The sequence below is a fragment of the Methanobacterium alkalithermotolerans genome, assembly GCF_018141185.1.
Lineage (GTDB): Archaea > Methanobacteriota > Methanobacteria > Methanobacteriales > Methanobacteriaceae > Methanobacterium_F > Methanobacterium_F alkalithermotolerans.
The window spans coordinates 576714-634384 of the sequence record NZ_CP058560.1; the positions used below are offsets into that span (position 1 = coordinate 576714).

Annotated in this window: 53 protein-coding genes; 26 read left to right on the forward strand and 27 right to left on the reverse strand. The window is 36.4% G+C overall.

Going from position 1 to position 57671, the window contains the following annotated elements; translation table 11 throughout:
* Nucleotides 1-54 precede the first annotated feature (54 nt).
* The 6 genes from HYG87_RS02680 to HYG87_RS02705 all read right to left on the reverse strand — a co-directional run bounded on the left by HYG87_RS02680 (nucleotide 55) and on the right by HYG87_RS02705 (nucleotide 5140).
* Nucleotides 55-435 carry an Rpp14/Pop5 family protein gene (locus HYG87_RS02680; RefSeq protein WP_211533699.1) on the reverse strand — a complete coding sequence of 127 codons (381 nt, stop codon included), beginning with the start codon at nucleotides 433-435 and terminating at the stop codon, nucleotides 55-57.
* A 198-nt stretch (nucleotides 436-633) separates the two neighbouring features.
* Entirely contained in the window at nucleotides 634-1377 is a 744-nt protein-coding gene (rnp3, locus tag HYG87_RS02685; RefSeq protein WP_211533700.1) for a ribonuclease P protein component 3, read from the reverse strand.
* Nucleotide 1378: 1 nt separating this feature from the next.
* A complete protein-coding gene (locus HYG87_RS02690) occupies nucleotides 1379-1798 on the reverse strand; it encodes an RNA-binding protein (protein WP_211533701.1) in 420 nt (139 codons plus the stop codon).
* A 58-nt stretch (nucleotides 1799-1856) separates the two neighbouring features.
* On the reverse strand, nucleotides 1857-2411 hold the full coding sequence (locus HYG87_RS02695) for a 50S ribosomal protein L15e (RefSeq protein ID WP_211533702.1): 555 nt from the start codon (nucleotides 2409-2411) through the stop codon (nucleotides 1857-1859).
* 155 nt (nucleotides 2412-2566) lie between these two features.
* Complete coding sequence (locus tag HYG87_RS02700) at nucleotides 2567-4609, reverse strand: histidine kinase N-terminal 7TM domain-containing protein (protein WP_211533703.1); 2043 nt, start codon at nucleotides 4607-4609, stop codon at nucleotides 2567-2569.
* Between the two features lie 210 nt (nucleotides 4610-4819).
* The gene (locus HYG87_RS02705; protein WP_211533704.1) at nucleotides 4820-5140 is read right to left on the reverse strand and encodes a carboxymuconolactone decarboxylase family protein; all 321 of its coding nucleotides are present in this window, start codon (nucleotides 5138-5140) and stop codon (nucleotides 4820-4822) included.
* Nucleotides 5141-5447: 307 nt separating this feature from the next.
* Here HYG87_RS02705 and HYG87_RS02710 point away from each other — a divergent pair, with 307 nt between their 5' ends.
* The 3 genes from HYG87_RS02710 (at nucleotide 5448) to afpA (ending at nucleotide 7933) form a co-directional block, all read left to right on the forward strand.
* Complete coding sequence (locus HYG87_RS02710; protein WP_211533705.1) at nucleotides 5448-6563, forward strand: ABC transporter permease; 1116 nt, start codon at nucleotides 5448-5450, stop codon at nucleotides 6561-6563.
* Complete coding sequence (locus HYG87_RS02715) at nucleotides 6556-7224, forward strand: ABC transporter ATP-binding protein (RefSeq protein ID WP_211533706.1); 669 nt, start codon at nucleotides 6556-6558, stop codon at nucleotides 7222-7224. The genes HYG87_RS02710 and HYG87_RS02715 overlap by 8 nt, the downstream gene beginning before the upstream one ends.
* 142 nt (nucleotides 7225-7366) lie before the next feature.
* Complete coding sequence (afpA, locus tag HYG87_RS02720; protein WP_211533707.1) at nucleotides 7367-7933, forward strand: archaeoflavoprotein AfpA; 567 nt, start codon at nucleotides 7367-7369, stop codon at nucleotides 7931-7933.
* 115 nt (nucleotides 7934-8048) lie between these two features.
* Here afpA and HYG87_RS02725 read toward each other — a convergent pair whose 3' ends face one another.
* Nucleotides 8049-8381 (reverse strand): hypothetical protein, encoded by a 333-nt coding sequence (locus HYG87_RS02725; RefSeq protein ID WP_211533708.1) that lies wholly within the window; start codon nucleotides 8379-8381, stop codon nucleotides 8049-8051.
* A gap of 93 nt (nucleotides 8382-8474) precedes the next feature.
* A complete protein-coding gene (locus HYG87_RS02730) occupies nucleotides 8475-8957 on the reverse strand; it encodes an adenosine-specific kinase (RefSeq protein ID WP_211533709.1) in 483 nt (160 codons plus the stop codon).
* Nucleotides 8958-9252: 295 nt separating this feature from the next.
* Between HYG87_RS02730 and HYG87_RS02735 the strand changes: the two genes are divergently transcribed.
* Nucleotides 9253-9603 (forward strand): P-II family nitrogen regulator, encoded by a 351-nt coding sequence (locus HYG87_RS02735; RefSeq protein ID WP_211533710.1) that lies wholly within the window; start codon nucleotides 9253-9255, stop codon nucleotides 9601-9603.
* 227 nt (nucleotides 9604-9830) lie between these two features.
* On the forward strand, nucleotides 9831-10520 hold the full coding sequence (locus tag HYG87_RS02740; protein WP_211533711.1) for a HEAT repeat domain-containing protein: 690 nt from the start codon (nucleotides 9831-9833) through the stop codon (nucleotides 10518-10520).
* Nucleotides 10521-10563: 43 nt separating this feature from the next.
* Here the strand turns inward: HYG87_RS02740 and HYG87_RS02745 are convergent, their stop codons facing one another.
* On the reverse strand, nucleotides 10564-11760 hold the full coding sequence (locus HYG87_RS02745; protein WP_211533712.1) for a potassium/proton antiporter: 1197 nt from the start codon (nucleotides 11758-11760) through the stop codon (nucleotides 10564-10566).
* 186 nt (nucleotides 11761-11946) lie between these two features.
* Here HYG87_RS02745 and HYG87_RS02750 point away from each other — a divergent pair, with 186 nt between their 5' ends.
* From HYG87_RS02750 to trxB, 11 genes are all read left to right on the forward strand, one after another.
* Entirely contained in the window at nucleotides 11947-13149 is a 1203-nt protein-coding gene (locus HYG87_RS02750; protein ID WP_211533141.1) for a hypothetical protein, read from the forward strand.
* Between the two features lie 253 nt (nucleotides 13150-13402).
* Nucleotides 13403-14389, forward strand: coding sequence for a UPF0104 family protein (locus HYG87_RS02755; protein WP_249164876.1), 987 nt, complete (start codon nucleotides 13403-13405; stop codon nucleotides 14387-14389).
* A gap of 276 nt (nucleotides 14390-14665) precedes the next feature.
* Nucleotides 14666-15220 (forward strand): helix-turn-helix domain-containing protein, encoded by a 555-nt coding sequence (locus tag HYG87_RS02760; RefSeq protein WP_211533714.1) that lies wholly within the window; start codon nucleotides 14666-14668, stop codon nucleotides 15218-15220.
* 27 nt (nucleotides 15221-15247) lie between these two features.
* Nucleotides 15248-16918 carry an AMP-binding protein gene (locus HYG87_RS02765; protein ID WP_211533715.1) on the forward strand — a complete coding sequence of 557 codons (1671 nt, stop codon included), beginning with the start codon at nucleotides 15248-15250 and terminating at the stop codon, nucleotides 16916-16918.
* Between the two features lie 152 nt (nucleotides 16919-17070).
* Entirely contained in the window at nucleotides 17071-17325 is a 255-nt protein-coding gene (locus HYG87_RS02770; RefSeq protein ID WP_211533716.1) for a 4Fe-4S dicluster domain-containing protein, read from the forward strand.
* On the forward strand, nucleotides 17326-18381 hold the full coding sequence (gene vorB / locus HYG87_RS02775) for a 3-methyl-2-oxobutanoate dehydrogenase subunit VorB (RefSeq protein WP_211533717.1): 1056 nt from the start codon (nucleotides 17326-17328) through the stop codon (nucleotides 18379-18381). It abuts the gene before it with no gap.
* Between the two features lie 2 nt (nucleotides 18382-18383).
* Complete coding sequence (locus tag HYG87_RS02780; protein WP_211533718.1) at nucleotides 18384-19844, forward strand: 2-oxoacid:acceptor oxidoreductase family protein; 1461 nt, start codon at nucleotides 18384-18386, stop codon at nucleotides 19842-19844.
* A gap of 233 nt (nucleotides 19845-20077) precedes the next feature.
* Nucleotides 20078-21391: a Glu-tRNA(Gln) amidotransferase subunit GatD gene (gatD, locus tag HYG87_RS02785; protein WP_211533719.1), complete on the forward strand. Its 1314-nt coding sequence runs from the start codon at nucleotides 20078-20080 to the stop codon at nucleotides 21389-21391.
* Between the two features lie 40 nt (nucleotides 21392-21431).
* The gene (gene gatE / locus HYG87_RS02790; protein ID WP_211533720.1) at nucleotides 21432-23294 is read left to right on the forward strand and encodes a Glu-tRNA(Gln) amidotransferase subunit GatE; all 1863 of its coding nucleotides are present in this window, start codon (nucleotides 21432-21434) and stop codon (nucleotides 23292-23294) included.
* Nucleotides 23295-23346: 52 nt separating this feature from the next.
* Complete coding sequence (locus HYG87_RS02795; protein ID WP_211533721.1) at nucleotides 23347-23556, forward strand: hypothetical protein; 210 nt, start codon at nucleotides 23347-23349, stop codon at nucleotides 23554-23556.
* A 75-nt stretch (nucleotides 23557-23631) separates the two neighbouring features.
* The gene (trxB, locus tag HYG87_RS02800; protein WP_211533722.1) at nucleotides 23632-24540 is read left to right on the forward strand and encodes a thioredoxin-disulfide reductase; all 909 of its coding nucleotides are present in this window, start codon (nucleotides 23632-23634) and stop codon (nucleotides 24538-24540) included.
* Nucleotides 24541-24631: 91 nt separating this feature from the next.
* Here the strand turns inward: trxB and HYG87_RS02805 are convergent, their stop codons facing one another.
* Nucleotides 24632-24796 (reverse strand): hypothetical protein, encoded by a 165-nt coding sequence (locus HYG87_RS02805; RefSeq protein ID WP_211533723.1) that lies wholly within the window; start codon nucleotides 24794-24796, stop codon nucleotides 24632-24634.
* A gap of 106 nt (nucleotides 24797-24902) precedes the next feature.
* Between HYG87_RS02805 and HYG87_RS02810 the strand changes: the two genes are divergently transcribed.
* Together HYG87_RS02810 and guaA are read left to right on the forward strand one after the other, a co-directional pair.
* Entirely contained in the window at nucleotides 24903-25469 is a 567-nt protein-coding gene (locus HYG87_RS02810; protein ID WP_211533724.1) for a GMP synthase subunit A, read from the forward strand.
* Nucleotides 25470-25619: 150 nt separating this feature from the next.
* On the forward strand, nucleotides 25620-26546 hold the full coding sequence (gene guaA, locus HYG87_RS02815; protein WP_211533725.1) for a glutamine-hydrolyzing GMP synthase: 927 nt from the start codon (nucleotides 25620-25622) through the stop codon (nucleotides 26544-26546).
* A gap of 37 nt (nucleotides 26547-26583) precedes the next feature.
* Here the strand turns inward: guaA and HYG87_RS02820 are convergent, their stop codons facing one another.
* The 9 genes from HYG87_RS02820 to nudC form a co-directional block, all read right to left on the reverse strand.
* On the reverse strand, nucleotides 26584-26847 hold the full coding sequence (locus tag HYG87_RS02820; RefSeq protein WP_211533726.1) for a zinc ribbon domain-containing protein: 264 nt from the start codon (nucleotides 26845-26847) through the stop codon (nucleotides 26584-26586).
* A 47-nt stretch (nucleotides 26848-26894) separates the two neighbouring features.
* A complete protein-coding gene (locus tag HYG87_RS02825; RefSeq protein ID WP_211533727.1) occupies nucleotides 26895-27197 on the reverse strand; it encodes a hypothetical protein in 303 nt (100 codons plus the stop codon).
* Nucleotides 27198-27411: 214 nt separating this feature from the next.
* Nucleotides 27412-29331: a SpoIIE family protein phosphatase gene (locus HYG87_RS02830; protein ID WP_211533728.1), complete on the reverse strand. Its 1920-nt coding sequence runs from the start codon at nucleotides 29329-29331 to the stop codon at nucleotides 27412-27414.
* Nucleotides 29332-29362: 31 nt separating this feature from the next.
* A complete protein-coding gene (locus HYG87_RS02835; protein ID WP_211533729.1) occupies nucleotides 29363-29767 on the reverse strand; it encodes an ATP-binding protein in 405 nt (134 codons plus the stop codon).
* Nucleotides 29768-29788: 21 nt separating this feature from the next.
* Nucleotides 29789-30085: an STAS domain-containing protein gene (locus HYG87_RS02840; protein ID WP_211533730.1), complete on the reverse strand. Its 297-nt coding sequence runs from the start codon at nucleotides 30083-30085 to the stop codon at nucleotides 29789-29791.
* A gap of 64 nt (nucleotides 30086-30149) precedes the next feature.
* Nucleotides 30150-31892, reverse strand: coding sequence for an MATE family efflux transporter (locus HYG87_RS02845; RefSeq protein ID WP_211533731.1), 1743 nt, complete (start codon nucleotides 31890-31892; stop codon nucleotides 30150-30152).
* Nucleotides 31893-31943: 51 nt separating this feature from the next.
* Nucleotides 31944-39776 (reverse strand): non-ribosomal peptide synthetase, encoded by a 7833-nt coding sequence (locus HYG87_RS02850; RefSeq protein ID WP_211533732.1) that lies wholly within the window; start codon nucleotides 39774-39776, stop codon nucleotides 31944-31946.
* A 2-nt stretch (nucleotides 39777-39778) separates the two neighbouring features.
* On the reverse strand, nucleotides 39779-40489 hold the full coding sequence (locus tag HYG87_RS02855; RefSeq protein WP_249164913.1) for a 4'-phosphopantetheinyl transferase family protein: 711 nt from the start codon (nucleotides 40487-40489) through the stop codon (nucleotides 39779-39781).
* 106 nt (nucleotides 40490-40595) lie between these two features.
* Nucleotides 40596-41426 carry an NAD(+) diphosphatase gene (gene nudC / locus HYG87_RS02860; protein ID WP_211533734.1) on the reverse strand — a complete coding sequence of 277 codons (831 nt, stop codon included), beginning with the start codon at nucleotides 41424-41426 and terminating at the stop codon, nucleotides 40596-40598.
* Nucleotides 41427-41664: 238 nt separating this feature from the next.
* Here nudC and HYG87_RS02865 point away from each other — a divergent pair, with 238 nt between their 5' ends.
* Together HYG87_RS02865 and HYG87_RS02870 are read left to right on the forward strand one after the other, a co-directional pair.
* A complete protein-coding gene (locus HYG87_RS02865; RefSeq protein ID WP_249164877.1) occupies nucleotides 41665-41988 on the forward strand; it encodes a DUF4064 domain-containing protein in 324 nt (107 codons plus the stop codon).
* A 12-nt stretch (nucleotides 41989-42000) separates the two neighbouring features.
* Entirely contained in the window at nucleotides 42001-42435 is a 435-nt protein-coding gene (locus tag HYG87_RS02870) for a hypothetical protein (protein WP_211533736.1), read from the forward strand.
* A 96-nt stretch (nucleotides 42436-42531) separates the two neighbouring features.
* Here HYG87_RS02870 and HYG87_RS02875 read toward each other — a convergent pair whose 3' ends face one another.
* Entirely contained in the window at nucleotides 42532-43833 is a 1302-nt protein-coding gene (locus HYG87_RS02875; RefSeq protein ID WP_211533737.1) for a hemolysin family protein, read from the reverse strand.
* A gap of 155 nt (nucleotides 43834-43988) precedes the next feature.
* On the reverse strand, nucleotides 43989-45173 hold the full coding sequence (locus HYG87_RS02880; RefSeq protein ID WP_211533738.1) for a M24 family metallopeptidase: 1185 nt from the start codon (nucleotides 45171-45173) through the stop codon (nucleotides 43989-43991).
* Nucleotides 45174-45433: 260 nt separating this feature from the next.
* Here HYG87_RS02880 and HYG87_RS02885 point away from each other — a divergent pair, with 260 nt between their 5' ends.
* The 4 genes from HYG87_RS02885 to HYG87_RS02900 are packed head-to-tail and all read left to right on the forward strand — an operon-like array spanning nucleotide 45434 to nucleotide 49315.
* Nucleotides 45434-46573 carry an alpha/beta fold hydrolase gene (locus tag HYG87_RS02885; protein ID WP_211533739.1) on the forward strand — a complete coding sequence of 380 codons (1140 nt, stop codon included), beginning with the start codon at nucleotides 45434-45436 and terminating at the stop codon, nucleotides 46571-46573.
* 45 nt (nucleotides 46574-46618) lie between these two features.
* The gene (gene msrB / locus HYG87_RS02890) at nucleotides 46619-47086 is read left to right on the forward strand and encodes a peptide-methionine (R)-S-oxide reductase MsrB (RefSeq protein WP_211533740.1); all 468 of its coding nucleotides are present in this window, start codon (nucleotides 46619-46621) and stop codon (nucleotides 47084-47086) included.
* Nucleotides 47087-47108: 22 nt separating this feature from the next.
* Nucleotides 47109-48284 (forward strand): Nre family DNA repair protein, encoded by a 1176-nt coding sequence (locus HYG87_RS02895; protein ID WP_211533741.1) that lies wholly within the window; start codon nucleotides 47109-47111, stop codon nucleotides 48282-48284.
* Nucleotides 48285-48337: 53 nt separating this feature from the next.
* Nucleotides 48338-49315 (forward strand): PLP-dependent aminotransferase family protein, encoded by a 978-nt coding sequence (locus HYG87_RS02900; protein WP_211533742.1) that lies wholly within the window; start codon nucleotides 48338-48340, stop codon nucleotides 49313-49315.
* 16 nt (nucleotides 49316-49331) lie between these two features.
* On the opposite strand, the gene cgi121 is transcribed toward HYG87_RS02900, so the two are convergent.
* From cgi121 to HYG87_RS02925, 5 genes are all read right to left on the reverse strand, one after another.
* Nucleotides 49332-49829, reverse strand: coding sequence for a KEOPS complex subunit Cgi121 (gene cgi121 / locus HYG87_RS02905; RefSeq protein WP_211533743.1), 498 nt, complete (start codon nucleotides 49827-49829; stop codon nucleotides 49332-49334).
* 67 nt (nucleotides 49830-49896) lie between these two features.
* Nucleotides 49897-51408 (reverse strand): (R)-citramalate synthase, encoded by a 1512-nt coding sequence (locus HYG87_RS02910; RefSeq protein WP_211533744.1) that lies wholly within the window; start codon nucleotides 51406-51408, stop codon nucleotides 49897-49899.
* Nucleotides 51409-51570: 162 nt separating this feature from the next.
* Nucleotides 51571-52596 (reverse strand): TIGR01177 family methyltransferase, encoded by a 1026-nt coding sequence (locus HYG87_RS02915; protein ID WP_211533745.1) that lies wholly within the window; start codon nucleotides 52594-52596, stop codon nucleotides 51571-51573.
* Nucleotides 52581-53765: a geranylgeranyl reductase family protein gene (locus HYG87_RS02920; protein ID WP_211533746.1), complete on the reverse strand. Its 1185-nt coding sequence runs from the start codon at nucleotides 53763-53765 to the stop codon at nucleotides 52581-52583. The genes HYG87_RS02915 and HYG87_RS02920 overlap by 16 nt, the downstream gene beginning before the upstream one ends.
* A 156-nt stretch (nucleotides 53766-53921) precedes the next feature.
* Entirely contained in the window at nucleotides 53922-54605 is a 684-nt protein-coding gene (locus HYG87_RS02925; protein WP_211533747.1) for a PH domain-containing protein, read from the reverse strand.
* 82 nt (nucleotides 54606-54687) lie between these two features.
* Here HYG87_RS02925 and HYG87_RS02930 point away from each other — a divergent pair, with 82 nt between their 5' ends.
* On the forward strand, nucleotides 54688-55422 hold the full coding sequence (locus HYG87_RS02930) for a UPF0280 family protein (RefSeq protein WP_211533748.1): 735 nt from the start codon (nucleotides 54688-54690) through the stop codon (nucleotides 55420-55422).
* Nucleotides 55423-55609: 187 nt separating this feature from the next.
* On the opposite strand, the gene HYG87_RS02935 is transcribed toward HYG87_RS02930, so the two are convergent.
* Nucleotides 55610-56842, reverse strand: a complete 1233-nt coding sequence (locus tag HYG87_RS02935) for a proteasome-activating nucleotidase (protein ID WP_211533749.1) — start codon at nucleotides 56840-56842, stop codon at nucleotides 55610-55612.
* 287 nt (nucleotides 56843-57129) lie between these two features.
* Here HYG87_RS02935 and HYG87_RS02940 point away from each other — a divergent pair, with 287 nt between their 5' ends.
* Nucleotides 57130-57588 carry a multiprotein bridging factor aMBF1 gene (locus tag HYG87_RS02940; RefSeq protein ID WP_211533750.1) on the forward strand — a complete coding sequence of 153 codons (459 nt, stop codon included), beginning with the start codon at nucleotides 57130-57132 and terminating at the stop codon, nucleotides 57586-57588.
* Nucleotides 57589-57671: the final 83 nt, after the last annotated feature.

Here is a 57671-nt window from a genome sequence, read left to right on the forward strand (position 1 = left end):
AAATTCTCTTATTCAAAATTCAATTGATTTAATTTGTTAATTCTAATATTTATGTTAGGGACTGGGTTTAATAAACTTTTGTGTTGCAGATTTAATAGTACCTGCTAAACCCAGAGTATGGAAAACCAGTTGTTTTCCTTTATAGTTAGATATAAGACATAAGGCCCCTCTAACCTTTTCTTCATCCCCTCGATTACATTGTAAAATGCCTTTTAAATAAAAATGACCCTTATTAGAACTATTTGAATTTAAATCCCAGGAACGGGTAACCCACAGCCGGAATTTGCTGGTCTCACACTCACCATGAAACTTCAGACAGCTTTCCCAAATTATATATATCAAATCATCTCTAGGAAGTGGTACTTGTGAAATTACCTCAAATGCCAGGTATCGCTTATCCCCTCGCAGGGTGGGAGGAAGTATTTTAAGTTTCATGATTATACCAGAATTTTATAAATAAATTAAGGTTATTTTTTATAAATAAAGGCTTAGGTAAAAAAATCAATTTATTGATTATAAAATATTAACCAGAATAAATAATCCTGATTAATATCCTTAAATAAATCCCCTCTAAGAGAAATTAAAGTGAGGATTTTATTCCAAAAATAGTTTCAAAAAACTACCATTATAATTCTATTTTTCATTAATTATTTTTACCCCATTCACCACCATGTTCTTTCTTTGCTGATTATAATCCAGAATAAAAGATGGTGAATCAGATATAGCCCTTAAAATCTCTTCTTTTTTTAGTCCCAGGCAGCTATACAAAGCCATTATGTCCCGGGGAGTTCTCAAATCATATAATGTTCTGGCCCCACTGGTAATTAAAAGCAGAAATTGGAACTTGCGTTGTAATTTTATAATATCCCTGAAATGAGCCATTATTTTAGACCTTAAACTGTTTCTGGATTTTAAAAGGTCGCTAAAACATAATTCAATAGCCACATTATTTTTAGCAGCTTCCCTGGATAGAACATGGTTTATACCGCAATCTCTACGCTTATAATATGGCCGGGATAAAATATCAACCTTTACATTCTCACATGCTGCCCGATTAATCTTCAAATCTCCCCCATCAACCATTAAAATGTTGGTTTTATTTCTAAGACTTCTTATCTGTTTTTGAAGGTGGTGGGGGTTTTTGCCCTGAATTATAATACCAGGAGTTATAGAAAATTCATCAATTTTAAAAGATTGGGGGTGAGGGGGCGCGGTTTCATCATTTATAATTTTATTAAAATTCTCCAGAGCGGATTTATAATGTTCATTAGAGTAAAATATTGATATCCCCTGATACCCTAATCTTTTAGCTTCATTAATTAGAGCTAAATCAGTATCCGGGTTTTTGCCATTGAGATGAAAATCAAAGTACTTCACATTAATCAAACAGTTCCCGGGCTAGTTTTAAGGCCCCTTCTTTTTTCGCAGGATAGGCAGCAAATTTAATCCGGGTATGGATCGAGTCACCATGTTCTACTACCTTCCATTTATGGGAAAATGCATCCTGTTTACTGAATCTAAGGAATAAATTTCCATGATCATCCATCTTTTTATCCAGGTTATCTATAATATCATTCCGGCAATCAGAATCTATTTTCTTTAAATTCTTTAGAAAAGTTTTAATTTCTTTCTTTTTACTGAACTTTTGATGGAATATTATAACCTTATTTTTATAGTAACCTTCAGTTAACTCTCTTTCAGGTGAAGCATAGGGAAAAATGGTATTCAATGCTTCTAATACCTTTTCTTCGTTTTCTGTTCCATGGACAAATACCCGGTAGGAAATATTATGGATCATAGAAACCAGTTAAAATAAATCGTTTAAATAAAAAAATAAAATAAAAAAGATAGGAAATCTATTTAGATTTTCTTACCTTTTCTGCACCTTTTCCTTTGTTTCGCAGTCCACGGGTCTTTTTACCCTGACTGGTCAATCCTCGGAAGGCTCTTCCACGGTGCTGTTTTTCACAAATCCAGTTAATCTTAGGATCACTCTTAATGGTGGGATGGTTTGGATCTACCAGTATAACTTCGTAGAATTTGAATTTACCATCTTGCCATACCCAGTAAGAATTTAAAACTTCCATATTAGGGAATTTTCTGGCAACTCTCTCTTCGGCTATTCGCTGAATGGATTTTTTAGGAGTTATCTTAACAACACCCATTCTTTTAGGTCGTCGACCTGCTTTGAATCGAGTTTTTCTCCTTCCACCACGACGAACACGAGTTCTAACAACTACGTATCCTTTTTTAGCTTTATATCCTAAAGATCTAGCTCGGTCAATACGAGTAGGCCTATCTATTCTTTCAATTATACTTTCCCGTCTCCATTGTGGAGCTCTCTCCCACATAAGTTCCCTTACATAGGATTTATCTGGATTTTTCCATGCATCTCTTATATATTTATACATTAAAACACCTCTTTTGTTCAGCTTACGCCACATCCAGGGGAATATGTCCCCGAAAAAAAGTTGCTTGTTTCGCCTATTTGGCGATGGTAAATATTGAACCCGGCCCCTTAAAAAGGTTGTGCTAAAAAGTTATTCTCACTTTATTAAGGGCATTCTTAAAGGGGAACAATGGGTTTTTCCTGGAAAATAATGCATATTTTTGTCCCTTTGCCTTTCTCAATTAATACTTCAGCATCAATCTGCCGGGATAGCCCTTTAATTAGTTTAAAACCTAATGAATCAGATTTATTTATATCAAAATCATCTGGTAATCCTGCTCCATTATCAGAGACCATTAATATATATTGGGAATTTTTAAGTGAAAATTCCACTGTTATGTTACCTTCTTTATCCGGTAAAAAGGCGTATTTTAAACTGTTGGATAATAATTCATTGAGGATAAGGCCTAGAGGAATAGCAGTATTTACATCCAGCATCAATGATTCAACATTTAAATTTAAATCAATTTTGTCTGAAGAGGTAATATAATTATTAAAAAGATCCCGGGATAGTGAACGGCAATATTCACCAAAATCAATCCTCTTTAAGTCCTGGGACTGGTATAGTTTTTGGTGGATTAGTGCCATGGATTTAGCACGATTTTGGCTTTCTTTAAAAATATTTAAAACTGCCGGATCTTGTATATAACTGGATTGTAGATTCAAAAGACTCTGAATTACCATTAAATTATTTTTAACCCGATGATGAATCTCCTTCATCATTAAATCTTTTTCTTCCAGGGATTTATTAAGTTCTTTCTCCAGTTTTTTCCTATCAGTAATATCCCTGATTACCATTTGAACTGCAGGTTGGTTATCATATATTATAGGAACATCACCAATCTCAATATCTTTATTCTGGTTATCCAGGGTTATTATTTTTTCTTCCAGAAAAGCTAAAGATTTTCGATTAACATAAACCTGATGCAGTCTTTTTTTAGAAATTTCCCTGAAATCCGGGTGTAAGAAATCCAGTATATTTTTTCCAATTAATTCTGAAGAATTACTGGCCCCTAAAAGATTACAGGAAGATTTATTGGCAAATACTATTTTTTCATCTATTAAAACCAGGACTGCATCTGGAGAAAGGTCAGTTAACATTTTATATCGTTCTTCACTATCAGTGAGTTGGTTTTGGATCAATTTTCGATAAGTTATATCCTTTATTATGATTATTTTCCCCAGGTTATGTCCATTATCAGTTATGGGGCTTTTTTCTATTTCTACCCATATGTTCCAGGTCCCCCCTATAAAAATTTCCGATTCTAAAAACTGGTTTTCATAAAAAGCCGTAATAGAAGGTAAATTCTCAAAGACATGAGGGTAATGATTACCTACAATTTCTTCACCCAGTCCCAGTAGTTTAGAATGATTATTAATTTCTATTAAATTATCTTTATCATCAAATACCATAAGACAGTTTTTCATGCTTTTTATAAGTACCTGGTTCATTATGGGACGTATGGCTAAAAAATCATACTTAAAAATGGCAATAGCAATAATAAATCCAGAAAATACAATTCCCAGAGGGGTTACATCCAGGCCGGGTATGGGAATAGTACGGGTGGTGTAAATCAAACTAAAAATCAGAGGCAATAATCCACTTAATATTAAAGCAGATATCTGGGGGCGATATAACCTGGAAGAACTATTAAAAATTTGCAAAAGGATGATTATTCCCATTAAGGTCATTATAAAACTGTATATTATATTAACCCAGAAAAAAGGTCCAGGAACATAAACTAAAAGTGCTCCGGGAAGATTTGATACAGGGATTATTCTAATCCAGAGTAAGGGATATAAAGGGTAGGATAAAGCTAGAAATATAATTATTAAAGGTATAATTAAAATGGCTGCCTTAAAGTAAGGTTTTAGATATTTATCATAACCACCATAACTTAATATGAACATGAACCATAAAGGAGGAACTAAAGCAACCCCTAAGTACCCTAATTGAACCCAGAATATTTTGTAAACTGCTTGAAGACTAAAATATTCTCCTGCAGATGTAAAACACCATATAAAGGCAAAAAACATTAATGCACTGAAATATTTATGTAAATTTTCAGAACGATTTTTATAGCTATAATATGATAAAAACAATAAAATAATTGAGCTTATCAGTAATAGGACACCAAATGAAGAATACTGGTAGTTCATATATTCTGCTCCCGGTTGCAAGGGTTTGAGATTAAAATAGTTTATGAATAGATAAAAAGTTTGGTTTTCAGGTAATATATCGCCCATTATGGTTTTAGATATATGGCTAATTTTTTAGTTAAGGAAAATTTAGAATTTTATAAACACCAGGATCATTTTTTTAATACTTAAGTCCCGGATAATAGGGCTAAAAAAAAATAATATAGGTTTTTATTCTGTTAATTCATAGAGTATACGCATGGCCTTGGTAAAAGGAGGCATACCAGAAGTTAAAAGAACCACCCGCAGTACATCAACTATTTCATCCCGGGTGGCATCAAATTCTCGCATGGCACTCATCATCTGCTTTTTCATAGCCCTATCATCTGAATTAGCAGCAGTAATAGCCAGGGCAATTAATTTTTGAGTTTTATAATCAAGAGCCTTTCCGGTATAGGCTGCTTTATTTAATTCCACCACTGATTCATAGATATCTGGATAGTCCTTTTTAACATGGGCCATTCCTTTACCATAGAATACATCTTCTTTCACAAAATCCCTCCAACTAATTACATATTAATTCAATATAATAATATGTCATCTTTATTATATATCATTTTTTTAATTATTTCAACTGCTAATTTAATTAAAGGGCATAATAGTCAATTACTGTCATGATTAATCAATATTAAATCTTTTAAGCCTGATTTTAAAAGCAAATACATTAAAAAAAAATCCAATTTAGAATTATTAATCATAATTAATCTCTGGTGTTGAAACCACACTTCAAAAATCCCTATTTTTTCATTTAATGCCTTTAAAAAAACATTTAAATAGTATTAATTACCATTAGAAAACCATGTCATTTTTTTCACTCATAATTAAAAACCCTTTTAGAAATAAAACCCGGAGTGCGCTGGCTATTGTAGGAATAGCCATAGGAATTGCCACCATTGTGGCCCTGGGTATAATAACCGATGGATTGAAAGCCTCCACCGAAGAAACATTGAAGGCTGGAGGCGCAGATTTTAGTATAGCTGAATCTAATGTATCTGATTTATTCTTTAGTAAAATAGATGAAGAATATATAACCCGGATAAAGGAGGTGGATGGTGTTAATGATGTGGTGGGAATCTTGATGGCCATCCAGAGGGTGGAAGATAATCCCTATTTTGTTTTAATAGGGATAGATCCTGCAAAGTTATCTATAAGTAATATAAAAGTTACAGAAGGTCGAGCATTTGCTTCAGGAGATGCCAAAGAAGTAATTATAGGAAAAGTAGCATCTGAAAAGTTAAATAAAACTGTGGGAGATACTATAACCTTAAATAGAGAAGAATATGAAATAACCGGTATTTTCCAGACCGGTGATCTGCAACAGGACGGAGGAGCATTTTTATCCCTGGAAAATGTGCAGGCTATAGAAAATAAAAATGACACCGTCACCATGCTCTATGTGAAAATTGATAATGATGCTCAGGTAGAAGAAGTCACCGCTGCCATAGAAGATGAATATGGAGATGATTTAACCACCATTGCCTCCTTAGAAGATCTGGCCAGTATTGACCAGGGACTGCAAACCATTGACACTGCCTCCTGGGCCATATCCCTGTTGGCAATAGTTATTGGAGGTATTGGTGTAATCAATACCATGATCATGTCCGTTTATGAAAGGACCAGAGAAATAGGGGTTCTTAAGGCCGTAGGATGGAAAGATAGGAGAATTTTATCCATGATTCTAGGAGAATCCATAGTACTCACCCTGGTTGCAGGACTGGTAGGAGCTATTATGGGAATCCTGGCCATACAGGTACTATTGGCTTTGGGAATGGATAGTTTCATTGCACCTGTTTATTCTGCAGATGTTTTCCTGCGGGCATTTGCAGTGGCATTAACTGTGGGTCTTTTAGGAGGATTTTATCCTGCTTATCGGGCCAGTAGATTACCACCAACCGAGGCGCTGCGCTATGAATAAGGAAAATATTGTGGAGATTCATAACCTCCAGAAGAGTTTTGATAATGGTAAAATAACCGCTTTAAATGGAATAAATCTGGAAATAAAAAGGGGAGAGTTCGTATCCATAATCGGGCCTTCTGGTTCTGGTAAATCCACTCTCCTTAATATGATCGGGGCCCTGGATAAAGCAGACACCGGGAGTATAGTGGTATCTGGAAATGATCTAATCCAGAAAAAGGACCTGAGTGAATTCCGATCCCGTGAAATCGGTTTTATATTCCAGTTACATAACCTCATACCCAATTTATCTGTTCTGGAAAATGTGGAAATACCCATGTATGAAAAGAATATGTCTTCTTCCCAGATGAGAAAAAGAGCACTGGAATTACTGGAATATGTGGGTTTATCTGATAAATTGAAAAGAAAACCCACGGAATTATCTGGTGGGGAAAGACAAAGAGTGGCCATTGCCAGGGCACTGGCCAATGAACCATCTATAATTCTGGCTGATGAACCTACCGGTTCTCTGGACTCTAAAACAGGGGCAATGATACTCAATCGGCTAAAAGATCTGCATGAAAAAGAAAACGTTACCCTGATTATGGTAACCCATGATATGGATGTGGCTTCCCTGGCTGATCGAACCATAAGGGTTCTGGATGGTAAAATCCAGAACTAATTATTTTTTTTAAAAATCATAAAAAACCCCCTTCTTAATGATTTTTTAATAAGGGAACCATTTTAATTATTTTTTTTAAGTTACAAACTTTACTACTTTTTATTAGAAAAATAAATTAAGTAAGAATTATATAAACAATTCTATGACTGGTGCTAAAAAAAGAATTGCCTGGGGAATTACCGGGGCCGGTGAAAAACTACCAGAAACCTTTGCCATAATGAAGGATATACAGGAAAAGTACAGGGACTCCCTGGAAATAAGAGTTTATATTTCTAAATCCGGGGATCAGGTAGTTAAGTACTACGGAATCTTCCGGCAATTAGAAAAATATTTTGATAATGCCTGGGTGGAAATAAATGCTAATTCTCCCTTTCTGGCAGGCCAAATACAGATGGGAAAATTTGATTTGTTGATTATTTCTCCCTGTACCTCCAACACCGTGGCCAAGATATCACTAAGAATCGCAGATACCCTCCTTACCAATGCTGCTATTATGGGTCAAAAAGCAGGTGTACCCTTGTATATCATGCCCTCTGACTTTCGAGAAGGAACCATCACCACCAAACTACCTAATGGAAAAGATCTGGAATTGAATATAACCAGGGAAGATGTGGAACATGTGGAAAAATTATCCAGAATGAAGAATACCCAGGTATTTGAACATCCCGAGTATATTTATAAAATATGCGAAGAACACTCCATAAAATAGAAATCCATTAGGGGCTAATTATCCCTGAAAAAGTTGATATTAATATGATTAAGGAGAACCTCAATATTTCCAGATTTAAAAGGAGTAATAAAAATAAAAAAATAAAATATTTTTTTTAAGCTATTTCCTGAATGGTGACTCCAAAGGTGTAGTATGTTTCCCCTTCTGGAGATATTTCTTCCTTAAAGGGAGAAACTCCTTTGAAATAGGATTTAATATCACCACTATCAGCTATATTCATGGTGATAGGTTCCATATCTGTAATATTTTCAAAGAAATCCTTTATTTTAGAAATTTCTTCTTTTTTGCCATTAAATTCCACCGTAATTGTACCGGTCTGGCGTATTTTTAATTTAACAATGTCTTGAATTACTTTTAGTTGATTTTCCCCTTTTTTGGAATTTCCACTGCTTTTTGTAAAAACCACTTTATCATCTAATTCACCCATTTTATTTCCCCCTTTTAATCAAGATTACTGATTTATATTATGTTTCTAAAAATATATAAAAATATTATAAATACTGCTAAAAACAGACTTATTTCATAGTTTATAGCCTATATCCCGTAAAAACTTCTTACGGTACAAGATATCATCTTTTGATTCTACTTTTTCCGGGCTAAAACCATCAATAACTCCAATTATACCTCGCCCCTGACTGCTTTCTACAATTAATACTTCCACTGGATTGGCAGTAGCACAAAATAGGTTCACCACTTCCGGGACACTTTTTATACGCTGGGTGACATTTATAGGAAAAGCGTTTTTCATATAAATTAAAAAAGAATGCCCCGCCCCTATTTCTCTCATCTTCTCGGTGGCTAATTTTTCCAGCTGAGGATCATTACCCGAGTAGCGAATGTAACAATCACCAGATGCTTCTGCAAAGGCCAAACCAAACTTAATACCTGGAACAGTGTTTACCAGGGCTTCATGCAGGTCCTCAACAGTTTTTATAAAATGGCTCTGGCCTAAAATCAGGTTACAATCTTCAGGAACTTCCAGTTTTACTTTTTCTATCTGCAATGAGTTACCCCCTCTGATATTAATAAAATGACAGGAATATAAGTATGTGTTTTATATTAGTTAATCTTTAAAACTAAGTGTCTTAGCCGTGGATATATCCTTTATTTTAATATTTAATTTAATTTTAGCATAAACCATTAATGAATTAATATAATTCATCTTAGTTATAAAAATTTTATTATAGGGAATAAAATAAAAATACTAATTACATTTAATTTTAGATATACCCTATAATCATTGAACGGATTAATTCTCTAGTTGACATATTAAAAGTTTGTTAAAGGAGATATTAAGTATGGATGTGAAACCAAAATTTAAAGTCATATTTGCAATTGTTAAAGCAGAAATGGCCAGTGAAATTCTCGAAAAAGCATATGATGCTGGTGCAGAGGGAGGTACAATATTTTATGGTAGAGGAAAAAGCAAACATGCCCCGGAAGAGTTTCTTGGTGTGCCAATTGAACCCAGAAAAGAAATAATAATGATATTAATTAATGAAAAATGTGCTACCAAAGTTCTTAAAACAGTGTTAGATGCAGGGAAATTAAATGAACCAGGAAGAGGATTAGCGTTTATAGTTAATGTAGATGCAATTGAAGGCATAAGTAATTATGGAAAAACAGGTTCTCTTCAAGATGAATTTTAAAATATATGCTGAAATAGGGGAAAAACTTAAAAAAAAAGTATCTAATTTTAAATAAGGTCATCTTAGAATAGATTAATTTAAATTAAAAATATTATATCAAGAAAATTCTTTTAGTTACCTATTATGATGGGGTTATTTTAATTAAATAGTGTTTTATTTATTTAAATAATTAAACAATCCATGATATTCTAAGTGTTTAGTATGATTTAGAATAAGAGCTGGAAAAAATGAGAGATGAAAATAATATTGAAGATTTAATAAAAGCTTTAAATGAGGGAAGCCATAAGACTAAGGAAAAAGCAGCATACAAACTGGCAAATCTAGGAGATGAAAAAGCAGTTAAACCACTTTTAATTAACTTAAAAAATGAGAAATGGTCTGTTCGTAAAGCTGCAGCAATTGCCCTTGGAAGGATTGGAGATAAAAGAGCTTTAAAAGCATTGATAACTCTTTTAAATGATAATTACTGGCATGTGAGACAAATAGCAGCAATGTCTCTTGGTTTAATAGGAGATAAACAAGCTATTGAACCAGTTATTCAAGCATTAAAAGATAAATGTTTAAATGTTAGATGTGAAGTCGTGCTTGTGCTTGGAGAACTAAATGATTTAAGAGCTGTAGAACCTCTAATGGAAATATTAAAAGAAAAAGATTGTCTATTAAGAGCATGCGAAGTCATTTCACTTGGTAAATTAGGTGATTCCGCAGCAATACCTGCACTTGCAGGGAGTTTGAATGATGAAAATTATTTTGTAAGAGTTAATGCAGCTAATACCTTGGGAATGATTGGAAATCAATCCTCTATTGCTTACCTTAAATCATCACTTGAAAATTCAAATGGTGAATCTCAAGGATATGAAAATGCTCTAAAAAATGCAATTGAAAAAATTAAGGCCAAAACAAGTAATCGGTTTTAAAGGCTTAAAAATTATTTATACTGTTACACTTCCAATATTCATCTCATTTTTTTTCTGATTCTTTAATAGACAATCCTAAATATCGGGCAAATAAGTTAATAGTTGAACCCTGTATGAGTGCGGAAGTTATAGTGATAAAGAAAACTATATTAAAGATCATATCTGCACCTTCTATTCCTGCAACAATAGGAAATGTTGCTAATATAATGGGAACTGCGCCTTTAATTCCCACCCATGAAATTAAAAGTTGATCTTTTAATCCAACTTTAAAAGGTAAAAGACATAAAAAGACAGCAATAGGCCTTGCAACCAGGATTAAGAAAAAAGAAATTAATACCCCTATCCCTATTACAGGAATGATTTGGGAGGGAAAAACCAGAAGTCCTAATATTAGAAACATACTAATTTGCATTAGCCATGCTATTCCATCAAAGAAAGGTACTTGAATTGTTTTTTGAACAAAAGAATTATTTCCCAGTATTAATGCAGCAATATAAACACTTAAAAATCCATTACCTCCCACCAAATAGGTTGCGGAATAAGTTAAAAATGCTAAAGTGATAGTTAATACTAGATAAAGGCCGGCGATATTAAGATTAATATTATTAATAAGTTTTACAATTATTTTCCCAAAAATAACACCAAAGATAACCCCAAGCCCGAGTGATTGTATAAGCAAGAGTATCATGGCTTCAATAGAAGTTGTCGGATTTAGAATAAGAAATATGAAGGTGGTGGTTAAGAAATAGGCCATAGGGTCGTTACTTCCACTTTCAAGTTCAAGTGTAGGTTCTATATTATTTTTTAAACCTTCCTTTTTAGAGCGGAAAATAGAAAATATTGCTGCAGCATCAGTAGAGGATATAATTGAACCTATTAATAGGGAAAATAATAAAGGAAGCTTAAAAGCCAGATTAATAAATAATCCAACTGCAATTGCTGTTATAAAAACACCCAGGGTTGAAAGAGTTAATCCTCTCCAAAGAATTGGCCTAACATCAGACCATTTTGTGTCTAGTCCTCCAGAAAAAAGAATAATTATAAGTGCAAATGTACCTACATATTGTGTAATATCCGGATTATCAAAATAAATCCTCCCTATACCCTCAGAACCAGCTAATATTCCTATTAAAAGAAAGAAGAGTAGTGATGGAATTCCAAGCCGGTATGAAGTTTTGCTCATAATTATACTCATTAAAATCAAAATAGAGCCTAATAATATAAGCTGTTCAAAGGTCATGGTATATCATTATATTTTTTTTCTTAAAAATATTTCTTAAAAATAGTTATTTTAGGCACTGTCAAAAACTTGGGGGTTTTTGATTTTATGTTTTTGATAAAAAATTTTTAAATTCTTCTAAAAACCCGTTATTTTATAAAATAGAAACCTAAAAACTTTTATAATAAATGGAGCATAGTATTTTGCATGCAAAAAACAAAAACACTTGCTCCAATTACTGATTTGTTTGATCCAAGTTATAAACTTTCCTATTTTTGCGAAGGTTTGTCAAAATATGTTGAAAATCAACTAAAATCCTGCAAAAAAGAATATAAAGTATCTAAAACATTAAAAACATGGCATAAAAAAGATATTTTTCATATTGAGATGTTGGAAGCCTTTTGTCCGGAATGTTTCACCAGATCCGTGATCAAAAATGGTGTTAAAGGAAGAAAACTCATATTTTATAATAAAAAAAAGATTAAAACCGAAATTCAAGCATATAAATGCAAAAAATGTAATAAAAAATTTAATACAGATATATCAGAACTTATTGAGAATAATAGTAATTTCACGCGTGATTTTAAGAGTAAATGTCTTGAATTAGTAGGTTTATTCTTTGGATCATTGCGTAACGTTGCTTATAAAGTTAAAAAAGACACAGGAATCCATATTTCACATCAAACAATTGAAAACTGGATCCTTGAATATAAAAATAAAAAAAAAGATTCTAAATATCGTTATTCGGGATATTACATTTTTGATGTAGAGTGGGTTAAAATTAAAGGTGTATGGAATTACCGATTCACTTTAATCGACAGTAAACAGGATATTATTGTTGCAGACAAAATATACTCTAAAGAGAATTCTAAGAACATCAAAGAGTTTTTAGATCAAAATACTCGAAATAAAAATAGAATTGCCATTACCACTGATTTAGATGAGAAATATAAACCAATTATCGAAGAATTAGGGTTTAAACACCAATGGTGTTTATTTCACACATTTAAAAACTTTAACAAAATCATAAAGAACTATATTAAACAAAATAAAGTATCAAAAGAAGAAATAAACAAAATAAAAGAAGAAAAAGAAGAAATATTCAATTTATTTCAAGTTGGATCATTAAAAAATGCTAGAAATAAATTTAACCAAGTTTTAGTTAAAATTAAAGAGTATTCGAAGATTATTCAATTTATTATCATTAATTCGTTGCGTCCTTACTTTAAAACTTTCTTCGCGTTCTTAGATGATAAAAATATCCAGCGAACATCTAACAAAATAGAAAACATCTTTCAAAAAACCTTTCCTAAAAGTGTTAAGAAGCTAATGAAGATTAAAAATGGTGTAATGTCACGAATAAACATCAGAAAAGAAATTCAGTATCAGAAAAAGGTTTTCGACAATTAACCCCCAAGTTTTTGACAGAGCCTTATTTTAATGTATTAATAGATAAAATAAATATTTAATCTAAATATAGTAATTTTAATAAATCAAAGAAAATCAGGGAGTTTATTTTTTCTTGGTTTTCAATTTTATTCACGTTAGCTAGCCAGAATAAATATTAATTGTTGAGGAAAATTACTATAATAGTATGGTAACCTATAGTAATAATTAAATAAAGAGATTGAAGATGCGATATAAAACTTTAGTACTGTTATTAATGGGGATTGGAACTCTTATTGGAATGATCCTATTTATAGGACCCGGTAATATTGAAAGTGCTATTAAAATGGCTAATTCGTCATATATCGCTTTTGCAGTACTTATCCAGTTTGTCATTTATGGTTTATGGACCTGGAGATGGTCCATAAATATAAATGCTGTCCATATACCTATAAAAAAAATACATGTTTTTCCAATGGTAATGGTAGGTATGGCTGTAAATAACATTACTCCCAGCGCACGGGGAGGTGGAGAACCTGTAAGAGGTTATATCCTTAGCAAATATTCAGGTTCTTCATTTGAAAAATCATTTGCAACAGTAATAGCCGATAGAGGACTTGATACATTCCCATTCATAGTTTTAGCAATAATTACTATAGTTGGTGCTGTTTTTTATTTAAATCTGCCAGATTATGCAATATATGCTCTTATACTTGCAGTTATAGTTTTATCTACACTCTTTTTAATAGTGATTTATATGTCATTTAACCTTGAATTTGGGCATAAAGTATCATTATGGATTGTAGGTCTGATAAAAAAGTTTTCTAAAAAAGATCACAGCCAGCTGGAAGAAAAAGCTGTAAATTCAATCAATAATTTCCAGGCCAGTATGCGAATAATGATCAAAAATAGAAACGTCATATTATACAGTATACCCATATCTTTTCTAATATGGATTTTAGAAATATTCAGAGTATATCTAATATTTTCTGCATTTAATGTAGAAATATCCTTTTTGATTATTGCACAGGTATTTATAATATCTACTTTAATTGGATTGATCCCTCTTCTTCCCGGTGGTTTAGGTGCCATTGACGGAGTTATGATACTCTTATTTTCTGCTGCAGGTGTTCCACCATCAATAAGCGCAGCCGCAACTCTTGTTGAACGTTTTGTATCGCTTTGGATGACCTCAATTATTGGTATTGCTATGATTCCTTATTTTGGAACAACTTTAATTAAAAGGATAACAAAAAAAGTATAATGTTTTCCAATAAAAAACCAATAAAGATTACATGTTTTTTATAACTGGACGATTATTTTCAAATAAATAGGGTATTTCTCACCAGGACAAAGCTAACTTATTTATTGGCAATTAGAGATTAATGAAAATTATTGAAAGCCGGTAAAATTAAAATAGTTCCCCTAATAAAAAAATTTATTAAAACTAGCCAGAAGACCATTAAAAAAATAATCCTGGCTTAAGATGAGTATCTAATTTACATTATTGGGATAGTTTATACACTCTGGAGGTGTTATCATGCAGGAGAAATCAAAAGAAATAGGTGCACGGGTAATGGAGATGAGAAAAATATCCCAGATAACCGACAGTGAAATGGCAGATTTCCTTAACATGCCCTTAGAGACTTATAATAAATACGAATCTGGTGAAAAGGACATACCAGCCAGCGTGCTTTATGAAATTGCCCATAAATTTAAGGTTGATTTGGGGCTGCTACTTACTGGAGAAGAAACCAGGATGCATATCTTCAGTGTAACCCGTAAAAATAAAGGAGTGGCGGTGGAAAGACAGAAGCAGTATAAATACGAAAATTTAGCTGAAAAATTCATTCATAAAAAAGCAGAACCATTTATTGTTACGGTAGAACCCCAAAGTAAGTCTAAAAAACCCTCCACCAATTCCCATCCCGGACAGGAATTTAACTATGTTTTAGAGGGTAGTATGAAAATTTATATCCATAACCATGAAATAGTGCTAAATGAAGGAGATTCCATTTTCTTTGATTCATCCTATCAACATGCTATGGAGGCTTTAAATGGAAAGCCAGCCAGGTTTTTAGCCATGGTAATGTAAATAATATTGATTATAGAGGTGTTTTAAATGTCTTCTTTACTTAAAGAATTTGTTAATAAGGTTGATTTTGATTCCTATAACGATTTCAATGATAATTTCAGGATAGTGGTCCCTGAATCATTTAATTTTGCCTATGATGTGGTGGATCGCTATGCAGAAGAAAAACCGGACAAGGTGGCCCTGGTGTGGTGTGATGATCATGGCCAGGAAAAAATATTCACCTTCCAGGATATGCAGACCTATTCTAATAAAGCTGCTAATTTCTTTAAAAAATGTGGAATTAAAAAGGGAGATCGGGTGATGCTCACCCTTAAAAGCAGATATGAATTCTGGTTTTCCATTCTGGGACTGCACAAGATTGGAGCCATTACTATCCCTGCCACCCACATGTTAAAGGCTAAAGATATTGTGTACCGCATAGAAAAAGCTAAAATAAAGATGGTGGTATGTATTGGTGAAGACGGAGTCCCGGAAAACTTTGATAAAGCTCAAGAAAAACTTGAAACCCCGGTAATTAAATCTATGGTAGGGGATGAAGATCGGGACGGCTATTTGAACTTCCGAAAGGAAATAGAAGAAGCTTCCCCTATTTTTATTCCTGGTGAAGATGAAAAATCCATAAAAAACAGCGATGTCTCCCTGGTTTATTTTTCTTCCGGGACTACAGGGATGCCTAAAATGATACAACATGATTTCACATATCCTTTAGGCCATATCATAACTGCCAAATACTGGCAAAATGTTAAAGAAGGTGGTGTGCATTACACCGTAGCAGATACTGGCTGGGCCAAGGCCATGTGGGGGCAAATCTATGGGCAATGGATTGCTGGAAGTGCAGTATTTGTCTATGATTATGATCGTTTTGATGCAGGTAAAATGCTGGAAAAGTCAAGTCAATATGGAGTAACCACTTTTTGTGCTCCCCCCACCATTTACCGATTTTTGATTAAAGAAGATCTCAGAGAGTATGATTTATCCAGCATAGAATACGCAGTAACGGCCGGAGAGCCCTTGAACCCGGAGGTATACAATAAGTTCTATGAGTTTACTGGATTGAAATTAAGGGAGGGTTTTGGTCAAACCGAATGTGTGGTTTGTATTGCCAACTTCCCCTGGCTGGAACCCCGCCCGGGATCCATGGGTAAGCCTTCTCCCGGTTATAAGATTGAACTTTTAGATAAGAATCTCCATCAGGTGGATGTAGGTGAAGAAGGAGAAATAGTAATGAATACCATTGCAGGTAAACCACTGGGTTTATTTGATGGTTACTATCGTGATGAGGAAAAAACCAGCCAGGTATGGTATGATGATTATTACCATACCGGTGATACGGCCTGGATGGATGAAGATGATTATCTGTGGTTTGTAGGTAGAACTGATGATATGATAAAAAGTTCTGGTTACCGGATAGGGCCCTTCGAAGTCGAAAGTGCGGTTATTTCCCACCCCTCAGTACTGGAGTGTGCTATTACTGGATATCCTGATCCAGTTAGAGGTCAGGTAGTTAAAGCTACCGTAGTTCTCTCCAGGGGTTATGAACCCTCGGATGAATTAAAAAAAGAAATTCAGGATCATGTGAAAAAAGTAACCGCCCCCTATAAATATCCCCGGGTAGTCGAATTCGTGGAGGAACTACCTAAAACCATAAGTGGAAAAATTAGAAGAGTGGAAATTAGAAGCGAAGATCAGATAGAATAGTAAAATCATTTATCTGGATTCTATAAACCACTTAATTATAAAAAAATTCTAAATTGATTAAGGTTGTGAGTATGCTCACCTACCGGATTCATTTATCCTTAGATAAATACTAAATTATATTCAGAGATAATAAATTTTGAGAAGGATTATATATGAAAGCTTCTAAAAAATCAGGTGCTTGCCCTGTTATCAATATTGATGAGTGTAAAGCCTGCGATAGATGTATTTTAGCCTGCCCTCGTGATGTACTTGAAATGAGTATGGATTTGAATAAGAGGGGTTACCACTATGTGGTCTATAAGGGGGAAGGATGTAATGGATGTGGAAACTGTTACTATACCTGTCCTGAACCCCTGGCCATTGAAGTGCATATTCCCCGAAAAGTTAAACCTCAGGAGGATGAATAAATGGCCACCCAGATGGTAAAAGGAAATACTGCAGTTATTATTGGAGCGATGTATGGTGGTTGTGATTGTTATTTCGGATATCCTATTACACCAGCCAGTGAAATATTGCATGAGGCTTCAAAATATTTCCCCATGGTGGGAAGAAAAGTTGTGCAGGCTGAATCAGAAGAAGCAGCTATTAATATGGTTTATGGTGGGGCTGCCGCCGGTCACCGGGTAATGACTGCCTCTTCTGGTCCAGGAATCAGTCTCAAGCAGGAGGGAATTTCATTTTTGGCAGGGGCAGAGTTACCTGCAGTAATAGTTAATATCATGCGGGCCGGGCCGGGTTTAGGAAACATTGGTCCCGAACAATCTGATTACAACCAGATTGTTAAAGGGGGCGGCCATGGAAATTATAAAAATATCGTGCTGGCCCCTAATAGTGTGCAGGAAATGTGCGATCTCACCATCAAGGCCTTTGAACTGGCAGATAAATACAAGAACCCGGTGGTAGTACTGGCTGATGGAGTACTGGGGCAGATGGCCGAGCCATTAAGTTTCCCCGCAGAAGCTATTGAACCTCATATAGATACCTCCTGGGCAGTAAGTGGTAATAAAAAGACCATGAAAAACCTGGTAACATCCATTTTCCTGGACTTTAATTTGCTGGAAGAATTTAATTTCCAATTACAGGAAAAATATGAAATTATAAAAGAAAATGAAGTTGCCTACCAGGAATATAAAGTGGAGGATGCTTCCATCATACTGGTATCCTATGGTATCAGCAGCCGTATCTGTCGCAGTGCAGTAGATTTAGCCCGTTTAGAAGGAATAAAAGCAGGTTTACTCCGGCCCATAACCCTCTATCCTTTCCCGGAAGAACGATTATCCCAGCTGGCCCGGGAAAATAATTGTAAATTCATATCAGTGGAGATGAGTAATGGACAAATGAGGGAGGATATTAAAATGGCCATTAGTTGCCAGGATGTGGAGCTGGTAAATCGTATGGGTGGTAACCTCATTGGGCTGGATGATGTGATGAAAAAGATAAGGTCCCTGGCAGGAGCTGATTAAAAATGGCATCAAATGTAAACTCATCCCCTGAAGGGGATATGAAAGTAATTAAAAAACCCCGTTCCATGCCGGATGTATTTGAAAGGAAAGGGGGTAGCGCCCCTACGGCTACTCATTACTGTGCCGGTTGTGGTCATGGTATAATACATAAATTAATGGCAGAAGCAATGGATGAACTGGAGATACAGGAAAGATCTGTGATGATTAGTCCGGTGGGATGTGCCGTGTTTGCTTACTACTACTTCGACTGTGGTAATGTCCAGGTAGCCCATGGTAGGGCTCCTGCTGTGGGTACTGGTATTTCCCGGGCAGAAGATGATTCTGTGGTTATTTTATACCAGGGTGATGGTGACCTGGCCTCTATTGGATTGAATGAAACTATTCAGGCAGCTAATCGTGGGGAAAAAATGGCAGTTTTCTTTGTAAATAACACCGTGTATGGTATGACCGGGGGGCAGATGGCTCCCACTACCCTCTTAGGAGAGGTAACTGTCACCTGTCCCGAAGGAAGAGACCCTCGTTTTGCAGGATACCCTTTGCACATGTGTGAACTTTTAGATAACCTGCAGGCTCCCGTATTTATTGAGAGAGTATCTGTATCCGATATTAACCATATACGCAAAGCAAAAATAGCCATAAAAAAAGCCCTGAAAATTCAAAAAGAAGGTAAAGGGTATGTTTTTGTAGAGATTCTCTCCCCCTGTCCCACCAATTTAAGGCAAGATGCTGAAGCAGCGGAAAAATTCATTAACGAGGAAATGGAAAAGGAATTTCCACTTAAACGGTTCCGTGATAAGTCTTCCCAGGTAGAATCCCTCTACCGGGGGGAAAGTGATTTTTCAAAGGATTCCCTGGATGAAATATTTAATATCAATACTGACAGCGCTCCTGAAGCAGTTAATGACCCTGATTTTAAAGAAAAGCACCTTAAAATTGCTGGTTTTGGTGGTCAAGGAGTATTAAGTATGGGGCTTACACTGGCCCAGGCTGCCTGTATGGAAAAGCGGCATGTTTCCTGGTATCCTTCCTATGGTCCGGAACAACGAGGAGGAACCTCCAGTTGTGCAGTAGTTCTCTCGGGTGAAACCATCGGTTCACCAGCTGTTGCCAGACCAGAAGTACTAATAGCATTTAATAAACCTTCTCTGGATGAATTTGCAGGAAATGTAATTCCCGGAGGATTAATTATCTATGATTCTACTTCTACTGAATTTAATCCTCCAGAAGGCATTAAAACCATTCCTGTACCTGCTATGAAAATTGCAAAAAGTATGGGAGTAAAAAGAGCCGCCAATACTGTGGTTTTAGGGGTTTTAATGGAACTGGGTTACACCCAGCTTAATGCTACCGCATTTGCCCAGGCAGTTAAACATACCTTTGCCCTTAAACCAGAACTGGTAGATATGAACCTGAAAATATTAGAAGCAGGGGCTAAGTGGGCCCGGGAAAATATTAAGGAATGATTAACATCTTATTCATGTTAATTTGAATATCTTTAAGAAGTACCGAAAAAATTCCCCTGTTTTTTTTCTTTTTATTTTATAGAATTTCATTAAAAAAGAGATTTCTTAATTTATTTGAATTATAGCCTGACTTATTTTTTAAAATTTATTAGTAATTAAAATTAATAGTAACATTGTATTCCCATAAATAAGAATTAAAATTTCTGTGATTATAATAATTAAAAGTGATTTTTATGAATTATCGAGGATCTGCCAAAAAATTACTGGAATCATCAGGTATCTCTATAGGAGACCTTATACTAATTGAAAAAGACGATGTTAATTATCAGGGTATGGTTTTGGATCGATCAGCGGATGCTGATGATCAACATATAGTTTTAAAAATGGATAGCGGATATAATATTGGTGTTAATATATCTAATTCTAATTTGAAGCTTCTAGAAAAAGGTGAAAAACCTAAATTGGATCTTAAGCCCCTTGTTATTAAAGAAGATCCTGATAAAAAAGATATCTCTATTATCTCCACCGGAGGTACGGTGGCTTCTATTATTGATTATAAAACCGGTGCGGTTCACCCGGCATTCACTGCAGAAGACCTTTTAATAACTAATCCTGAACTTCTGGATATGGCCAATATCAAGGGTAAAGCCATATGCAACATATTAAGTGAAAATATGAAACCGGAATACTGGGTTAAATCTGCACGCTCCATATATGATGAAATAAATGAGGGAGCCTATGGAGTGGTAGTGGCTCATGGAACTGATACCATGCACTACACTGCAGCAGCTTTGAGTTTCATGCTGGAAACTCCAGTTCCCATAGTAATTACCGGAGCCCAACGTAGTTCCGATAGGCCCTCATCAGATGCCTTTTTAAACCTTCTTAATTCAGTAGGTGCAGCTAAATCAGATTTAGCAGAAGTAACGGTGTGCATGCATGCGGGTAGTGATGATACTTACTGTTACCTCCATCGAGGTACCAAGGTGCGTAAGATGCATACCTCCCGTCGGGATACCTTCCGCAGCATCAACACCACACCCCTGGCCCGTATGAAGGAAGGAGAAATAGAAATCATCACCAGCGGGAAAGGGTATAAATCCAGAGGAACGGTTGAATTAAAATTAAATGACTATTTAGAACCAGATGTAGCATTTATTAAAAGTTTCCCCGGTATAACTGGAGAGATAATTGATTATCATCTGGACAAAGGTTATAAAGGGATTGTATTAGAAGGTACCGGTCTGGGTCATTGCCCTGATCAGCTGATTCCTTCCCTGGAAAGGGCGGCAGACTATCAGGTGCCGGTGGTTATGACCTCCCAGTGTATGTATGGAAAGGTTAATATGAATGTTTATAGTACCGGTCGGAGGCTCATTAAAGCCGGAGTTATATCGGGAGGGGACATGCTGGGAGAAACAGCTTATGTAAAGCTCTCCTGGGCTTTAGGTCACTGCGAAAAATTGGAAGAAGTAAAAAAGATAATGGAAACTAATATAGCGGGAGAAATAGAAGAAAAGTCTTCACTGGATTACTTTTTACAATAAATTGGTTTAAAAATATGATTTTAATTATTACGGTGATTTCATGGACTGGGAAAAATTAGGACTCAAAATGGGGCTGGAAATCCACCAGCAACTGGATACTAAAAGCAAATTATTTTGCCCCTGCAGCAGTAATTTAACTGATAAAAAAGCAGATTATAAAATATTGAGGAACTTGCGCCCTACCCAAAGTGAATTAGGGAAAATTGACCGGGCAGCATTTCAGGAAGCCCGGAGAAAATTACGTTTTTTATATGAAGCTTACTCTCAGGAAACATGTCTGGTAGAAGCAGATGAAGAACCACCCCACCCCCTTAATCTGGAAGCAGTGGAGTTAGCCATTGTAGTTGCTTCTCTATTGAATATGAAGGTGGTGGATGAGTTCCATACCATGCGAAAGCAGGTTATTGATGGTAGTAATACAGGAGGTTTTCAAAGAACAGGCCTGGTGGCTACCCATGGTTTCCTGGAAACCAGTCAGGGAAAGGTAGCTATAGAAAACCTTTGTTTAGAAGAAGACGCCGCAAGGAGAATAGAAACAACCAATAAGGGCGTTAAATTCCGTCTGGATAGGTTGGGTATTCCTCTTTTGGAGATAACCACCGATCCTTCTATTCACCACCCGGAACAGGTGAAAGAAGTAGCTTATCAGTTAGGGCAGGTTTTAAGAAGCACAAAAGTTAAAAGAGGTCTGGGAACTATCAGGCAGGATTTAAATATATCTATTCGTGATGGTGCCCGGGTAGAAGTTAAAGGAGTTCAGGACCTGGATCTAATGCCTACCATGGTGCAACGAGAAGTGGAACGTCAAATAAAATTAATAGAAATAAGGGATACCTTAATAAAAAGGAAAGCCAGTGTGGAAGATGAAATATTAGATGTTAAATCTGTTTTTGAAGATACAGATTCTAAGATAATTGCCACTGCCCCGGCAGTAAAGGGCTTGAAGCTTACCGGATTTGCAGGGTTAGTGGGTATGGAAATACAGCCCGGTCGTCGTCTGGGTACTGAATTTTCCAGTTATGCTAAAAAATTAGGAGTATCTGGAATATTCCACACAGATGAGCTACCCGCCTATGGCATAAGTTCCCAGGAAGTGGATAGATTAAAAGAATTTGCCGGTGCCGGTGCCGAAGATGCAGTTATTATTGTAGCACATCAAGAAGAAATAGCCCTAGGGGCCCTGGAAGAAGTAAAAAGAAGGGCTATAATGTGTTTTGAGGGAGTGGTGGAAGAAACCCGTAAAGCCCTTCCTGAGGGGAATACCGAATACATGCGCCCTCTTCCCACATCCAGCCGAATGTATTTAGAAACCGATATCCCTACTTTCACCATTACCCGCCAAAAGGTGCAAAAAATAAAAAATAATCTTCCTGAGCTTCCCCAGGAAAAAAAAGAAAGAATAGAATCAAAGTATAATTTAAGTGAGGATCTATCCAGCCAGCTACTTAAAAGAGATAAAGTAGATGACTTTGAAAAGATAATGAACAATTTAAAGGTGGATCCCACTGTAGTTGCTTCTTTACTGGCTTATTCTTTAAGAGAGCTTAAAAGAGAAGGGCACAGTCTGGATAGATTGGACCTGGAGACCCTGATAAATACTTTGAAATTATTAGAAGAAGATAAAATATCTAAAGATGCTATAAACTCCATATTAATTCATGTTTCACAGGAAAATACATCTCCTCTAGAAGCTGCCGAAGCACTGGATTTGTTGATGTTAAAAGAATCTGATGTAGAAGACATAATCCAAAAAATAATTTCCCAAAAAGAGGATATGATAAAACAAAGAGGTATGGGTAGTATGGGGCCTCTAATGGGGATAGTGATGAAAGAGTTAAAAGGTAAAGCTGACGGAAAACTTGTAAATAAAGTATTAAAAGAGACCATACAGCAATTTTTATAAATATTAGTCCGATTAATAAAATTTTCCTATTTAAAAATTTGAGGTGAATAATATGGAAGTACCCTGGATAAGAATAATAACTGGAGTGGGGATTGGTAAAACACTGGATGTTACTGAAGACCCTGATTTAGAATCAATAAATTTAAAAGAAGACCGTGTGGAGTTAACTTATAAACAACTAAGGCCAGCAGGCCCGGGAAAGGTAGTATATTTTTACAGTGGGATAATTGGAATTGAACACGGTCTTTATGAAGATAAATAAGAAAATATTCCAATTATTTTAAATCCAGGAAGATTTAATTTAATTATTTAAGTTAATAGCAAAGGAAAGGGTAGAATGGAATCATATGATATAATAATTATTGGAGCAGGGCCTGCAGGATTAGCAGCAGGTATTTATGCCGGTAGGCAGGGTACAAGTACTTTAATCTTAGAAAAAGGTCCAGCTGGTGGTCTGGGATTAGAAGTACCCATGATGGAGAACTATCCTGGCTATGAGATGATTGCCGGGATGAGTCTTATTAATGAAACAAAAAAACAGGTATTAAAAACCACTCCCCTGCATGAAAGGGAAGAAGTAGAGTCTGTAAAATCAGATAACGGTTCTTTTATTATTAAAACCATTAATGATCAGTATCATGCCCGGGCCTTAATTTTCAGTACCGGTAGTAAACACAGAACTTTAGATGTTCCGGGAGAAATAAAGTTGCTGGGTCGGGGAGTATGTTACTGCGCCACCTGTGATGGGCCATTATTTGCCGGTAAAAAAGTTTATATGGTGGGGGGAGGAAACAGTGCTGCTCAGGAAGCCATATTTCTTAAAAATATTGGGTGTGATGTTACCCTCATCCACCGGAGAGATGAGTTAAGAGCAGAAAAATACCTGCAGGAAATGCTCAAGGAAAAAAAGATTGATATTATATGGGACACAGTGGTGGAAGAGGTTAAGGGTGATCAGTTTGTGGAATTTTTAGTACTTAAAAATCTTAAGACCTCTATTGTAACTGAAGTTCCAGCCCAGGGGATTTTCATTTCAGTGGGGGATACTCCCATCAATCAACTGGCTAAAAAACTGGGAGTCAAACTGGATGAGCAGGGGTACATTATAACAGATAAATCTCAGAGAACCAATATACCCCAGGTATATGCTGCCGGAGATATAACCGGAGGATATAAACAGTGGATAGTGGCCTGCAGTGAAGGAGCAGTAGCAGCTATGGCCGCCTATGAAGATCTACAAAAATAGAATTTTATTTAATATTTTTTTTATTTGATTTAGAAAATATTTACCTGAATCAGATAAAATATAATTATTTAGTTTAAGGGATAATTAATGGTTAATTGATTTTTCCCTTTTGCTGGGATCCATCCTTTAAAAAGATATATATAACATAGGCTATTATTAATACTACAATAAAAGGAAGTAACCAGAAGAATACGGTGACAATGGCCACTGCCACTAAAAGGGCCACTATAATATAAATTAAGTCTCTTGTTTCCATATTATAAAAATTTTGTAAAGGGACTATAAATATATTTCTAATTATAATAAAAAAATCCACTTAAAGATTTTATTTTCACAAATATAACTTGAGGAGATATTAAAATATGAAAATCCTGGTTGTAAATAATCATGGGCAATACAATCATCGCATACACCGCACCCTGACCTACCTTAAAATCCCATCAGAATTAATAGCAAACACCCTTTCGGTGGAAGAAATACTGCAAAAAGATCCAGCAGGGCTGGTTTTAGGAGGGGGTCCCTCCCTGGATAGATCCGGAAACTGTGGTGAGTACCTTAAAAAAGTAGATGTTCCTATTTTAGGGATATGTCTGGGTCATCAATTAATTGCCCGGGCCTTTGGGGGGGAAGTCTCAACAGCCGATGCCCAGAGTTATGCACAGATACAACTGAATATTCTGGATGAAGATGATATATTCCAGGGTTTAGGCCCTGAAATGAAGGTATGGGCTTCCCATAAAGATGAGGTTAAAAAAATGCCTGAAAATTTTGATGTGCTGGCCAGTTCCACCATATGTGATGTGGAGGCCATGAAACACCACCAGAAACCAGTATATGGTATTCAGTTCCATCCGGAAGTGTACCATACTGAGAATGGTTCCCGAGTTTTTGAAAACTTTTATGAAGTTTGTAAAAATTATAAAAAATAATTAAGCTAATATTGCAACTGAATTAGGCTCCTTAAAAGCCGTTCACTCATAAATTATATTTAAAATGAAGTACTAAATTTTTATTAATTAAATTGTAGGAACTCTTTTAATTTGTATTCCTATTATTCTTAACTTATTCAAGGTGAAAAAATGTTGAATCCATCTGATTTTATAAAAGAATCCATTAAAGATATAAAAAAGACTGTAGGGGACGGTACTGCAGTAATTGCTCTTTCAGGAGGAGTTGATAGTTCAGTAACATCAGTTCTTACTAAAGAAGCGCTGGGAGATAATCTAATAGCTGTTTTTGTAGATCATGGTCTCTTAAGAGAAGGAGAAGCAGAATACGTTAAAAATACATTTGAACCTCGCTTGAACTTTCGTTATGTGGATGCTTCCTCTGAATTCTTAAATGCTCTGGAAGGGGTGAGTGACCCGGAAGAAAAAAGAAAGATCATTGGAAAGATCTTCATTGATGTGTTTGAAAGGGTGGCTGAAGAAGTGGGTGCCCGTTTTCTGGTGCAGGGAACCATTGCCCCGGACTGGATTGAAAGTGAGGGTAATATCAAGTCCCATCACAACCTGGCCTTACCCCATGGACTGGTTTTAGAAATTGTAGAGCCTGTAAGGGAACTCTATAAGGATGAGGTGAGAATAATTGGTAGCGAGCTGGGCCTTCCTGAAGATATGGTGCAGCGTCAGCCTTATCCTGGACCGGGATTAGCTGTAAGAGTGGTGGGAAGTTTAAGTCCAGAGAAAATAGAGATTTGTAGAAAGGCCAATGCCATTGTAGAAGAAGAAGTGCATAAAGAAGGGTTGGATGAATCCCTATGGCAGTACTTTGCCGTTTTAACTGATACCAAAGTCACTGGAGTAAAGGGAGATATTCGGGACTATGGTTACCTGGTGGTACTCCGGATGGTGGAATCACTGGATGCCATGACTGCTGATGTACCGGAATTACCCTGGAATATGGTAAAAACGATATCCCGTCGGATAACTGCAGAAATTCCTGAAGTAACCCATGTGGCACTGTCAGTTAGTGATAAACCACCCAGTACCATTGAATTTGCTTAAAAAAAAAAAAATAATAATTTTTTAAAAAAAAATCTTTTTATTTTTTCCATCGCTCTAACTGGGGTATGCCCCGGGTAAATACCCAGGCAATTGGTCGGGGCATTCCCTGTTCTTTCATTTTTTCAATACAAAACTTCTGCATTTTCTGGGGAGTGTCTATTTCTGGACTGGTAAATTCACCATCAACCAGACAATAAGAGCAGTATTTTAGACTTTTTGACCCATTTTTATTGGTCCCTCCAGTTTGAGGGTCTTTTTTAAGGGGCATTCCACAACTTTGACAGAATTTATATTCCTTCATAATTATACCTCCTAGCCTTCAGGTTACCACCTTATATAATTTATTTATTATAACCTTTTATCAGGGATTCTCTGGTGATCAGCAACCCCTTTTCCTGTGGGTGAGCCATCATATCCTTTAGATGATTTTTTAGAACCTTTATTTATACAGGGCCTTATGAGGCCACGTTCCAGAACATATCCTTTCTTAGATAAGAGATTCAAAACTTCCTTAAAATCAACCCGGGATAAATCAGAAAAATCATTTTTTAATGTATTATATAATCTTCTTTCAAGATAAACAGCTTTATGTTCCTTTAAAATTTCATCTGCCCTTTTTTCTATCTGTGATATTTTATCATTATCCGTCATTTTTTATTCTCCCGGAAAATTTGAAGCCTTTATAATATTATCACATGATATCTTCTTCTTAAATAATGTAAATTTCTAAAACCTGACTAAATAATAAATTAATGAATTTTTACTTATATAACACCAAAATTAAATGCAAAGTTTTATTGGGGTAAGATAAATTTCCAGATGGTATTAAATGGATTATCCCCTTAAATTGATGGACTTTTTAATGTTATTTTTTATATTCCAGAATCATCATGGTAATATCATCAAACTGTTCTCTATCTTCTACAAAGCTATCAATTTTTCCTTTAACAAAGGATAATGTCTCACTCAGGCTTAAATTATAGGTATTATTCATGATGTACTGTAAATTGGAATCCCCGAATAGTTCATCCTGGGGGTTTATGGCTTCAGTTATACCATCGGTATAGAGGTAAATCCTATCTCCTGTTTTTAAGATAAGTTCCTGTTCCTGGTATAGTATGTCCTCCATGCCGGCTAAAACAAATCCTGGTTTTGATTTTAGCCATTTATAATCATTTTCACCCTTTTTGATAAGAGGAGGATTGTGTCCCGCATTAACATAGGTTAATTTCCCGGTTGAAATCTCTAAAATCCCCATCCAGGCTGTTACAAACATGCTCTCTTCATTTCCCTCATTAAGTTGATTATTCACGATATTGAATACTTCCGACGGAGTTTTATCTAACTGAGCCTGGTTTTTAATTAAAGTCTTGGCAATTACCATGAATAAGGCGGCGGGTACTCCTTTACCAGATACATCACCTATTACCAGGGCCAGATGGTTATCATCCACCAGGAAAAAATCATAAAAATCCCCTCCCACTTCCCGGGCAGGGATATTAGCCGCATATACCTCAAATTCATTCCTTTCTGGAAAAGCAGGAAATTTTCGGGGCAGCATATCTGCCTGTATCTTTTGGGCAACATTTAATTCGGCATTTATCCGTTCTTTTTGGGCGGTTGCTTCTTTTAGATTTTCAATATAATCTTCCAGATCCTGGACCATTTGTTGGAAGGAATGGGCTAAAATACCCACTTCAGTATCTGTCCGGGCATATACTTTACAATAGCGGGTGATATCCTGGCTATCAATTTTATTTTGACGGCGGATATAATTACTTAAAAGGTAAGATATGGATTCGATAGGTTGGGTGATTTGTTTTTCAATATACCATAAGCACGCTATAGCCGAAATATAAAATATGGTGATGATAAGGGTGATGTTAAGGTACACTGCTTCCCAGAATTCTGCCAGATTACTGCCTATTTCAGTTATACTGTAATAGGAATTTATGGCAGTTAAAAGAGTAACCAGGGCACCAATAACAATAAACATGACAATTAATTTTTCAGTTAAAGAAATCCGAACCGGACTGGTCTTTTCATCTATTTTACAGCTTAGTGGCTTAAAACAATAGGCCATCACCAGTAAATAAAAGGTGATGCCTACCAGAAGTTCCCCATTTGTAGTTCCAGAGTAGATAATATAAATAGCATATACGCCCCCCATTATTAAGGCCAGAATTAGCAGGAAATCAAATATAAGTGGATTTATCTTTGCTTTTTTACTGATTTCTGGTTGGTAGAAGGATAGGCCATAGAGGTTGGCCCCTACAATAATCAGGGTTCCCAGCATCAGGGAAAAGTCAAAGTTATTAAAGGCAAAAAGGAGGGTGGTAAATGAAACCAGACTGGAAATTTCCAGATTTTCCATTAAAAGGCCCAAAAGTCCCGCCATTACCAGGGAAGAAATGAAAATGATTATTATGAATTTTATTAAATTATGAACTGAATTTAAGCGAGGAAAGGTGGGGTTTTTTTTATCCAGAGTGTACCACAGTTTGTAGGGAAGGTAACCATATAAAAACTGGGCTAAAAAACTAATAAGAAAGATTTCTGGAGGATAACCAATGGATATATCTGCGGCCAGATTACCAATTGCAGCCCCCAGGGCCCCCCAAGGACCAAATATCAAACCTAAAGCAGGCGGAAGAGCACTGGCTGGTCTTAATTCGGATACGGCTATAATCTGAAAAAAATAGTGAAAAGGGAGAGTCAGCAGGAAGGTGATTATGCTGGAAAATATTAGACGAACAAGATGGGTTTTAATTGCTGATTTATGCATGTAATTACCCTTTAATAGTTTTAATATGATGCTATAGTGTCTTTTGCAGGGTTAGAATATTACAGCCATTTCTATAGGCATAATCCACCTGATCCATGAATTTTTTAATGAGATAAATTCCCCACCCGCCCTTTTTTTTATTCTCTATCTTTAGAGAGCGTTCTGGATCTTTGTTTTCCAGGGGATTGTAGGGGATTCCCTGGTCTATAAACTGGATGGTTATTTGTAATGGATTTTCTTTTAATTGGGATTTAATCTGGATTTTACCTTCATCCTGGTAGGCATAGCGGACAATATTTACATAAACCTCTTCCAGGGCCAGTTCCAGTTCCAATTTTTTAGAAGGATGGTATTTTACATGAGATAATTCTTGATTAATAAACTTATATACTCTCTCCAGGTTTTCCAATCTGGCCAGTAGAGTTATTTCACCCATATAAATCAGTTTAACTTTAATTCAGGCAATGGTTAGAATATCAATAAAGCCGGTGGCTTCAAAAACTTCCATTACAAAATCATTCACATTGGTGATAATCATGGTGCCCTGTTTATTCATGGTTTTCTGGGTGGAGAGAATAAGGCGTAGCCCTGCACTGGAGATATACTTCAACTCTTTAAAGTCCAGTATTAACTCTTTAACCCCGTGAAGATCTTTTTTTAGTTCTTCTTCTAAAATAGGTGAGGTGTTGGTATCCAGCCGGCCTTCTAATTTTATTTCCAGTTTAGATTCTGCTACTACTTTATCAATATTCATGTTAAAGGCTCCTAAAAAATCCAGTTATTAGAATAATTTTTTTATCATGTTTCCTATACTATATTTATCTTTTAATGGTAATAACCGTACTATTTAATCCTATAACCCGGGCATAGCTTATATCATCGGCCATTTTATGTAGAACGGCGATATTTTCAAAGGAATCTTTTTCCTCTGGAGAGTAATTAGAGGGATTGAATTCTACCCCTGAATCTTTAAAGGCCAGGGTGATTTCCTTATCCTCTATACGGGATATGATATCCATATATTCAATTTTATCTTCATTATAATTTATGGTATTTATAGCCATCTCTTCCAGGGTCAGACCTATGCGCAGTGCTATTTTTTCATCCACTCCATTTTCAGTGGCAAAGTCAATTATTTTTTCAGATAATCCCACCACATCTTCTACCGAGTTTCCAATGGTCACATCCAGCACCGGTGTTTTACGGTGATTCCCCAGTAATAGGAATCCGGAATACTCACCCCCTGATTTTTGGGAAATAATCCTGCTGGCCGCGTATATCAGGAGAATGGTACCTACTTCTGCTATTAAAAATGATATCCATATACCATCAGCACCTATTACTCCAGAGAGTATATAAGCAGCAGTTACAGGAATGAGAAGTCCCTGGGTTATGGAAATAAGAAAGGACAATTCCTTTTGTTGTATGGCCTGGGTGTAAAAAAGCATTAAGAAGGTAATGGCCGTCCCCGTAATACTTAAAGATAGTATGCGTATGGCATTTATCCCCACTGAAATATCCTGGGGGTTACTGACCCCAAATAGGTTGAGTAGTTCCCCCGGGAAGGTAAAAAAAATCAGGGTGAATATTCCTCCGGCTGCTAAAACTATTTTAAAGGAGGTGTTGATAGTGTATTTAACTCCGTAGTAGTCTTTTTCCTGGAAGTAAATGGAAACAATGGGGGACATGGCCTGGGAGGTTCCAATCAAAAACATGTAAATGATAAAAAGACTATTATAAAAAACCGAAAAGGCAGTCAGTCCTCCTTTACCCACCACCAGGGAGATAAGGCTATTTATGAAAAACAATTTAAGGGTTAAGAATAACTGCAGGGATGCCGGAGGAAACCCAATTTTTACTATATCCCACAGGGAATATAATTTTATTTTCATCAAGGATATGAAGTGCATGGTACGGTCTTTAGAGAAGAAATACTGCATTATGAATATTGTTCCCACTGTATATCCGGTAATGGTTGCCAGGGCAGCTCCCTGTATATCCATTCCCAGAACCAGAATGTAAAATAAGTCCATTATCAGGTTGACCACATTGGCTATTAAAAGAGCGTAGAATGATAATCTGGGTTTGCCATCTGCCCGGATAAAATAGGCAATTCCCATGAGGATAAATAATAATGGTGATCCTAAAAAGTAAACTCCCAGGAACCTTTCAACCAGAAAAGCCAGCTGTGGATTAGTGGTAAGGGCTGATACCAGGTTTTCCATAAATAGGAGTCCTGATAAGGAAAATAAAACCCCAATGGTAATTAATAGGAGTACTGATACGGTGAAATACATGTTACTTTTTTCTTCATCCCGTTCGGCCTTGGCCACCGCAGATAATAGGGATCCTCCTAAACCCACCATCCAGTAGATTAAATTAATGAAGGTTATGATAGGGGCAATTAGGGCCATGGCTGAAATATTGGCCGGCCCTAAAAAATTACCTACAATCAGGGTGTCCATGAAAGTGCTGATATTCATGGCCATGGACATGAGCAGGGTGGGCAGGAAAAATTCTTTGAATTTGGCATATACCAGTTGATAGTTTCTTTCATACATTATAAATCCCCATATATGGACACTGAACTAAATAACAAGATTTAATAGTTTCTAGTCAAAGAAATTCATTTCTTTAAGGTATTTTATGAACATTATCAGATATTCATCACTTATAAGAGGCCAGTGGTATCCTAAACGGTATAATACCTGGAGGGTGTAGTAATTGACCACAGTTACCAGAGCCCTTCCCTTGCCTTTACCCATACCCATGGCAGTTACCAGTCCTGAAATGGCATCCTGTTTGGTTTCATCTTCCCTGGCCAGTGCAAAGGCCTGGTTAAATTCATCTTCTTCTGCCCCGGTAATGTCAAAACCCAGGGTATTCATTATCGCTATGATGTCTGCGATGTATATTTGGTGATTATTGTAAACATGAAACAGGGTACAGTCCCGGGGAGTTTGTCCTAATAGGAGTATGGCCCGGGATGCCAGATCAATAGGGGTGAGTTCCACTCTTCCACCCATTACTGAGTAGGGTATTTTTCCTATGGCCGCATAGGCCCGCAGGCGATTAATGAAGCTGTTGGTTTCAAAATTTATCTGGAATTCACTATCAGATTGACGGGCCATAAGATTACCTGCCCGTACAATCTTACAATGTAATCCTTCACTTACCGCCTCCAGCACCACTCTTTCTGCTTTGAATTTACTGCTGAGGTATTTATTGTCCAGGGATTGACCCACATACAGGGTTTTCTCATCAAATTCAGTATCATGGGGAGGTACATTATTCACACTCTCCCCGGCCACACTGGTGGTGGATACCTGGATGAATTTACATTCCTTTTTTTTACAAAAATCAATGCCATTTACCACTCCCCCAATATTTATATCTTCAATCTGGGTTCCTGGTGCAAAATGTTTTACATTGGCTGCGCAGTTAATAACCGTGTCAACCGGCAGTCCCCTTGATTTTTCAAAATCAGCCCGGCTGGTTATATCCCCCTCAATGATATGAATCCGTGTTCCAAATAGTTCCTCATAGCTATCACTGAAGTAGTAGAATAAGAGGGTTTTCAGACGCTCTTCAGGAGTGGTGTGCCTTCCCTTTCTAAGCATACAGTAAATAGAACCATTATAGTTTTCAAGGAATTCCTTTAAAACATGTATACCTAAAAATCCTGTGGCCCCGGTTAATAATACATTGCCTAAATTTTCTTTTTCACCTTTTATCAGGTTATCAAGGGTATTTTTTTCCAGTATCTGATTAAGGGTAAGGTAGGAGTAGGACTCCTGTTCTTTTACGGAATTTTCCGCCTCAGTTATTACCTGGGCTAATTCTCGAGGAGTAGGATGGGCAAATACATCCCCATACTTTATTTCATAACCCTGATTCAATGCTTCAATAGTTATCTTTGTAACCAGAAGAGAGGTACCTCCCAGTTCAAAGAAATCATCAGTGGCCCCTATCTTATCCATGCCCAGTATCTGGCTAAAGGCCTCTGCAAAGAATTTTTCCACATCATTTTCTGGTGGAACATATATTCTTTCCTTTAAAACCGGTTCAGGTAGTGATTTTAAATCAGTTTTGCCATTAGGGGTTTGGGGCAACTTATCCATCTGCATGAATACCGTGGGTACCATGTACTTGGTTAGACGTTGGGCTAATTCCTCTTTTAAATCATCCACATCCACCGGCTTACTGGCAGTGAAGTAGGCGCATAAATGATCCTGGGATTGTACTTTTTTAAGAACCACTGCCACCGATTTAATATCTTCATAATCCGTGATAGCACTTTCAATTTCACCGATTTCAATCCGCAAGCCCCTCAACTTTATTTGATTATCCAGGCGCCCATAGATTTTATATTCTCCATTTTTTTCCCTGCTGGCAAAGTCACCAGTTTTATAATAGGGAATACCATTTCTGGTGATGAATTGCTCTTTATTTAGTTCTTCCCGGTTGAGATAACCCCGGGCTACTCCCATACCCCCCACATATAACTCTCCAATAACACCTGCAGGTAGAGGATTACCATCCCGGTCCATTACCTCTTCGGTGACATTAAGCAGAGGTTTCCCCACAGTTATATTATCCATATCCTGAATTAATTTAGTATTACAGGATATGGTGGTTTCAGTAGGACCATATACATTGTATATATCAGCGGAAGTCCATTCTATTAGTTTTTTATGTAAAAGGGGAGGATATTTTTCCCCGGCCACACTTAAAATCTTACACCGGGATAGGGCCTCACCCATGCCCTCCACTTCCAGATATTGCAGCATGCGAGAGGGTGTTGCACTAAAAGCATCAGCACCAGTTTTTTCAAATAATTTAACCAGTTCAAGGGGATTTTTAGATGCTTCCTCACCGGCAAATACCAGGCAACGACCATTCATCAGGGTTACCAGGGTCTCATGTAAAAATACATCAAAGGATACCGTGGAAATGGATAACATCTTACGGGCCTTATGTATAAAGCCATGAACATAGCAATTTTCTGGATCAGGAGATAAATAATTGGTGATATTAGCATGGGTTAACATCACCCCTTTGGGTTTTCCGGTAGACCCGGAAGTATAAATCAAATAACATAGATTTTCAGGGGATACTTCCACCCCCGGGTTTTTTTCATTTTCTTCCCTTAATAATTCATCTACAGACAAAGTTCCTGGTGTGCCATCGGTGCTTATTACATAACGAGCATTACTATCCTCCCGGACATGATTTATCCTATCATGAGGATATTCCGGATCAACTGGAATAAAGGCGCATCCAGCTTTAACAATACCCAGCATGGTGGCAATTAAACGACTATCACGGGGTAAAATGAACATAACCCTGTCTTCAGATTTTACTCCCCTCTTAATCAGGGCATTAGCAATACGATTAGCCTTCCTATTCAATTTATCATAGGTTAAATCATCATCTTCAGCCATTAAGGCGATTTTATCCCTGCTTTTTTCCACCTGTTTTTCAAATAATTTATGCACCAGAGGTTCTACTACCGGTTTTACCTGGAAGGAAACGGCCTCTTCTTCCACTATGGAAATGTTTTTTAGTAGTTCCCCTGAGTTTTGCATTAATTTAGCTAGCACATGCTCCAGACTGTGGATAAAGGTATCCATTAAATCCCGGGAGTAGAGGGCATCATTGTACTGGGTTAATAAATGGAACCGGGTCCCGGTATCAATAATATTAACGCTTAATTTAAATTTCAGAGCCTCGTATTCCAGGCTCTCCCTTTCCAGAGTATGGCCATTGATGGTGATATCCTCAATGATTTTCCCGTGATAGGCATATAAAAACTCCGGGAACAGATTAAATTTATCAGAAATCCTGGTGAAGGGATAAACCTCGTATTTGAGTACATCCAACCAGATATCCTCCACATAATCCATAAATTCAGATACACTAAGGTCACTATCAATATTCAAGGCCAGTGGTAGGGTTCTAACCATCATGGCTAAGGTATTCTGAAAGTCAGGGTTACTTCTACCATTGGAAATAGTGGAAATAAGAATATCCTGATTATAAACAAATTTACTCAGGGTAAATACGGTGGCAGCTAAAAATAAATTATTGGGGGTGATGGAGTTAGAGCGGCAGAAATTTTCCACCTGTTTTTTATCCACTGATACCGCGGTTTCTCCTAAATGGCCCTCCTTTTCTTTGCCTTTTAAATCCGGAGATATAAAAGTGGAATTTTCAAAAGAACTAACCTTGCCCTCAAAGTAGTTCCGGGCCTGGGAATAAAGAGGAGATTTTTCCATATCCTGTTCTTCCAGACTCCAATCATAGCCATCGTAGGTTTCTTCTTCTGCTTCTTCCTGGTCATATATGGTTCCCAGTTCTCTGAAAAAAAGGTTAAGGGCGGTTCCATCCACCAGGATATGGTGGAAGTCAGATAAGAGAACTATTTCTCCAGTGGTACTATAAATCTTAAAACGCAGTAAGGGTCCTTCAAATAAAGAGAAGGGTTTAATAAAATTATTTATAACGGTCTCATCCACCACTCCCTTTTCTAAGGGGATTGATATCTGCAAATCATCCCGTCGTTCCTGACAGATCTCCCCATCTCTCATAACCAGACGGGTTTTAAGGTAAGGATGCCTGGATATGACCTCCTTCAGAGCATTTTTTAGTTTCAGGGGATCAATATCCGGAAAACGTATTAATTTAGGCAGGTTATAGGTTAATTTTTCCGGATTTTTAACACAATCAAAGTAAATTCCCAGCTGGTTCGGGGTTAAAGGATAGAAATCCTGATGAGGGTATTGTTTCTCATCCACAAAAACAGAGGATGAAACCTCCTGGGCAATTTCCCGTATATTACGGGCTCTCATCAAACTGGTGAGGTTGACCTTAACCCCAAATTTATGGGAAATCTTACCCAGTAACTTCAAAACAGATAAAGAAGTAAGACCTAACTGGAAAAGATCAGTTAAAACTCCAAATTCTTTTGTTTCTAAAATTTCAGAACATATGTGGAATATATCTTCTTCCAGTTTAGTTTCTGGAGGTATAACATCATCAAGAGCATAGTCCTGTATTTCAGGTTCAGGGAAGTTTTTAATATCTGCCTTTCCATTGAAAGTCATGGGAAAAGAATCCATTTTTATGAAATAGGAGGGTACCATGTAAGAGGGTAACCTATCCCACAGCATGTTCTTTAATGCCGCAATATCCACCTCTTTTTTCGGGGTGAAATAGGCACATAAATGTTCGCTGCCCCTCACCTTTTTAACTATCACAAAAACAGTTTGAACACCATCAAAATCATTAATGGCATTTTCTATTTCTCCCAATTCGATCCTTAGTCCTCTTAGTTTGATTTGGGTATCCATTCGTCCCAGAACATATAACTCTCCAGTGCTATCCCTTCGGGCTAAGTCACCGGTGTTATAATAACGTAGTCCCTGGTAATGGATGAAACGTTCCTGGGTGAGTTCTTCATTTTTCCAGTAACCCCGGGCCACACCGGCACCGGCTACATAGAGCTCCCCGGTGACATGGTAAGGTACCGGATTGCCGTCCATATCCATTATCTTATCAGTTACATTGAGTAAGGGTTCACCTGCTGAAATATCATCACTCTCCAGGAGTTTTCCATGGGAAGCAATGGTGATCTCCGTGGGTCCATAGGAATTATAGATTTCCGCCCGGGTGTAGCGGGACATAAGGGAGTATAGTTGAGGAGGGAAAGTTTCACCCCCTACAATTATTATCCTGCAGCGAGGCATTATCTTCTGGATTTCTTCCATTTCCAGGTATTGCAGTAAACGGGTGGGTGTGGAGCCAAAGGCATCGGCATTTGTTTTATGGAATAATTTTGCCAGTTCCAGGGGATTTATGGATTGTTCTTCATTGGCAAAAACCACCGGCATCCCATTGGTAAGGGTGGCGAATATTTCCCGTAAAAATACTATAAAGGACACCGTAGATATGGATATCATTTTTCGGGCCCTGTTTATCAGGGCATGGATGGGGAGGTTCTGGGGATGGGGTGCCACATAATTGGTGATACCACCATGGGTTAGCATCACCCCCTTGGGTTTACCGGTAGACCCGGAGGTATAAATAATATAACAGAGACTATCAGGGTTCAGTTCCGGATCAGGATTATCAGTATTATCTTCCCTTAAAAGTTCATCCACATCCAGAGCTCCAGAGAGATCCTTATTGGTTATAATATACTTAGCATCACTGTCTTCCAGGAGCTCTTTAATCCTATCTGAGGGATATTGTGGGTCCACCGGGATAAAGGCACAGCCTGCTTTAATAATACCCAGCATGGTGACAATAAGGCGACTATCCCGGGGCAGGATGAACATCACCCGGTCTTCAACTTCCACCCCTCTTTTTAAAAGAGCCTGGGCAATACGATTAGCCTTTTTGTTTAGCTCATCATAGGTAAATTCCCCATCTTCTGCAGTTAAAGCAATTTCATCTCTGCTTTTTTCAACCTGTTTTTCAAAAAGCCGATTTAATAGTTGTTCTTCCACTGGATTTATATGGAATTCTTCACCCTGCACTCCTCCTAAAAGGGGGATATCACAGACATTATGTCCTGGATTTTCAGCCATATGGATAGCCAGAGATTCTACACCCCTAATAAAAGTATCCATTAGCTCATCAGAATACGATCCCACATTATAAAATATATTTAATTCATATTCATCAGTTGATTCTAAAATATGAAGGAATATTCGGGAGGTTCCAGGTTCCAGGTTAATTTCTGGATTTTCAAACCCATTACAGTAAATAAAATCCGGTAAAACATAGTTCTTACTGGAAATCCGGGTAAAGGGATAAAAATCATGAGTAATTAATTCCTCATAAGAATTCTCTATCCGTTTTAAATAATCTCTGGTGGTGGTATGAGTATCCAGCATCAATCCCAGGGGTAATTCCTGACCCGGGAACTGGTTATTGGATATAAGGGATATGAGGATATTTTTATTAAAAACAAACTTGGCCAGGGCCAGAAAGGTGGCTGCTAAAAAAATATTATCGGCACTGTGTTCCGGTCCATAAATAGTTAAATCTGATTTAGGGATTCTAATTTGCCTTTTTTTCTCTTCGCCCTCTATTTTATTTACATCAGGAGCAAGGGAGGTGGGTCCATCACTACATTGCATCATTTTTTTGAAATAATCTGCAGCCTGATAGAAGGGGCTGATTTTTATAGGGAACTCATTTCCAGTTTTATCCGGGTTAAAAGCAATATCCTGTAATAGTTTTTCTAAATCATCCAGCAGGGAGGATATATGTTCATGGGTGAAGCAATCTGTATTATATTCAATTTCAAGAAGTTGTAAGCCATCTTTATCTGATAAAGAGGGATTAACCCTGATATGAAATGGAAATTCGCTTTTGGAATTATGGAACAGGTACTCCACATTAGAATCAGTGGAGTTAGATACCACTGAATACATGGATAACATGGCCGGATCAATACCCTTTTTTTGCAAGGTAGGGCCATAGCGATTAAAAGATAATTTTCCATGGGTTAGTCCCTGTTTTAGAATGGATTTGGTGTATAAGAGAGTATTTTTAAATGATCTATCACCATCATACTCTATTCGCAGGGGCATCATATTCACAAACATGCCCAGCATATCTTTTAGTTGTTTTCCCAGATCCCGTCCATGGTAAACACTGTTCCAGACCATATCCTCCTGGTAGGTGCTTCGGGCAAAATAAACAGATAGGGTGGCTAAGGCCAGCACAAAAGGAGATATTCTCTCCCCTTCAACCAGGGATAAATCCTTCAATTTTCTACTTAATTCCGGTTTTAAATAAAGGTACTGGTGTTGGATACTCAAATCAGGTGAGGAATACCAGTCCAGGTAGTATCCATCCAGGTTGGATAACCAGAATTCTTCATCATCTTTGGCTTTTTTGCTGGATAAGTATTCCTTTTCTTTTTTAACATATTCGTGATAATCACAGAGGGGTTCCGGACAGTATTCTCCTCTTTTTAAAGAAGCCACACATTCTTCCAGTTTCCGGGCGAAGATACTTACTGATGTTCCATCCATGATGAGGTGATGTGTACGGCCAATTAAGAGAATTTCAGACTGACTTTTAAGTAAAATAAACTTATAGAGGGGTTTATCAAATATCTCTGGAAAAATTTCCCTGGTAAAAGAACCTATAAAATCATCAATTTCTGCCGGGGATTTATTAGAATAATCAACATAATGATAGGAAGCAGTTTTAGGAGCATAGTATTGCCTGAAGTTCATAGCTTCATCTTTTTTAATCTGTATTAACAGGTTACCTCCAATAAGAATGTCCAGGGCTTTTTTTACATATTCCTCGTCTTCTAAAAAGAAGCTGGATTTAAAAGAAATAACATAAGCCTCATTACCAGGGTTATTAATCTCGGTGATTATGGTCCTCTTCTGGGCATTGGATAAATCGAAGAAATTCATAATCAAACACCCCTATACCTGCTTTCGTTTCTTATGATCGTCCCATAATGCGGATTAGATACTTCTATATTTTCTAAAGTTTGTAAAACCGGTTTCTTAATCTTAGTTTTTGAACATACTCCTAACATGTATTCACCCCCAACCACAGTCCAGCATCCCAATTTACAATCAGAAAAAAAGCCATTGGATCCCCTATCTTTAAGATCCCTCACCCTTATTTCATCATCTATTTCAATAGCAAATTCATCCAGGGCCAGGTGGAATCCCAGGCCTGTCATTTTCATATAACTTTCTTTTAAAACCCATAACTCAAAAAAAGCTTCTTTGTTATTTCTTTTTAAAATATATTCGTACTCACTCCCTGAAAAATAATGTTTTGCCACATCATCATCCATCCCCTGTATATGTTCTATATCCACCCCTACCGGTGAATCAGATACAGCGCACACCACATAGTCCATGGAGTGTGAAATATTAAAATGAATATGAGGATAATTACTTAAAAATGGTTTTCCGTGTTTTTCCACAGAAAAAAGAGGATCATGTATTCCTATCTTACTTAAAGCATGTTTTAGAAGGATTTCCGCCCCTAAAGATAATTTCTTATCATTTAGCTTTAGATATTTATCGGACTTTGTTACTCTATCCGGAGAGACTAATCCCCGGGCATGGTCCACATCCAGCCGGGAGACATCCATATAATATAAAAACATGATTTTCACGGTCAACGCCATTAATGATTATAGGCAAGGTTATTCTTAAAGATATTTGATAATCCAGAGGATACTGGTTTATTATCTCCCGGTAATGGCAACTCTTTCAGCAGGAATATTTATCTATAAACCACTCTATTAATTCTCCAGAGATACTGATAGAAGAAGGTCTCTTTTGGATTTCACTGGCTCTAAACCAGCGTGCATCTTCTATCTCCTTACCATCCACTTTAATTTCTCCCTCATGGTATTCCGCCGTAAAGCCCACCATCAGGGAGTTAGGGTAAGGCCAGGGCTGACTACCGAAATATTTAATATTTTTAATCTTCAAGCCCACTTCTTCGGATATTTCCCTTTGTACTGCTTCTTCCAGAGTTTCCCCTGCTTCTACAAATCCAGCCACCAGACCATATCTATTGGTTATACCGTAGGTGTGACGGGCCATGAGTAATTTATCTTCCTTTACAATAGCAGTTATTATTGCCGGTGATAAGCGAGGATAGTTGAAATGTCCACAATCCGGGCAAATTTTAGCCATCTCCCCCTCCATGGTCCGGGTTGATGATCCACATTTTCCACAAAACTGATGGTTTTTATCCCAGTTAATAATCTGAATAGCTCTACCAGCCAATAGATAAATATCGTATTCCAGGATAGAATAAAGTTCTTTTAAATCAATAAAGGACAAGCTGGATAGTTCAAAGGATGATTCTATTTCCACCACAAAGCAGGGGCTTCCTCTAAGCTGACCCATATATATCTGGCGAAGGGCTTCAGCAGGTAATTGATTCAAATTTTTTAAAAAAGGAATGTCATTATTATGGCGGTTAATAAGCAGTTTGTTATGGTAGAAAATAAAATAGTAGGATCCAGAGTCTGTTTTTTGATCCAGAAGAGTTGATGGTTGATAATCATGGTAGATACTCTTTTTTGGCATGGGATTACTATATTTTTGAATAATAAAAAGTTAGCATTTTTTTTATACACCCCAGTTATTAAATCTATTAAGATTATCCTTATTTTATGCATATGCCCTCTATAATTCCATAATATTATTTAATAATTTATATTTAAAACTATTCATTTTATTTTTAATATTAATATTTATATATTAAATATTTAAAATTATATTTTACATTACATAGTTAATGTTATTTATTAAAAGGAGGAGTGATGTGACAGCAGATATTAAAAAAACATCACGCACCATTGAACTGGTGCTGGGTATTGTTGGCGGAATATTTGGATTGTTAGGAGGTATTTTTGCAGTTATTTTTGGGAGTCTGGCCTCTGCAGACATTGTAATCCTGGGAATTAGTGCCATTCTAGCCTCCATAGCTGGAATTGTAGCAGCAGTCTATGTGACTAAAAATCCTAAGGCAGGCGGAATAATCCTAATAATAAGTGCTATCTGGTTATTAATCAGTATATCCCTATTTGGATTATTAGGATCAATTTTAATTGGTATTGGTGGAATTTTAGCTATTTTAAGGAAATAAAGAGGTGAAAATATGAAAAATAAAGGAATCATTACCTTAACCCTTCTTCTGGTAGTGGGAGTGGTGCTCTTTAGTGGCTGCACCGATAGTGGCAGTTCAACTGAAGCTGGTGCTGAATCCCGGTCCAATTTGAAGGTTAGTGATGTAGAAGTTGTATCAGAAGGATACGGAATGTACAAAATAAAAGCTACCATTATGCCCGAGAAAGATTACAGTTACCTGGAAATGGTTTTAATATGGTATGATGATAGTGGTGCCGTTATTGATAAAAATCCCCTGGCATGGAATATTAACGATGTAAAATCCGGTCAAGCTTTGAAAATAACAGGGACAGGTATATTAACCGGAGATGAAGCACCAGCCAAAGTAGATATACTGATATTTGATAGTGTTTTTTCAGGAGGGGGTGAATCAGGAGCCATATACAAGTCGAGTGTAACACTTTAAAATATTTTATATCCCATTTTATTTTTATTTTTAATTAAAAGTAAAATGCAATTTTACGGAATTAATAGATTATTTTAAAAAAAAATTAGTGGAGATTTAAGATTTTTTAACCAGTATTTTATCAATATGGTGACCATCCATATCTACAATTTCAAATTCAATGCCACTCCACTGAAATTTTTCTCCAGTAGTAGGTACTTTACCAATATAACTCATGATAAACCCACCTACGGTATTATAGTTACCTTGATATTCGTCGGGAAGCTTTTCAATATCCAATATTTCTTTAAATTCTTCTGCAGATAAATATCCATCAACCAGCCAGGATCCATCATCTCTAAGGGTAGCTTTTGGTTCATCAGGTTCATCTACAGAAGGTATATCACCTACTAACACCTCTAAAATATCATTTAGAGTGATTAGCCCTTCAATGCTCCCATATTCATCTACTACCATGGCCATATGAACATAATTACGATTATTTTTAAATAAAGTCAAAACATCCATAATAGGTAATGTTTCCGGTATAATCAAAGGATTTTTTAAGTTAGGTTCAATATTAACTGATTCTCCCTGAAGAATAGAGCCTAAAATATCTTTTGTTTGAATAACACCCAAAAAATTATTTAGTTCATCTTTTCCCACAGGAAAAATAGATCTTTCACTATTAATAATCTGTTTTTTAATTTCTTCAGAGGGATCATCCAGATCCAACCAGATTATTTCAGTTTTAGGGGTCATTAAGGTACCGATTCTTTGTTGATCTAATCTGAAAACACGTTTTATGATATCTTCTTCTTCTTTTTCTACAGTTCCTGCTTCCAGGCCCTCCTCAATTAGTAACTTGATCTCATCTTCAGTAACCGCGCTATCAATATCTTTTTTAGAGCCAATTAAAAGCAATAAAAAGTCTGTTGAAAAACTTAAAACCGAAACAAGAGGGCTGGTTACCTTAGATAATATCTGCATGGGCCGGGCTATTTTTACTGAAATTTTCTCCGGGTTGTTAAGGGCTATCCTTTTAGGCACCAGTTCCCCAATAATCAAAGACAAGTAAGTAATCATTAACACCACAATTACTATACTTAATGATTGACTATAATCTGCAATTAAATTAAATCCACTCAAATAAGTAGCTAAATAAACAGAAAGTGTGGCACCACCAAAAGCACCTGCTAAAATGCCTATAAGTGTTATTCCAATTTGTACTGCAGATAAAAATTCATTAGGAGATTCTGATAGTTTAAGAGCAATATCAGCGCCCTTATTCCCTTTTTTACTCATTTTTTGTAATTTGATTTTTCGAGAAGAAACGATTGCTATTTCAGCCATAGCCAGGGATCCATTTAAAAGAATGAGTAGTAATATAATAAATAATTCCAAAAAAATATTGTTCATGTCGTTATCCTCAATTTTTTAATAAATATTCTATTAAACTATGATGCTTCATTTATTTAAACTTTAAATATTTCATTTAAATTCTAAAATTAGCCTAAATCAAATAAATAATTACTAAAAATGATTAGTTTTTCAAGTAGTTATTCATTATTAATTCAGTGAATATTAATCATCCCGGGATTATCACCTGTAATACACTTTCCCCCTTTTTTAGTTACAATAAATGTATTTTCTATTCCCACCATCCCTAAATCTTTTATTGCTTTTTTAGGTTCCAGGGCTAAGACCATTCCCTCCTGGAGTGGCTCAAGAAACCCCGGGGCAATAACTGGTAACTCATCTATGATTAAGCCAATACCATGCCCTAAAAACTTCACCTGGTTATCCCCATAGCCCATGAAATTTTCTAAAAATGCTGGCTCTAAATCATCCATAATTTGTTGATAAATCTCAGCAGGTATGGCCCCTGGTTTTAAGAGACTTGCCAATTTATTTTGTATATGCACACACCTTTCATGGTCTTCCCGGGCACTTTGAGGTAGGGAACCTTTAAACAGGTAGGTCATGGTTTTATCAGTATGATAGCCCTGCACTCCACATCCTACATCCACAAATACCACTTCCCCCTCTTTTAGTTTTCTATTTGAAGCAAAAAGGGGTACTGCCGGAGATCCGTAGTTACCTCCGGGACTATTTAGATAAGAGGGATAAATGGAACTATCTCCAAAGCAAATCTGACCCAGCACCATCTGGGTGTCAAACATACCAAAACGGGTGACACCATGGTGTCCCTCCTGGATCATCAACTGGTAAATACTGGCTGTAAGCTGGGATTCTGTAATTCCTGTTTTTAATAAGGAAGGAACCATCTCTTCCAGGACCCTCCCCTGAATTTTACCTGCCTTTTTCATTAAATCCAGTTCATATTTGCTTTTCAGGGACCTCAATTTATTTATAACCGGATCCAGAGATTTAAATCTCTGAACAGGAAAATGTTTACGAAATCTGTGATATTGTCCCAAGGGAAGGTTATCGGTTTCCAGAAAAACTTCTTCTGGAAAATGAGATATAGTAACGGCTATGTTACGAAAACTGTCCATGGAATTTATATGGGGAAATAAAGATTCTTCTAAAGCTCTTTTATAGCTTCTTCTCACCCAGAGGGCAGGTTCTTCTTCCCGGGGGATGAGAAGCACCCCATCCTGCATGGTACCGGTAAAATAATACATGTTGATATTGGTAAAAATAGCAGCTATTTCCCAGTCAGGGTGGGAATTATCCATTTGATGTTTGAAACCATCCATTCGTTTTTTGAGTTCATCTGCAGGAACTTTTTTCATAATATAACCTGTTACGTTATCAGAATTTCTTAAGCATACTCCGTTTAAACTCAATTAAAATATATGCATATGACATAAAACTTCTATTGAAGCTCAATGACTATAGATGCATGTTATATTTTAATTGAAAATCTATGAATATAGATATATAATCTTATCTAACCCTGCAAATTATCCACAAAAATCCAGAAATTGTTTTTTAAATAAGGCTTGTTAGAAAAAAATATTTTATTGAAATATAAATAATTATACTGGTTATAATGAAGGAATTTAATTTCCCGGTGGGTTATCATGATTTTCACCCGGTAAAAATAATTGATTTCCAGTTAAATCGGTGGTATTCCTGGGGTTACACCAATTATGAAGATACTTTAGGTGTTTCATCCCGAATTAAAAGCTTAGAAGATTGGAAACCAGAAATGATTCACTTAGCAGAAAGAGCCCTTTCTGAAAATAGATATATGAATGGAGCATTTTATTACCGGGCTAGTGAATTCTTCACTCTACCTGATGATCCTGATAAAGAATATTTGTATGATAAATTTATAGAACTGTTTAATAAGGTGTTTTTAGATGATGAAGCAATTCAAAGATTCACAGTCCCTTATGAAAATACATTTTTACCTGTAATTCGTATTCTCTCTCAAGAAGCAGAAAATAAAGGAACTCTTATAATACATGGTGGTTTTGATTCGTTTATAGAAGAATTTTATTCCATGGGAACCTATTTTTCTCGTTCAGGATATGATGTGATACTTTTTGAAGGCCCAGGGCAGGGTGCGGCACTAAAAAAGTATGGTTTGGCCTTAAATCATGAATGGGAAAAACCTGCTAAAGCCATACTGGACTATTTTCAACTAAATGAGGTAACATGGTTAGGCATATCCATGGGGGGTTGGCTCTGCTTCCGGGCCGCTGCATTTGAACCACGTATAAAAAAGGTTATTGCCTCCAGTGTAGCATTCGATTATATGCAAATTCCAAACCATTTAATACAGGCCGTGGCCCGATTTTTATTAAAATTTCCAAAAATCCTTAATTATTTCTCTAATTTGCAGATGAAAGGAGATTATCAGGAAAGATGGGGAGTTAATAATTTGATGTACATCACCAAGAAAAATACTCCTTATGATGCTTCTCAAGTAATATTGAAGTTTAATGAAAAAAATTTAAATTCAGAATCAGTTAAACAAGATGTTTTAATACTTAGTGGAGATGAAGATCATTTTATACCCTTAAAGATGCATTATAAACAGGTTAAAGCATTGAAAAATGCAAATTCCGTTACAGAACGTATATTTACTAGAAAAGAACAGGCACAGAATCATTGTCAGGTAGGAAATATGGGTCTGGCACTGGAAATAATACATAAATGGATAGAAAATAATCCAATGGATTAATAATACAATATTTATGAAACTAGTCACATAGTTCTATGTAGTATTATGACATCTGAAGAAAAAAATAAAAAGATACCCATCTACTCAGTTAAAAAAGGGCAAATAGAACTTGTAGAAAAAATAATAAAAACAGACCAGGAATGGAAAGCTATTTTAAGTCCTGAAGAATTTGATGTAGCTCGAAAAAAAGGAACAGAACTGGCATTTACCGGTAAATATCATGATCATCATGGTGATGGAATTTATAAGTGTGTTTGCTGTGGAACCGACCTGTTTGATTCTCAGACCAAGTTTGATTCCGGTACCGGATGGCCCAGTTTCTGGAAAGCAGTGGCCCCTGAAAATATAAAAACACAGTCTGATCGTAGTTTAATGATGGTTAGAACCGAAGCCTTATGTGCCCGCTGTGATGCTCATCTGGGGCATGTTTTTGATGATGGACCCGCTCCTACTGGGCTGAGGTACTGTATGAATTCGGCGGCCTTAAAATTCCTTCCCCGGGAAGTAATATAACTAAACTAAGGATTTAGTTTCAATGCTTAAAACTAAAAATGCTTATCTGCAGAAATTAACCGCCCATATGAAGATGCGTTCGGTGAAGGTGGGTCCAGAGATGGAAGGTAGTACTCCTCCTTCCGTATTTATTGGTAGCTGGAATTATCCCCAGGTATATGCCGGTCCCATGATGGTTCCTCAGCAGGGTGATACTTATATTATGGATTCACCGGAGTCCTGGATTCCAGGAGAAAAAACCCAGGAGGATATAATTGGGTACCGCTTATCCCTGGTGCGGGGAAAGCAGCGCATCGGTGTGGGAGATATTGATAATTCATTTGTTGAAAAATTGCAGGATATTTCCCTGGCATCTAGTTCTATTGATAGTGAAGCTACTTTTAATAAACGTCCCCGTGGATTATCTTTTAGTGAAGAAACCACACCACACGGTCCCAGTGCCATTTTAGAGAGTTTTGATATAGATAGTGTTAAATGGGATCGGGAGCTGGAGAAAGTATTCTATGATACGGATCTTAAATCCAGACAAGCCCTTCATGATTTACATCAAAAGGGAGTGCCCTTTTCCAGCATGCAAAAAGCCTTCTCAGTAGGAGCCATGGGTACTACAAAAAGAAGAAAACTGGTACCCACCCGCTGGTCTATTACTGCCTGTGATAGTACCCTGGCTGATGATCTACTTAAGAAGGTTAGAAACTATGATATACTGGATGTGCATCGAGTTTATGAGTTTTCCAGTTTGAATAATTATTATGCTATCATTTTAATCCCCACTGAATGGCAGTATGAATGGATGGAAGCATTTATAAGAGTTTTAGGTAAAGAAGAACTCATATTTTCAGATTATGAGAATAATGGAGGCAAGAAAGAGTATTCCCGGGTGGGCGGTTGTTATTATACCTGTAAAATGGGAGTACTGGATGCCCTGGATAAAGAAAAAAAACAAGCCGGGGCCCTGGTTCTTAGAGAGGCTTATGATGGTTACATTCCCCTGGGTGTGTTTAATGTGAGGGAGAATGTAAAAAATGCCATGCAGAATCAGTATAAAGAATTTGAAGACCTGAAAACTTCATTAAAATATGTGGGTTCCCACTTAAAAATATCTCTAAGCAGGTTTATTAAACAAAGTGACTTGATCCAGGAATTATTGAGATCAAGGCAAAGTACCCTGGATGCTTACTTTAAAAAGGAAAATTAAAAGATTTAATATTATTTTTTTAAAAGCACTGCTAGAGTCAGGAGAGATTAAATTTGAATTTAACTTTTAAAAGACCTCACCCCGAAACCATGGATGCTATGATTAGTGCCCTTAAAGATAAAAAACTATATCCTGGTACTCATCCCCGGTTAATTGATGCTCAGGATAAAATAAAGGTTTTTACTGGCCATAAATACGCCAGAGTAGTTAATAGTGGTAATTCAGCCATAATGGTTGCTATGAATTCCTTAGAAGATCCTTTCCTGATTCCAGATCAGGGGGCCTGGTCTGGTTTTTTAAAACTGGCTGGTTTTCTAAAAAAAGATGTAATAGAATTAAAAACTCATAAGGGATATTTATCCGTGGATTTAATGGAAGAATCATTAAGTAAGATTAATGCAAAACCCGGAGCGTTATTCATTACCAGTTTTGCAGCTTACACTGCCGAACAGCCCCTTAAAGAGTTATTTGATTTCTGCCAAAGCAATGAAATTAAACTGGTGGAAGATGCATCCGGCGGGATAGGAGACCCTGAAGCGAGACTGGGGAATGGTGAAAATGCCCACGTAATTGTAGCTTCTACTGGTTCGCCGAAAATGGTTAATGTAGGTAGTGGAGGTTTTATTAGTACCAGCAAGCAAGATATACTGGATAAATCCAGTATATTATTGAGGACTCTTAGAGGGAGTCCTGTAACCGGGGCAGGTATAGCCCGGGAAATAGATTTCTCCAGGGAAAACCTAAAAGAAGCAAGCAGTGCAGTTGATTATATAAAAAAAAGGATTGGAAATGTGTTACATCCGGATAAGAGGGGAATAAATGTGATTATTCCCTGCCAGAACCCCCCTGAAACTGCCCGGGCATTAAGAAAATTCTTAAATGCAGAAGGAAAAAGTATAATCACCACCTGTCCTCTTTATGATCGTGTGCTGGATAAAGCCATTTGTGTGGAAATTAAGAATCTGGCCCTGGAATCTTTAAATGAAGATAATCTACAGGAAATGGTGGAAATTTTATTAGAAATGATTTAAATTATATATAATCGTATTATTTATCAATAATTAAAAGAGTGGTCTTTTCCAGGATTAAGGAGATTAATCCTCCGGCTGATTTAATTTCAAGATCAGATAAGCCATAAATTTGTTTTAAAGTGTTTTCCTCAGGGATTAAAACGTCATCATCCCTTTTAAAAAACTCTTCCATTTTTTTTATTATTGAATCATCACAGCCCACCACTACAGCACATATCTCCATAGAGCCTTCTTTTAATCCCAGTATATTTATTGCTTTTGATATTTGTCTTTGAGCCGATGTTCTAAGGCATATTTCCATTCCCAAATTATGGGCAATGTTATATCCTTCTTGAAATGCATTTAAAGCATGGAGAGTGGCATGTAAGGCATGTTTTTTTCCGGCCACCGCCGGGGCATTCATAAGCTGGATGGTGCAATCACCAGAAATTTCATCAATCCAGGATAAGGTGCTTCCCACATTATCAATATGGGCTCTAAATCCCATTATCTGGATTTTTTCTAATCCTTTCATAAAATCTCCCCTGGTAAAAAAGCTGTTAAAATATGATTAATGGGTGGGTAAAAAATGATTAATATAATCATTTTTCATCAGGGATCTTTTTAAGGGAGCCATCCTTTATTTTATCACCTAATAATCGATTAACCCCACTTAAAAATGCTTCCACACTGGCCATAATAATATCGGGTTGGGTACTGCGGGCAGAGACCACTTCATCCTCGTAGCGTAGTTTAACCACTACATCAATTAAAGCATCGGTACCTCCGGTGATAGCATCCACGTGATATTCCTCCAGGGTTACATCTGCAAAGTCTGATATACTCTTTTTGATGGCTACAATAGCAGCATCCACCGGCCCTATACCAACTCCAGCTTCTAATATTTCATTATTATCTATTTTTAGTTTAACTGACGCGGTGGGAATTACTTTATTTCCAGATACAATGGTCACCTCTTCCAGGTCCACCATTTTCTCCTCCATTATTCCTAAAACATCCTCACTTATGGCCTGTAAATCAACATCAGTAACGCATTTACCCATATCTCCCAGTGATTTCACCCGGTTGAATATCTGGATTAGCTGGTTCTCATCCACCTTTAATCCTAATTCCTGGAGTCGTTTTTTTAGTAAGCTGGTCCCTATGTGTTTTCCCATGACAAATCTACGCTGGTGACCAACCAGTTCAGGAGTAATAGGTTCATAGGTCTCTGCTTTTTTTATCACTCCATCGGCATGTATACCTGATTCATGGGCAAATGCATTTTCCCCTACGATGGCCTTGTTAGGCTGCAGGTAAACTCCCGTCATCCTGGCCACCATTCGAGAAGTCTCATATAACATCTGAATATTCACATTAGTTTTGATATCATATAAAGAGTACAGTGATACAATTATTTCTTCTAAAGCAGCATTGCCTGCTCTTTCACCAATTCCATTTATAGTGGCATGTACTTCTGTGGCACCGGCTTTTAGCCCTGAGAGAGAATTAGCAACCGCCAGTCCAAAATCATTATGGCAGTGCACACTTAAAGGTGCCTTTAATTTACTTAATTCTCCATAAAATTCGAATGATTTATCCGGGGTTAGCATGCCCACGGTGTCACAGGCACATATCCTTTTGGCTCCGGCCTGGATACCCTGACGGAATACTTCTTTTAAAAACTCCATGTCACTTCTGGTGGAGTCCTCGGCGGATAATTCCACCAGAAGCCCATGATCCACTGCATATTCAGTGCAGTCCACCGCCTGTTGTAAAACTTCTTCCCTGCTTTTTCGTAGTTTGTGTTCTAAATGTAAATCAGAAGTGGGTACCACCAGATGCACACTGTCCACCCCACATTCTAAGGCCGCATCCACATCAATTTTTACTGCCCGGGCAAAACTGCAGATTTCAGTAGAAAGGCCTTCGCTGGTTATTTTTTTTATACCTTCCCTTTCCCCAGTGGAGGTAATAGCAGATCCTGCTTCAATAATGTCCACTCCCAATGCATCTAATCTTAATGCTATTCTTAATTTCTCATCAGGAGTTAAAGAAACTCCAGGAGTCTGTTCTCCGTCTCTTAATGTGGTATCTAAAACTCTGATTTCCAATTTAAATCCCCTGTTAATTTTTTTTTTAGAATCCTAATAATTTGATTTACTGCATATGCATGTAGATAATACTAAATAATGAATTTAAAAATTTATATGATATATTGGTGCTCAAAGCATATATAAAAATTGAAGATATAACTCATGGACAGTGGCTATAATCTATTCTTTTACCAGGACAGAAATGACACGAGTTAAACTTTTATGCATTCTAATCTCATGCCGATCCACTAATTTGAAGGGAGTGTCATTTAATAGGTCATTTAAATCCACATAGTGTGGGGTAGCTATACATATTCGGCCATCTTCTTTAAGGTTATCACTTACAGATTCTAAAAACTCCTTATAGATTTTTCCACTATCTTCACCGGCTGTAGAAGCAGATATACCATAAGGAGGATCAGTTACCACTGCTTTTACTTTTTCATCCAATTTCAAATATCTGGCATCAGATTTTAAAACCTTGAAATCTTTTATATGGTAGTATTTCAGATTTTCTTTTGTGCCCTGCACCATTTTCTCGTCGATATCAGTTCCTACAACACAGGCCCCAATAATGCCCGCCTCAATTAATATCCCTCCAGTTCCACAAAAAGGATCCAAAAGTAAATCTCCAGGAATTATTTGGGATAAGTTAACCATGCAACGGGCCAATTTAGGACTCATGGATCCCGGGTAGAAAAATGGTCTTTTATGAGGTTTAAGATCAAAAAAGTGTTTTTTATCAATCTTTACTTTCCTGACTCCAATAAGGGCTAAGGAATTGGTTATAAGAACCCTGATAAAGGTGGAGGGTTTTTCAAGTTTTACCTTACTTTTATCCCCTACCATCTTCTTTACAATATTTCCCAGTTCTTTTTCCATTTCCTGGCAATCAATATCTTTGGTGCATCCTATTTGTTTGACTCTGATTGCAAAATCAGGTCCCAGAATATCCTTCCATTTAATTTTAGAAAAGATTTGTGGAATTTTATGAGGATTTGATTCTGTAATAAACTGGGAAATCTCATGGGCATATCCCATTCTTTTACCCAGGAGGAGAGAAATATCTTCCAGAGTTTTAAGTTTAATTATTCCCTGTTCTACTATTTCCAGATGATAATCAATTTTTTCAGCATTAAGAACCGCCTCCAGTTCAGCCAGGGGTAAGGTCTCATTTTCACGGGATAATATTAAAAAGAGTTCCATAACCGGGACATCCTCCTATATAGCAATTGAGGGAGTACAGAAAACAATACACCTCTTTTTATCATTTCTTTAACCAGAAGGGATTGGGAATCCATATCACCATAAGAAGATATCAAATCTTCAGCACCCTTTTCTTTTAATTTCAGGAACATATTATCTAATTCCTGATTTTTAAGTTCCTGGAAAGTTTTTTGTACCTCCAGCTGGTTTTTAAGCTCTTTTAAGAATTTATTCTTATAACTGGTTTCATAATTCTTTAATAGTTGAGGATCATCATTTTCCAGGGATTCTATGACAGCTTCTGCCGCAAATTTAGCACATTCAAATCCAATTAAAAGTCCTCCCCCGGTGGTTGGCTTTACCTGAGAAGCAGCATCTCCTATAATAATAGCCCGGTTTTCCACAATTTTTTTATTCAAGTCAAATAAGGGTATTTTTCCATGATACTTATTTATGACTTTAGCTTTCTGAAATTTATCATTAGAATTAATGAAATTATTTAATATGTTATTCAATTTTTTATAATCATGGTGCCCGAAAAGTCCCAGGCGGGATATAGAGGTGGATAAGGGAATGGACCATATAAATCCCGGGGAAATTTGTTCATCCACATAAACATCCACGAAATCTGTTTCCAGAGTATTGTTTTTCATTTTAATAAGAAACTGGGCCGCATTTACAGAATTACGGGAGTTATTTATAGCAGTAGAAACTACCGAAGAATGGCCTCCACATCCGGCAACTATTTTTGATTGGAGTACCTTTCCACTTTTATTAGCCATTTTAACTTTGCAAGAAGAGGTATCCACATCTGAAACTTTATGCTGGAGTAGAATCTCAGCCCCGGCATCCTGGGCTTTTTGGGAAAGATAATTATCATATCCCACCCGATCAATTACATAAGCTTGTGTTTCCTTTTTAGAAACCTTTAGAATATGATCAGAAGGGGAATGGAGATAAGCCCCCCTCACCTTATTAATTATGAATTCATCAGGCAGGTCATTTATTTTAGTGATTTTTGCACCTAATAGTCCTGCGCATTGAAGGGGAAGTCCTATATTCTTTTTCTTTTCCAGAACCCCTACTTTATAACCCTCTTCTGCCATGTAGTTAGCAAAGGTAGATCCTACCGGCCCGGCCCCAACTACCAATACATCATAATCTACCATATTATCTCCTGAAATCTGTTTCAAATTTAAAATTATATTCTAATTAGCAAGATAAAAAAACCTTTCTAAATAAGGTTAAAAAAATTATATCCAAAAAGAGGTGCATTATCCCATTTAAATAGTCTTAGAATCTATTAACCACTATCCTATAAAAAATTATCTTTTAAATTTCCGGGCATGATTTTCCATTATTGGTTTTTTACCCCTGCGAGGGGGATTTTGAGTGTAAATTTCTCCATTTGTCTCCCCTTCTATCTCTTTTTGGATTTCTCTGGCCATTTGAGTATAGGATAAATTTTGGTCTATCATCCGGTTAATTTTATCTTCTAAATGGTAGGGTTGAGGAATATTTTCCAGAATAATACTGGTATTTTCATGACCACTGAATATTTCGATATCTCCTGAAGAGAAAATCCTCTCCAGTAAATTTTGATAAATTACCACATCCTGGACTTTGTTATAGCGGATATATGATCTCTTTTTATTTAGCATGCCTTTTTGAATGATTATTCTCTGATTGGTAAGTATATATTCCGTGAATTTCCAGGATATTAAGTCCCAAACTGCCCATAATATTAAAAAGAAAATTATAAGCAGAATAGCAATACTTACCCCCTGTACCAGAGGTATCTGAACAAATTCAATTAGATAACTCTGAATAGTAACTGTAAAGGAAATTATGGAGTTGAATGAATAAAAAAGTAGGCCAATGAATAGTATTTTAATAATAGCCGATTTGCTGTGAATGAAAATACGGGGCCTGGTTCTTAATATGACTTTTTCCCCATCGGGATATGAATTTCTATTTGTTCCGAACATTTTATCATAAATAACTATCATTATCACCTTAAATATTTTTTATGGGTAAATTTCCAAAAGAATTAGTTTAATTTATTTTAAAAGACACCCATAGATTATTTTGATGTTTTGTAAAAAAATTGAAATTGGTGAAACTCATATAAATTTCAGTTCTGACATGGAAAACATTGATATTTCCAGTTTCATAATAAATGAACGCCTGAAATTAATTAGTTATATTAAAAGAAATCCTGATTTTAAAAACTCTCTGGAACCAGTCCCCCGGGATCATAGTTTAAAAAATGCCCCATTAATTGTTAAAATGATGGATCGGGCCAGTAGAAAGGGAGAAGTTGGACCTATGGCCGCAGTAGCAGGGACCATAGCAGAATTATCCTTAAGCTTTCTCTTGAAAAAAGGTTCAAAATATAGTATTATTGATAATGGTGGAGATATTGCCCTTAAAACCAATAAAAAAATAGTCTGTGGACTTTATGCAGGTAATTCTTCTCTTTCAGGTAAAATTGGGTTTGAAATTAAGGCCGGTAAAGTTCAGGGAGTATGCACTTCTTCCGGGACAGTAGGTCACTCCATTAGCTTCGGTAGGTCTGATTCGGTTACTGTATTTGCCACCCAGGCCAGTGCTGCTGATGCACTTGCGACAAGTATTGCTAATGAGGCAAACGGTGATTTGGATTCAGATGCTGTACAAAATTGTCTGGAAAGAGCTGATGATTTTAAAGAATACTTAAAAGGAGTGCTGGTTATAGTGGGGGAATCTGCCGGTACTCTTGGTAAAATTCCAACTCTGGTTCAGACTAATAAAAAAAGAGCATTAGGGGATCTCTTTGAAATTTAAAAATTGAATAAGTCCTCGGGAAATTAAAACTAAAAAAAGTGAATTAATAAAAAACAAATTGAGATATAGAAAATAATTAATATATCCACAATTTAAGAGTTAGCCTCAGATCGCCCATCATTCATCACTAATCAGAGCTCATAGGGTTCATCACTGGCCAAAAAATAAAAAGAGATAAAAAGCAGATTTAACCGAACATTACTCCTGCTTCTTTTTTATACTCTTCTTCAGTTTCAACACCCATTATTTTATCAACAGCGTCTATGAAGTCATTCATAGTGACTTCTTCTCTTTCATCCCGAATGGCAAACATACCTGCTTCTGTACCAATAGCTTTAAGATCCGCACCAGATGCACCTTCAGTCAGACTGGCTAGAAGTTCAATATCCACTTCTTCAGCTAAGGCCATGTTTTTAGTGTGTATTCTTAAAATTTCTTTTCGTGATATATCATTAGGTATAGGGACTTCGATGAATCGATCAAAACGGCCCGGTCTTAAAAGAGCAGGATCCAGAATATCTGGCCTGTTGGTGGCAGCCACTATACCCACATCTCCTCTTGCTTCAAAACCATCCAGTTCAGCCAGTAATTGCATTAATGTTCTTTGTACTTCCCTATCACCACTGGTGGAGCTTTTTAATCTCTTGGCAGCCACCGCGTCAATTTCATCAATGAATATTATACTGGGTGCTTTTTCCTTTGCCAGTTCAAATACGCCTCTAACCAGTCTGGCTCCTTCTCCAATATATTTGCGTACAAATTCAGAAGCCACGATTTTAATGAAGGTTGCATTGGTCTCATGAGCCACTGCTTTTGCCAGTAAAGTCTTTCCTGTACCAGGAGGACCATATAAAAGAACACCTTTAGGAGGTTCAATGCCTATCTTTTTAAATAGCTCAGGTTTTTTCAGTGGTAATTCCACTGTTTCTTTAACTTCCACCACCTGCTCAGCTAAACCACCAATTTGATCATAAGAAACATCAGGTTTTTCTTCAACTTCCATCCCTGTAACCACCGGATCCTTTTCAGAGGGCAATACATCAACAATACTAAATGACTGTTGATTCAAAGCCACCCTGGCACCAGGTTCCAATAATTTTTCATCTAAGAATCTTGAATAGTTAATTACAAAATGAGGTCCTGTACTGCTTTTGACTGCAATACGGTGATCATCTAAAACTTCAGTAATAGTAGCAATCACTAAGGGAGGGGATCTAAATCGTTCCACTTCTCCTCTTAAGGATTTAACTTCCCGATCAAGGCGGATTTTTTCATTTTCAATTAAAACTTTGTCTTTTTCAAGTTTTCTGACTTTCCACATCAGGTTCCTTTTAGTTTTAGTGTTTTCTTCTTTAAGTAATCTAATTTCTTTTTTAAGGTCTTCAATTTTCTTCAAAATAGTTTGGGAGGAATTTTCCATAGTTTGAGAACACTCCTATATAAATTTTAATGATACTATCTTTGTTTTATTAATATTTAAAGATTGAGGTAGAATCAACTAAATTCTTTTAATCTCCTAAAAATAAAAATAAAAAAATTCCCTGATAATTTATTACATGATATAATTAATTCTATTAGTTTATGGAAATATAAATATCTGTTATTTAAGCCAAATAATTAAATAATTAAAAACATTCAAGTTAATTTAATAACTTGAATTAAAATTCCAATAAATGATATATAATTAAAAAAACAAAGGGATTTTACATGAGATGCGAGATTTGTGGGAAAAAGATTGTAGAGCAGCCTATAAAAACTAAAATAGATGGATCAGTTATGAATGTTTGTACTGACTGTTCAAAATTTGGCAAAATTCAAAGAGAGCCACCAAAACCAGCCAGGCAACGCCCACGCAGAATGGCTCCTCCTAGAAGGGAAATCACCTATGATATTTTAGAAGACTATCAGACCATAATTAGAGAAGCCCGTGAGAAAAAAGGATGGTCCCGTGAAGATTTAGGTGAAAAAATATATGAGAAAGTTTCGGTAATTAACCGGTTAGAAAGTGGAAAAATGGTACCGGATATTAAACTGGCCAGGAAAATGGAAAAAATCCTTAAAATTACCCTTATAGAAAAAATAGAAGATGCCAGCGGTGAAGATTTTAAATCAGCTTCCATGAAAGGAGCTACTATTGGAGATATAGCCCGCATTAAAAAACATTAAAAACCTGTACTTAATTTTTTTAATAATTTATTAGGTATCCAGATTTATGCCTTATTTATAAAGGCATACATTTCATTTGAAAT

What these genes read in the sequence shown, in the direction of transcription:
- HYG87_RS02680 (WP_211533699.1), bottom strand. Translation starts at nt 435, where the DNA reads ATGAAACTTAAAATACTTCCTCCCACCCTGCGAGGGGATAAGCGATAC.
- HYG87_RS02690 (WP_211533701.1), bottom strand. Translation starts at nt 1,798, where the DNA reads ATGATCCATAATATTTCCTACCGGGTATTTGTCCATGGAACAGAAAAC.
- HYG87_RS02695 (WP_211533702.1), bottom strand. Translation starts at nt 2,411, where the DNA reads ATGTATAAATATATAAGAGATGCATGGAAAAATCCAGATAAATCCTAT.
- HYG87_RS02700 (WP_211533703.1), bottom strand. Translation starts at nt 4,609, where the DNA reads ATGAACTACCAGTATTCTTCATTTGGTGTCCTATTACTGATAAGCTCA.
- HYG87_RS02710 (WP_211533705.1), top strand. Translation starts at nt 5,448, where the DNA reads ATGTCATTTTTTTCACTCATAATTAAAAACCCTTTTAGAAATAAAACC.
- HYG87_RS02715 (WP_211533706.1), top strand. Translation starts at nt 6,556, where the DNA reads ATGAATAAGGAAAATATTGTGGAGATTCATAACCTCCAGAAGAGTTTT.
- afpA (WP_211533707.1), top strand. Translation starts at nt 7,367, where the DNA reads ATGACTGGTGCTAAAAAAAGAATTGCCTGGGGAATTACCGGGGCCGGT.
- HYG87_RS02725 (WP_211533708.1), bottom strand. Translation starts at nt 8,381, where the DNA reads ATGGGTGAATTAGATGATAAAGTGGTTTTTACAAAAAGCAGTGGAAAT.
- HYG87_RS02735 (WP_211533710.1), top strand. Translation starts at nt 9,253, where the DNA reads ATGGATGTGAAACCAAAATTTAAAGTCATATTTGCAATTGTTAAAGCA.
- HYG87_RS02740 (WP_211533711.1), top strand. Translation starts at nt 9,831, where the DNA reads ATGAGAGATGAAAATAATATTGAAGATTTAATAAAAGCTTTAAATGAG.
- HYG87_RS02745 (WP_211533712.1), bottom strand. Translation starts at nt 11,760, where the DNA reads ATGACCTTTGAACAGCTTATATTATTAGGCTCTATTTTGATTTTAATG.
- HYG87_RS02750 (WP_211533141.1), top strand. Translation starts at nt 11,947, where the DNA reads ATGCAAAAAACAAAAACACTTGCTCCAATTACTGATTTGTTTGATCCA.
- HYG87_RS02755 (WP_249164876.1), top strand. Translation starts at nt 13,403, where the DNA reads ATGGGGATTGGAACTCTTATTGGAATGATCCTATTTATAGGACCCGGT.
- HYG87_RS02760 (WP_211533714.1), top strand. Translation starts at nt 14,666, where the DNA reads ATGCAGGAGAAATCAAAAGAAATAGGTGCACGGGTAATGGAGATGAGA.
- HYG87_RS02765 (WP_211533715.1), top strand. Translation starts at nt 15,248, where the DNA reads ATGTCTTCTTTACTTAAAGAATTTGTTAATAAGGTTGATTTTGATTCC.
- HYG87_RS02770 (WP_211533716.1), top strand. Translation starts at nt 17,071, where the DNA reads ATGAAAGCTTCTAAAAAATCAGGTGCTTGCCCTGTTATCAATATTGAT.
- vorB (WP_211533717.1), top strand. Translation starts at nt 17,326, where the DNA reads ATGGCCACCCAGATGGTAAAAGGAAATACTGCAGTTATTATTGGAGCG.
- HYG87_RS02780 (WP_211533718.1), top strand. Translation starts at nt 18,384, where the DNA reads ATGGCATCAAATGTAAACTCATCCCCTGAAGGGGATATGAAAGTAATT.
- gatD (WP_211533719.1), top strand. Translation starts at nt 20,078, where the DNA reads ATGAATTATCGAGGATCTGCCAAAAAATTACTGGAATCATCAGGTATC.
- gatE (WP_211533720.1), top strand. Translation starts at nt 21,432, where the DNA reads ATGGACTGGGAAAAATTAGGACTCAAAATGGGGCTGGAAATCCACCAG.
- HYG87_RS02795 (WP_211533721.1), top strand. Translation starts at nt 23,347, where the DNA reads ATGGAAGTACCCTGGATAAGAATAATAACTGGAGTGGGGATTGGTAAA.
- trxB (WP_211533722.1), top strand. Translation starts at nt 23,632, where the DNA reads ATGGAATCATATGATATAATAATTATTGGAGCAGGGCCTGCAGGATTA.
- HYG87_RS02805 (WP_211533723.1), bottom strand. Translation starts at nt 24,796, where the DNA reads ATGGAAACAAGAGACTTAATTTATATTATAGTGGCCCTTTTAGTGGCA.
- HYG87_RS02810 (WP_211533724.1), top strand. Translation starts at nt 24,903, where the DNA reads ATGAAAATCCTGGTTGTAAATAATCATGGGCAATACAATCATCGCATA.
- guaA (WP_211533725.1), top strand. Translation starts at nt 25,620, where the DNA reads ATGTTGAATCCATCTGATTTTATAAAAGAATCCATTAAAGATATAAAA.
- HYG87_RS02820 (WP_211533726.1), bottom strand. Translation starts at nt 26,847, where the DNA reads ATGAAGGAATATAAATTCTGTCAAAGTTGTGGAATGCCCCTTAAAAAA.
- HYG87_RS02825 (WP_211533727.1), bottom strand. Translation starts at nt 27,197, where the DNA reads ATGACGGATAATGATAAAATATCACAGATAGAAAAAAGGGCAGATGAA.
- HYG87_RS02830 (WP_211533728.1), bottom strand. Translation starts at nt 29,331, where the DNA reads ATGCATAAATCAGCAATTAAAACCCATCTTGTTCGTCTAATATTTTCC.
- HYG87_RS02835 (WP_211533729.1), bottom strand. Translation starts at nt 29,767, where the DNA reads ATGGGTGAAATAACTCTACTGGCCAGATTGGAAAACCTGGAGAGAGTA.
- HYG87_RS02840 (WP_211533730.1), bottom strand. Translation starts at nt 30,085, where the DNA reads ATGAATATTGATAAAGTAGTAGCAGAATCTAAACTGGAAATAAAATTA.
- HYG87_RS02845 (WP_211533731.1), bottom strand. Translation starts at nt 31,892, where the DNA reads ATGTATGAAAGAAACTATCAACTGGTATATGCCAAATTCAAAGAATTT.
- HYG87_RS02850 (WP_211533732.1), bottom strand. Translation starts at nt 39,776, where the DNA reads ATGAATTTCTTCGATTTATCCAATGCCCAGAAGAGGACCATAATCACC.
- HYG87_RS02855 (WP_249164913.1), bottom strand. Translation starts at nt 40,489, where the DNA reads ATGTTTTTATATTATATGGATGTCTCCCGGCTGGATGTGGACCATGCC.
- nudC (WP_211533734.1), bottom strand. Translation starts at nt 41,426, where the DNA reads ATGCCAAAAAAGAGTATCTACCATGATTATCAACCATCAACTCTTCTG.
- HYG87_RS02870 (WP_211533736.1), top strand. Translation starts at nt 42,001, where the DNA reads ATGAAAAATAAAGGAATCATTACCTTAACCCTTCTTCTGGTAGTGGGA.
- HYG87_RS02875 (WP_211533737.1), bottom strand. Translation starts at nt 43,833, where the DNA reads ATGAACAATATTTTTTTGGAATTATTTATTATATTACTACTCATTCTT.
- HYG87_RS02880 (WP_211533738.1), bottom strand. Translation starts at nt 45,173, where the DNA reads ATGAAAAAAGTTCCTGCAGATGAACTCAAAAAACGAATGGATGGTTTC.
- HYG87_RS02885 (WP_211533739.1), top strand. Translation starts at nt 45,434, where the DNA reads ATGAAGGAATTTAATTTCCCGGTGGGTTATCATGATTTTCACCCGGTA.
- msrB (WP_211533740.1), top strand. Translation starts at nt 46,619, where the DNA reads ATGACATCTGAAGAAAAAAATAAAAAGATACCCATCTACTCAGTTAAA.
- HYG87_RS02895 (WP_211533741.1), top strand. Translation starts at nt 47,109, where the DNA reads ATGCTTAAAACTAAAAATGCTTATCTGCAGAAATTAACCGCCCATATG.
- cgi121 (WP_211533743.1), bottom strand. Translation starts at nt 49,829, where the DNA reads ATGAAAGGATTAGAAAAAATCCAGATAATGGGATTTAGAGCCCATATT.
- HYG87_RS02915 (WP_211533745.1), bottom strand. Translation starts at nt 52,596, where the DNA reads ATGGAACTCTTTTTAATATTATCCCGTGAAAATGAGACCTTACCCCTG.
- HYG87_RS02920 (WP_211533746.1), bottom strand. Translation starts at nt 53,765, where the DNA reads ATGGTAGATTATGATGTATTGGTAGTTGGGGCCGGGCCGGTAGGATCT.
- HYG87_RS02925 (WP_211533747.1), bottom strand. Translation starts at nt 54,605, where the DNA reads ATGATAGTTATTTATGATAAAATGTTCGGAACAAATAGAAATTCATAT.
- HYG87_RS02930 (WP_211533748.1), top strand. Translation starts at nt 54,688, where the DNA reads ATGTTTTGTAAAAAAATTGAAATTGGTGAAACTCATATAAATTTCAGT.
- HYG87_RS02935 (WP_211533749.1), bottom strand. Translation starts at nt 56,842, where the DNA reads ATGGAAAATTCCTCCCAAACTATTTTGAAGAAAATTGAAGACCTTAAA.
- HYG87_RS02940 (WP_211533750.1), top strand. Translation starts at nt 57,130, where the DNA reads ATGAGATGCGAGATTTGTGGGAAAAAGATTGTAGAGCAGCCTATAAAA.